Below are 56,629 nucleotides of genomic sequence, written 5' to 3' on the forward strand. Positions count from 1 at the left end.
TTCGCCATCTGATGTCACAACTTTCTTCTCTTCCTTATTAATGCTTTCAACTGTTGCTTGTACAAAGTTGACACGGGAACTGTTAATCACATCTTTGATTTGATAACGACAACGGTCATGATGAAGAGTACCTGCACTTGCTTCATGTAACCATGTTGTTTCGTAATGATAATTATGCTTGTTCACAAGAGTAATGTCCGCATCATTTGTGCCAAGCTGTTTTGTTAATCTTGTTACAGTCATTAATCCGCCATAACCTGCACCTAATACAACGATTTTCGGTTTATTCACTGGAATCACATCCACCTTTTTTAAATTTGCTGTAAAACGGATAAAGAATTACATATCGTTATTCTCAACCGCTTTGCGGCATTTTATGAAATTTAAACAAAAAATAAGTATGTGAAAATCTGAACTTTCACCTACAAAAAACGAAAGCATTTGACCGTTTCCGACAAAAATTCATAAAAAATTAATATTTAGTTCCCTTAACAATAATAGCGAGTTCTGCTCCTTTTTTCAAGGCTTTAAACTGAAAATCCTTAGGATAAACGGTCTTTCTCTCTTTTTTCCCCTTTTCACAGCATCGGCATCAAAAAACGACAAGTTTTTCAAAACAAGTCAAACGACGATATGTGTTATGATATGATATAGTGATAACAATTTTCATTTGGGAGGATTAAGGAATGCAAGAAGATTCTAAGGTATATGACATTACCGTTATCGGGGGCGGCCCAGTCGGATTGTTTACTGCGTTTTACGGAGGCATGAGACAGGCAAGTGTGAAAATCATTGAGAGCCTTCCTCAGCTCGGCGGTCAACTATCCGCTCTTTACCCTGAAAAATACATTTATGATGTGGCTGGTTTCCCAAAAATCCGCGCACAAGAATTAGTTGATAATTTAAAGGAACAAATGGATAAATTTGATCAAACCATTTGCTTAGAGCAAGCTGTGGAAACGGTTGAAAAACAAGCAGACGGTATCTTCAAACTCGTTACGAACCAAGAGGTTCATTATTCAAAAACGATCATCATTACAGCTGGTAACGGTGCATTCCAACCGAGAAAGCTTGAGCTAGATGCAGCAGAATCATTTGAAGGAAGCAACCTGCATTACTTCATCAATGATCTGAACCAATTCGCTGGCAGACGTGTCGCTGTTCTTGGAGGCGGAGACTCTGCGGTCGACTGGGCACTGATGCTTGAGCCAATCGCAAAAGAAGTATCGATTATTCACCGCCGTGATAAATTCCGTGCACATGAGCACAGTGTAGAAAACTTGCACAACTCGAAAGTCAATGTGCTGACACCATTTGTCCCAACGGAGCTCATTGGGGAAGACCGCATTGAACAAATTGTGCTTGAAGAAGTGAAAGGCGATAAAAAACAAGTACTAGATGTGGACGACGTGATCGTCAACTTCGGTTTTGTTTCCTCCCTTGGACCAATCAAACAATGGGGCCTTGAAATCGAAAAGAACTCTATCGTGGTCAAATCCACAATGGAAACCAACATCGAAGGCTTCTATGCGGCAGGAGACATCTGTACGTATGAAGGAAAAGTCAAATTAATCGCAAGCGGATTTGGTGAAGCACCAACTGCTGTGAACAACGCCAAAGCTTACATGGACCCGAAAGCCCGTGTACAGCCGCTTCATTCCACAAGCTTATTTGAAAATAAATAAGAACGGATCAAAAAAAGGAGTCCCATCTGCGGAACTCCTTTTTTGTTTATTTAAAAATCCCAATATAGGCATTCGCCATTCCAAGTACCATTGCAGCAAGTAGCACCACAACAATTCCTGCCACAACCAAAATCACCCGATCCTTCACACGTTCCTTTTTCGGAAGCGGCTTATCTATCCCGCAAGATGGACATGTTTTTGAACGATACGGAATCAGTTCATGACAGTTCCTGCAATTGATTTGTTCACTCAAACCTCAGCAACCTCTTTTCTGATGACAGTTTATGTTTGGTTCTCATGATACTCTTTTCGAGGGGAAATAGCCAGTTGTGAGGACAAGCTGTAACAAAATTGAGCGATTTACAAATTGTTTAAGAAGGAATGGAATGAATGAAGGTTTGATTGGTTCAACCGATATAAGAAGTAGAAGATTGTCATGAAGGATAGGTGGAAAGATGATAAAGCGTTTCATGATTAGTTTGAGCTTGTTACTGATGATTGGCGGCTCAGTAGAAGTGTTCGCAAAAGATTATAACAAACATTATGCTCAATTCGCTGCCGGATCGAATATGGATGTTGATCAGCTAGAACCTTTTTTAAAGCGTGTATCCACTTCGGTTTTAGATGCTGGTTTGAGTGATCAAGAAATCAAACAGATACTCACCAACGTTCAAAAAATGAATAAAAACAATGATACAAAAAGAATGGGCATCTTTGAAGTGGTATACCATGAAAAACCAGCAAAGATTAAAATTGAAATTGAAGTCCATGTGGAAGATGGCAATAAAGAAGTGGTGATCTATATGTTTAGCACCCAAGAGTTGGTGGATGTCTTGGATAAAGAACTATTGAAAATAGAAGAAGCCATTTGAGAAAGAGACGCTGAATGAGTATCTTTTTTTGGTCATCTTTTCTCTTCAAAACAAAAAGCCTCCTCGATCGTGTTGTTTACAAAAACAAACGAACAAGGAGGCTTATTATTATCCATGATCAGTTGTTAACACTCTTCCGGCGTACCGGTATTCGTGGCTGTTCTGAACGAAGAACCGCATCCGCATGATGCGATCGCGTTCGGATTGTCAATCGTGAAACCGCCGCCCATTAGTGATTGTTTGAAATCAATGATGGTGCCGTTCATGATGTCAAGGCTTTCGGAGTCGACAAGAACCTTGATGCCGTGCTGTTCGAACTGCGTGTCTTTCTCTGAGACTTCATGGTCAAAGCCCATCCCGTATGAAAGACCGCTGCAGCCGCCACCTTTTACGCCAACTCGCAGGAACGCATTTTCTTCTTCATGTTCTTTCATCATATCTTTAATCTGCAATGCAGCAGCTTCTGTAATCGTTACTGGTGTACTCACGATCATCCCTCCTTTTGACTGGATGTTTCTTTTCAATTATAAACGTGATGTTGCCTTTTCTCAAATAAATGGTTTAGAGATAGAATGTGCCGTCACAAATTGTTTCAGCAGGTCCTGTCATCAGCACATGGTCATTGTCTTTCCAGCGAATGATGAGGTCTCCGCCAGCTAGATGAACGGTCATATCCGTTTCTTTTTTCGCATGTCCATTCACAATCGTTGATACAGCCGCAGCACATGCTCCTGTTCCGCACGCTTGCGTAATCCCTGATCCTCTTTCCCACACGCGAAAATGCAGTTCCGTTTCACTGACACGTTCCACAAATTCTACATTGACGCCTTCTGGAAACATGTCATGCTTTTCAATAATTGGCCCAACTGAATCAAGCGGCGCCTGTTCAATGTCTTCTAAATAGAAAACGATATGGGGATTCCCCATTGAAACAGCTGTTCCATTTAAGGTCGTCGTGCCAAAATCAAGCGGTTCATTGATCGTTGTACTGGCCGGTTCACCAAGCATTGGCATCGCTTCTTTTTCAAAACGAGGTTTACCCATATCAACTGTCACTAACTGAACGTGACCATCCTGCACATGAACGGTCGCCTCAACGAGTCCTGACAATGTCTCAATCTGGAACGTTGTGTCTGTTACGATTTGATGCTCATACACATATTTTGCCACGCAACGCAGACCGTTACCGCAGTTTTTCCCCTCTGATCCATCATTGTTGAAAATGCGCATCTTCACAGGCGCAACATCTGATGGGCAAATGAGGATCATTCCGTCTGAACCGATACCTGTATAAACAGAAGAAACGCGGATCGCTATCTCTGACAGCTGCTCTTCTGGAAGCTGTTCCTTCATCTGATTGACGTATATATAATTGTTTCCTAGTCCGTGCATTTTCGTGAATTGAAATGATGTCATGAGCGTCCTCCAAAAATGTTGTTTCTTTATAGTATAAAAGGAGTCGATTCAGGAGACAATCTTATCATCCCCCGTTTTTCATACATAGAAGCTCTTTGCTGCCATGGCAAAGGGCTTTTATTATGCATATGCCTCTTTTTCTCTCGTGTGATGCTTCATTTTGATGATATTTTATTAGCATAACATATTGGATGCGCTTTCTACATTTTTTCCTGAAAAATGGAAACTTAATATATGAAAAAAATGCACCTCATGACCCATGTGGTGCATTTAAAACATGTCGTTTTCCTCTATAAAAGCATAAATACGCTCGACTAGCTGCTCTGCATTTTCTCCAGAAACAAATTCTCCATTCACAAGAGCAAATGGGGAGTCCATACATTTGCCGCAGTAGCTTAAACAGCCGTATTCCATTACATCTAAGTTTGGGTCTTTTTCTAGCTTCTCTTTTGCTTCTTGAGACCCTTGTGCAAGATTACTTACACAAAATTCGATCAGTGGAAACACTGTGCTTCACCTCACATTTGCCTTACTATCCTACCGAAATTCCTTCTATTAGTCAAAACATGAGCTTCAATAAATCGTTACGCCTATTCCCCGTAAAATGTTTTACTATTTAGGACTAAGTAATGAATATGTAGGTTATTTTGAAACAATTATTGTGGTTTCACAGTAAATTCGATATAATTTTATTTGGTATTTTAACTTAAAGTTTTTTAGTATAAGTGTTTTTCAATGTCTAGGGGGAAAAGGAGAATCGTCATGAAAAATTTAGTCTTGATCGGCGGAGGTTACGGGAATATGCGGGTTCTCCACCGCTTATTGCCAAATCAATTACCTGATGATGTTACTATCACATTAATTGATCGAAATCCTTACCACTGTTTAAAAACAGAATATTATGCACTTGCTGCTGGAACGATCTCTGATCATCACATTCGAGTATCTTTTCCAGAGCATCCGAAGCTGGATATTCAATACGGGGAAGTAGAAAAAATTGATATTGAAAACAAACAGATCTTATTTAGCGACCGTGAACCGATTCCATATGATGATACGGTAATCGGACTCGGCTGTGAGGACAAGTATCACAATGTCCCTGGGGCGAAAGAACATACATACAGCATTCAAACCATTGATCAGTCAAGGCTTGCGTATAACAAATTAAACAATTTGAGTGCAGGTGCAACGGTTGGTATCGTCGGTGCTGGACTTAGCGGGGTAGAGCTGGCCAGTGAACTGCGTGAAAGCCGTTCTGATTTAAACATCATTCTTTTTGACCGCGGAGAACTGATTCTTTCCAGTTTCCCAAAAAGATTAAGTTTATATGTACAAAAATGGTTTGAAGAAAACGATGTAAAGATCATTAACTGCGCCAATATTACGAAGGTTGAAGAAGGAGTTGTGTACAACCATGACGATGCCATTGAAGCAGATGTCATCGTGTGGACAGCAGGAATTCAGCCAAGTAAAGTCGTGCGAGATATGGATGTTGAAAAAGATGCACAAGGCCGTGTCGTCTTAACTCCTCATCACAATCTCCCTGGAGATGAGCATGTCTATGTCGTAGGTGACTGCGCAAGCTTGCCTCATGCACCAAGTGCACAGCTTGCCGAGGCACAGGCAGAGCAAATTGTGCAATCTCTACAGAAACGCTGGAAGAACGAACCGCTTCCTGAGGCTTACCCACAGTTTAAGTTAAAAGGCGTACTCGGCTCTTTAGGGAAAAAAGCCGGCTTTGGCTTAGTGGCGGATCGTCCACTTGTTGGTCGTGTTCCAAGACTCTTAAAATCTGGACTTCTTTGGATGTACAAGCATCACAATGGATAAAATGATGTGAATTTTTTCTCAAAGCTCCTTCTAATGAAGGAGCTTTTATTATGAAACGGCATGTACCGATGAATGGTTCACTTTGATAGGAGCAAGCGCAAGGATGCAGTCTTTACGAAACGTTCTGATCGTCTTCTTCGATAAACAATACGCTTGTATGAACTGTTCAGTTTGACGATGTACAATGATTTTTCGTTTCGAGCACTCTCCATTTTTCTTCATATAAATCATATCAATCGGTATTTGTTGATGAAGAGATTGTTTTAGTAAATAATTCATGATGCTCACGCTCCTTTCATCTCATTATAAACGAACAAACGTTCTAAATCAACCTAAAAAGGAACGTTTGTTCTGTTTATTTTCCTAAAAAAAGAACAGCTCATTCACTGCTCTCTTCGTACCCGTATTTCTCCATTTCTTGATAAATATCTTTTAATTTCGGATTGCCCTCTCCAACAATTTGATCCTCAACAAGGACAAGCGGATAAAAGAATTCATCATCAAGAATTCGTTCAGACAATTCTTTTTGGCGTTCGTTTTCAGGCGGGTGCTCAATATCGATATATGTGATGCGAAACGGCTGATTTGGATATTTTCGTTTTAATGCTGCATCTAGCCACTCAAATGTATCTTTTGAAGAAGGCAGATTCACGCAACTAGCGCACAGGACATCTCTTCCATATACATAAAGGTCAACGGTTTTGTTCATTTGACAAGCCCCCTATTCTTTCTTTATTTTAGCTGAATTTTCTGTATGAAAAAAGTCAAAATCACTTTTTGTTTCAAGATGAGATTGTGCTATAATGAGAAGGAAACTTTGAAACCAATCAATAGATTTTTATCGTCCAGATGAATATAATGGTGATATGTTGTGAAAGGAGCGATTATATCTAATGACTGAAGTCGAAATGAAAGACCAAGTACAGGAAGTACTGGACAAACTTCGTCCATTTCTATTACGTGATGGTGGAGACTGTGAGCTTGTAGACATTGAAGATGGCATTGTGAAATTACGCCTTCTTGGTGCATGCGGCAGCTGCCCAAGTTCAACCATTACATTGAAAGCCGGTATTGAGCGCGCATTATTAGAAGAAGTACCTGGCGTTGTAGAAGTTGAACAGGTTTTCTAATTCATATATGACATGAAAACGACCCTTACTGGGTCGTTTTTTAATTGTTGACAAAGGGCTAATTTTAGCCCTTTGTCTTCTTTTCAGTGTGATAGAAAACCTTTGCAGTCTAGGAAGGACGAGTACTGGCGCAGAGCGAATTTGACATTCGTGAGCACCGGAACGCAGGACTGACACCGAATGCGAGGGTTTGTCTACACGCTGAAACGACCCAATCAGGGCCGTTTTTTGATTAGGATAACTTCTCTCTAAACCATTCTTGAATAAAGGTCAGTCTTTGAATACGTTGCCCAGGGTGGCCACTTCTGGATAAATCATGAGAAGCCTTAGGAAACTTGACTAATCTCGTGTCTTTTCCAAGCTCCTTCAATGCCACAAAAAGCTGCTCTCCTTGATCGACTGGGCAGCGGTAGTCTTCATCACTGTGCAGGATGAGAAGCGGTGTGTTCACCTGTTTTACATACTTTAGCGGCGAACGATCCCATAGCTTATCAACAGAGTCATAAATATCCCCATCAATCTGCCATTTTGTAAAGAAATAGCCGATATCACTGATGCCATAAAAGCTAATCCAATTTGAGATGGAACGCTGTGTAACAGCTGCACGGAAACGGTCGGTCTGTCCGACAATCCAATTGGTCATAAAACCGCCATAGCTGCCGCCCGTTACGCCAAGCCTTGTTTCATCAATAAAGTCATAGGCTTCGAGCACATGATCAACAGCCAGCATGACATCCTCATAATCAACGTCACCATAGCTGCCTCTTACCCGATCCGTAAACATCTGTCCGTACCCATGACTGCCATGAGGATTGATGTACACAATCGCATACCCTTCAGCGGCGAGCATTTGAAATTCATGAAAATACGTATGACCGTACATCGCATGCGGTCCGCCATGAATTTCTAAGATTAGTGGATATGTCTTCCCCTCTTCCATCTGAGCAGGCTTCATCAACCAGCCACGTACAATGTCTCCATCTTTTGACTGGAAAGAAATTGGTTCAGGTTCGGATATGACATGTTCCTTTAGAAAGTCATCATGCTCAAACGTGATTTGCTTGAGTGAGGATTCCCCTAAAGTCAGCTCATACAGCTCACTAGGCGAGACAGGCGAAAGACGGCTGATCAGCATTTTTGATTCGTCTGGATGAAGACTGAAATTCGTCACATGTTCTGCCTCTAAACGAACGGGATAGGCTAAGCCCTCAATAGAGAAATAATAAATTCCGGTACTCCCTTGATCAGAAACAAGCGCATAAAACCCCTGACTATCCTTTGTCCATTGTGGAAACTGATTGGCCTCACCCATAACACTATCCCCTGCCATACAGTTTCCTACATACATATCGAGCATTTCTGATAATTGAACGGTCTTTTTCTCCTTCAGGTCATGCAGCCACAATGATGGGAAGGTTGCATTCTGAAATTCACGTTCGTGTCCAATGTACAAAAGGCTTTCTCCATTTGGAGAAAATGATACAGTCGTGTAAGCGCCTGTTGATTGGGTAATTTTCTTGGATGTACCGTCCTCTAAGGAAAGGAGACAGATATCACTTATGTAAAACGTCTGAGGATTTGATTGAATATACGCAAGCCACTTCCCACAAGGAGAGATGACATGATTCACATGATGATGCGGCTCACTCGTAAGCATCTCTACCTCGCCGGAACGGACATCGATTTTTACAATTTGCGTCAGACGCCCATCTAAAAAGCCTCTGCCATCTGCTTTATAAGTCAAATCATCATATACGGCCGGAGCAAAGTCATCACGCTCTTCTTTTTTTTCATCATGAACAGATTCTTCTTGTTTTAATGAGACCGCTGCATAAATGAACGCTCCATCCGGTGAAAATACAGGTTGAGAGACGCCGTAAGGAATATTCGTTAAGGTACGAATGCCGCCGCCATCGCTCTGAATGAGTGCGAGCTGAGGGACTTCCTTTGGCTTCTGCAAAATAAACGCAAGCTGCTTTCCGTCTTTTGACCATGCTGGTTGATGATGCTTTCCATCATCAAATGTCCATTGAGACAACTCCCCTGTCTCTTCATCTCGAACCCATAAATGAATATTGTAATCATCCTTTTTTTCATTCACCGATACTTTTGTAAAAACAGCCTTTTTTCCATCTGGTGAATAAACTGGATGAGAAACAGACACAATTTGTGTTAAATCCTCTGCTGTTATCAATTTCTTCATCAATAGATCTCCCCCTTTTATGTATCAAAAATAGTTCGCTTCTCTAAATAATAATCCCTGCTTTTGTTATGAAAAACAAGGATAAAAAAAGAACGTGCGTCTTCACAGCACGTTCTTCATTTGATTCACAGAATGATGCTCGACGACGACACCTTCTACCGGCACCGTCAGTACATCCACTTCACAATGCGGGAAATTTTGGGCAAGCTGCTTTTTCAGCGCTTCTCCCTTCCCTTTTTCCACTAAGGTCAAAATAGTCGGCCCAGCACCGCTTAATGCCGTTCCATACGCGCCTTTTAATGAAGCAACGTGCTCCACCTTTGATAGCTCTGGGACAAGCATCGTGCGGTATGGCTGATGAAATAAATCTTTATTCATCATTTCCCCTACAAGCGGCCAGTTCTGTGTCATTAAGGCGGCGACAAGGACGTTACTCACTGCACTCGCACTCACGGCCTGTTTATAGGAAAAATCCTCTGGCAGGACATCACGGGCATCCTTTGTGAGCACTTCATAAAAAGGAATCACGACGACGACATCTACATCCACATGCTGCACTTTAACGGCATGTGTCTTGTCTTCTTCATGAAGACCGATGAGTAAACCACCGAATAAAGAGGCACCCGCATTATCTGGATGACCTTCTACCTCACTTGCAAAAAAGAGCTTCTGATCATCGGTCATCTTTAATTCAAGCAACTGATTGGCGAGCTCAATAGCGGCGACAATGGCAGCAGCGCTGCTGCCCAGCCCCCTCGCTAATGGAATATCACTCCACACTTTGACATGAACAGGCGGGAGTGTTTTTCCAAAGTCATCTGCGACCTTTTTAGCTGTTTGGTAGATCAGATTATCGGTGCCTGATGGAATACCAGACACAACATCTGTTTCTGCTTCAAACAGCCAGCTATCATGGTCATAGACCGATAGCTTTAAATAGCGGCTGAGCGCCATTCCGACTGAGTCAAAGCCTGGTCCTAAGTTGGCAGTGCTTCCCGGTACTGTGATTGAAAAAAGCATGGAGGCGTTACTCATACGCGTGCGGCCTTTTCTAAATGTTCAAGAATTTGATCTTCATCTGCATCCAGTGTGACCGGTTTGATGTGTGAAATATCAATCGCCGTATTCGGATCTTTTAATCCGTTTCCTGTCAGTACTGCGACGACTTTACTGCCTGGCTTAATTTCTCCAGATTTCACTTGTTTGAGTACACCTGCAATTGATGCACAAGAGCCTGGCTCTGCAAAGACACCTTCTTCACGTGCGATCAATTGATAGGCATGAAGAATTTCTTCATCTGTCACTTCATCAATTTTCCCGTTTGATTCATCTGCCGCTGCTACAGCTTGCTTCCAGCTTGCAGGGTTTCCGATGCGAATGGCTGTTGCGACTGTTTCTGGCTGCTCAATGACTTCATTTCGAACGATGGCTGCAGCTCCTTCTGCTTCAAAACCACGCATGACTGGCAGTGCAGTGCCTTTTTTCTCATGATATTCTTTGAAGCCTTTCCAGTACGCTGTAATATTCCCCGCATTTCCAACAGGAATCGCCAGTACGTCCGGTGCGGAGCCTAGCTGCTCACAGATTTCAAATGCCGCTGTTTTTTGTCCTTCAATTCGGTATGGATTGACGGAGTTAACAAGTGCGATCGGTGCTTTTTCACAGATGCTACGGACAATTTTAAGTGCGTCATCAAAGTTGCCGTCAATGGCAATGATCTCTGCTCCGTACATGACAGCCTGCGCCAGCTTACCGAAGGCAATTTTTCCATCTGGAATGATGACAATACATTTCATATCAGCGCGCGCCGCATAAGCTGCCGCTGCTGCAGACGTATTCCCTGTCGATGCACACATGATCGTATCATTGCCTTCTTCTTTTGCCTTTGCGACAGCCATGACCATCCCGCGATCCTTAAAAGAACCTGTAGGGTTGACGCCTTCTGTTTTCACATGAAGTTCAATCCCAAGCTTTTCAGATAGCTTTGCGAGATGAATCAGCGGTGTATTTCCTTCATTTAATGTTAGTTTAGGTGTTTGTTCGTTTACTGGTAAGAATTCTTGAAATTCTTCAATGAGTCCATTCCACTTCATCAGCTTAAACCGTTCCCTTCTACTCGGTACGTGCTCTTCACTTGAACCACCACGTCGAGATCGTTTAATGTTTGCAGGATATTTGAGAAATCTTCTTCTGATGTTTGATGTGTAATAATCACAATTTCAGCCAGCTCATCATGCCCTTTGACAGGAATCTGCAGGATCTTTTCAAAGCTGATGCCTCTTTCAGAAAAAATCGATGTAATGCGGGAGAAAGCTCCGACTTGATCTCTCACATGTATTCTTAAAAATTGCTGAGCAAATACTTCGGATGATGATTTGATTTTCTTCTCAAATTGCGGTGCAATAAATCCACTGCCATTCACACCAAGACGCATGTTTTTCATAACAGCGACTAAATCAGAGACAACAGCTGTTGCCGTTGGCAGGCTGCCTGCTCCAGGTCCGTAAAACATCGTTTCTCCGACAGCACTTCCGTAAACATAGACAGCATTAAATTCATTGTTGACGGAAGATAACGGGTGATGATCAGGAAGTAAAGTTGGCTGTACGCTGACCTCCACTTTCTCTCCGTCCCGCTGGGCAATTCCAATCAGCTTCATTGTATAGCCAAAACGTTTACTGAAATTAATGTCCTCATCCGAGATGTCCGAGATGCCTTTCACTTTCACATCCTCTAAGTCTACATTCATGGAAAAGCCGAGTCTTGCCAGGATGGCCATCTTTCTTGCCGCATCTAGTCCTTCTACGTCCGCCGTCGGATCTGCTTCTGCAAAGCCAAGATCCTGCGCTTCTTTTAATACATCTTCATACGCACTTTTATCGACATTCATTTTTGTTAAAATAAAGTTCGTTGTCCCGTTCACGATTCCCATCATTTTTGTGATGCGGTCAGAGGCTAAACCTTCCTCTAGTGTACGCAAAATCGGAATCCCACCTGCGACACTCGCTTCATAGTAAAGGTCACAGCCGTTTTCTTTTGCTACATGTAAAAGCTCTGTGCCATATAGCGCCATTAAATCCTTATTAGCTGTAATGACATGCTTCTTCTCATTTAGTGCATCTATTAAATATTGTTTTGTCTCTTCAATGCCGCCCATCACTTCAATAATGACGTCGACCTCTGGATCTCGAATCACATCGTATACTTCAGTTGTGAAGACCTCTCTTGCCACATCCACATCTCTTTTTTTATCGGGATTGCTCACAAGCACTTTTTGTATTAATACCGGACAGCCGATCTGGTGCATTAATTTATCCTGATGATCTTGAATAATCTTAACGACACCGCTCCCCACTGTTCCTAATCCTAGTAGTCCAACTCGAATTGCCTTCACCTGAAATTCCACCTTTCTCCGTAAATGTCCTCTCTAAAAAGACATTTGTTAACCTAACACAGACATTCAATGTACACACATTATAAAGGGGTATCCTCATTTTGACAAGGTAATAAAATAAGAGAATATGAGAATGAAACCGCTTAACAGCTATTTATATCAAGATTCTATATTTTCAAAATATTTTTGTGAGAAAAGCTCCCGAAGCCGGGAAGCTTGAGATTACGCCTGAACTGGCGTTTTGGCTTGCTGATTTTGCAGGACAAGCGCAATATTTTCAGCACATAAATGCATCATGTTTTTTCTCGTTTCAACACTCGCACTTCCGATATGAGGAAGCACTGTCACATTTGGTAATGTAGTTAACGGGTGATCCGGACTGACAGGCTCCCTGCTAAATACATCCAGACCTGCTCCTGCAATTTTTCCTGTCGTGACAGCATCATATAAAGCCTCTTCGTCTACCGTCTGCCCTCTGGAAACGTTGATGAAGTAAGCCGTGTTCTTCATCTGCTCAAATGCTTTCTTATTAAACATTTCTTTCGTTTCAGGCGTTAAAGGCGTCAAACAAACGATGAAATCAGACTGCGTAAGTAGCTCATCAAATGCGGCATAGGTCACACCTAGCTGCGCTTCTGCTTTTGGCTTTCTTGAACGATTATGATAAAGAACATTCATATCAAAACCTTTTGCCCGCTTGGCCAGTGCGGTTCCAATACTGCCCATTCCGACAATCCCTAACGTTTTATGATGAACATCAGCACCGGCTAGAAGAAGCGGCCCCCAGCCTGTCCAGTTCCCATCCTTAATCCAATCACTCGCTTCGACAATTCGTCTTGCTGACGCCATCAAAAGCGCAAAGGCTAAATCAGCTGTCGATTCTGTTAAGACGTCCGGTGTATGACATACCGTGATCCCGTGCTTTTTAGCTGCCTTTAGATCAATATTGTCATAGCCGACCGCGAGATTCGCGACCACTTTTAGATTTGGAGCATTTGATAAAAGTGCCTCATCTACTTGATCTGACAGCATCGTGAGCAGCCCATCTGCTTGAGCCGCTTGTTTTTCTAACTCTTCTCTTGGACACGGCTCATCCTCGCTCGTCCACATGTCAATATGAGCGACTTCTTTTAATGGTGTAAGTGTTGTTTCATCAAGCTTTCTTGTGATATAGACATAAGGTTTCGTCAAGAAGAACACTCCTTTGGTTGATTTCTTTAAGCATAACGAAAAACGCCTCAAGAGAAAAGAGACGTTTCGTCTGTTCACTGAAACTTCAAATCAGCGGATTGATGAATCCATCCAACAGGAGGAATGAGATGCCCACCGCTGCGCATGGCACTCAATTCTTGAAACACCTTGAGAAAATATTCGTAGCGGTTCGCATCATTTAAAACATAATCTAATCGTTCTTCATAATAAGATTTTTCATTTTCTCCTGACATATAATAACCTTCGACAATTTCAAAATAATGAAGCGGAAACAGAAGACGGCTGTACAGCAGACGCTTTGAAAATGATGAAAGAGGCGTAACCTGCTCATATTGCTGCAAAAAGGAGAATCCCTCTTCAATTAAATCCTCCTTATGCTGGACAAAGGTTTCTCTTAAATATTCTGCGATGTCTCTTGTTGGATGGTCAAATACCCAGTCAACAGGTAAACGAAGCGGCTGCTCATGTGGCCAGGTCATACGTGAAAAGCGCTGATGACAAACAGTACCTGAATCACATTCTTTTGGTTCATCATCAAGCTCTGTATCCACTAAATATTGAATGGCATTTTCCGTTAATCCGAGATAATACGGAAAGGATTCAATAAATTTCTTTTCAAATCGTTCAAGTGGTTTTTGATGCATTTGCTGCATCCAAAAGCCTTCCAGCTGGTCTAACCGTTTTGCCCATAATTCCTTCCAAGCTCCGACACGTTTTGTTTCAGACACCTCATAAGGAAACCCTCTCCCTCTGACATGAAAAGCCGCCAGCTCTGGTGCGTGCTGAAATGAGCGGCTTGTAACCCGCGGTGCTGCCTTTAATAGAGCGTACAGTTCTTTTCCATGGGTAAAAGTCGGTTTCTCTTCGTTTGTTAATTCAAACACGGCAACGTATGGGTCACCGTCATTCAGTAAATACTGACTGATATGATAAAGCTCTGTGAGTTCTTCTTCTCGCAAATGAGACACGGGAACAATGATGAAGAGAGCTTTCGCCGTTTGAAAGCTCTGATAACTGCCATATGGCATAAATTGACGCACATCAATACCAAATGTGTGATAAATGGTTTCTTTCATGATTTCACCTGCGTTCATAAAATCAGTCTCTTATCATATCGTAGTCGCAGGTTGAGGGATTTATGAATACTATTTACTATCCGAAGCTTTTTCACACGTTGTGGACAAATTACGAGGATTGGGTGAGGAACATGCCGCATCATCATGAGATGAACGAAGTAGAAAAAACAGCGAGGCGCCGTTTACAAGAACGAGGCGTAACCATTCAAGATATAGCAGACCTTGTCTTCTTTTTACAGGAAAAATATCATCCTGGCTTAGACATGACAGAGTGCATCCACAATGTGGAACGTGTCATCGCAAAACGTGAAGTCCAAAATGCCATCTTAACAGGCGTTGAGCTAGATGTTCTCGCTGAGCAAAAAAAGCTGACAGAACCGCTGCAATCTATTCTTGAAACAGATGAAAGTCTATATGGGGTTGATGAGATTTTATCCTTTGCCATCGTTAATATTTATGGCTCCATCGGCTTTACGAATTACGGATATATCGATAAAGAAAAACCAGGGATTCTTGGGAAACTCAACGATAAATCCTCAGGCGAATGCCACACCTTTTTAGATGACATTGTCGGTGCTATTGCTGCGGCAGCATCAAGCAGACTGGCACATAGTGCGAGAAATGCAGAATAAAACACAAAAGAGGACGTGCGTCTCACGCTTGTCCTCTTTTCATTAAGATAATCGTTCAATCCACTCAGATAATGAATCAATGACATAGGTTGGCTGTTTGTCATATTTCTGAAGCAGCTCTTTTGTCGTGACGCCTGTATGGACAAGCAGTGTATCCATCCCTGCATTCATCCCTGCCATAATATCGGTATCATAATTATCGCCCACCATGAGCGTCTCTGACACATCTGTCCCGAGCACCCGCATGGCCTGTTCCATAATGATAGACTCTGGCTTTCCGATAAATGTTGGCTGCACTGTTGTTGTAACCGTCAGCACAGATGTTAACGATCCATTTCCAGGTAACAGCCCTCTTTCTGTCGGAATGGCAATATCTCCATTTGTTGAAACAAATTGTGCACCTTGACGGATCGCAATGGCTCCTACTGCTAGTTTTTCATATGTAATACCGCGGTCTATTCCAACGACAACGAAATCAGCGTCTTCTTGACCAAACGACAAGCCTTTTTCTTCGATGGCCTGCTGAATGCCTTCTTCTCCGATCACATACACCGAGGCATCTTTCTTTTGTTCTGCGATATAGTTTGCCGTCGCCATACTTGTTGTAAAGACTTGTTCTTCCGTTGCTGGAATATCGAATGAAACCAGTTTCTCTGCTACTTGCTTCGGTGTGCGTGAAGAGTTATTCGTGACAAACAAATAAGGGATGTTCAACTCATTTAACTTGTGAACAAATTGCCCCGCCTCTTCAATCTTTTCTGTTCCTTTATACATCGTCCCGTCTAAATCAATTAAATAGCCTTTGTATTTCATGCTGCTTACAACTCCAATGGTTTATTTAAACGCTGATACTGGTCCAAGCTCCTGCTCCAAGTAAGTGCGAATTCGATTCGGGAAGACTTGCAGCGCCTGTTCTACCTCACTGATGACCTGCAACAAATCGTGATGAACCACTTCTTGGTATTGCTGAACAAGTGTTTTACGGCACGAGACCAGTTTTTTCAGGTGAGTGCCTTCTTCTGTTGGTACAACCTTTTCGTCCACAAGAATATCCATGATGTCGTCATAGCTTCCTGGGTCCCGCATGATAAAGCCGTCAATCATATCATTTCCTGTATCAAGAATACATTCGACGAGCAAATGAACAATTCGTTCCAGCGCTTTTTTTTCTAAAGGGCTTGACCATGTTTGATGACTGCGCATCAAATTATATTGCTCCTCAAAAAAACGTAATGTCTCTTCAATCTTCTTTCTGTCTACGAAATACATCATGACGCCCCCTTTGCGTTATTTTCTAATCCGCTTTAAGACAAAATAGGCACAGCCAAAATTACAGTATTCATAAATGTATTCATCGAGTGTACTGATTTTTGTATCGAATGTGGCCTTTTGGTTTTGGTCATCAAAAAACCCCTTCAGCCTAAGCTGGTTGTAGCCCCAATCCCCCACAATATAATCATACTTATTTAAAATATCTGAGTACCTTGCTTTAAACGCTTCCTCATCAAAGCCGTCTTTGATTTCTCTGACAAGATCAAAGGTAGCATTCTGAATGACGATCATCTTCTCACCTCTTTTTAAACGATCCATCTTTAATGATAATTCATTGGAACAACTCCATCAATTGCTAAAGCATGTTTTTTCTGATTTAGCCGAAGCTAAAGAAAAAAGGAGGTCACATTTATGATGAAACAACTGACAGCCACTATTCTCCTATGCATGCTTTTAGGCGGGTGCGGCTTTCAATCAGGCATGAACCGGCAAGTGGATGAAGATTCTTCCAGCAAGACAATCCGCCTGTCTGATCGTCATGAAGGAAATAATTCCAACATGCCAGAAGCAGATACGAATCGAGCAGGCTATGTTCGTTATCAGCGCCAGCAAGTAACCGATCAAAAGGAAAGAACCCCTGCTTTAAATCGTGAGCACCTTGCCCACGTGATTACAAGTTTAGCCATCCAGCTGCCAAATATAAAGGATGCAGCAACACTTGTCACAGACGAGGATGCCCTCATTGTGTATCGAACAGGCAACAAAAACCGAGATGAATCAGCCGATCAAGTGAAAAAAACAGCGGTTTCTGTTCTCCCTCGTTATTATCATGTGTACGTCTCTGATAACCCAGAGCACTTTCAATCCATTGCCAATTTTTCACGTCTTCAAACCAATTCACGTGATTTTGATCAAATTTTAACAAAAACGATTCAACAAATGAAATACTCTCCTCAAGGCGGAGATATTTCAACGAAAGAAGATGCCAATGGCATGACGAATTCCGATCGGACCATGAGACGAAACGCACCTTACGGCCAAAATTAATACGAGAAAAAACGCCAGAGAGCTCTGGCGTTTTCTTTGTTATGCTTGCGCCTGACGCTTCTTAGACGCTTCGTTTACTTGTTCGTCTGCATGATAAGAAGAACGGACAAGCGGTCCAGCTTCACAGTGGCTAAAGCCTTTAGACATAGCAATTTCCTTCAGCTCTGCAAACTCATCTGGATGGTAATATTTTTGCACTTTCAAATGCTTTTTCGAAGGTTGTAAATACTGACCAATTGCCATGATGTCAACGTTATTGGCAAGAAGATCATCCATAACTTCAATGATTTCTTCCTTCGTTTCACCAAGTCCAATCATAATGCTTGATTTCGTTGGAATGTCAGGCTGCATTTCTTTTGCACGACGCAAGAATTCCAATGAACGATCGTATGTAGCCCGTGCACGAACTCTTGGTGTTAACCTGCGTACTGTTTCAATATTGTGATTTAAAATATCAGGGCGTGTATCCATTAACGTTTTCAAATTATCATAATTGCCACCCATGTCTGAAGGGAGAACTTCAATTGTTGTGAATGGACTTTTTCTTCTAATGGCACGAACAGTTTCAGCAAATACACCTGCTCCGCCATCTTTTTGGTCATCCCTTGCAACCGCTGTTATAACAGCGTGCTTTAAATTCATCAAAGCCACTGAATCTGCCACGCGTTCTGGCTCTTGCAAGTCTAATTCAGTAGGAAGTCCGGTTTTCACCGCACAGAAACGGCATGCGCGCGTACAAACAGATCCGAGGATCATAAATGTAGCAGTTCTTCTCACTGCCCAGCATTCGTGAATATTCGGACATTTCGCTTCCTCACAAACGGTATGCAGGTTGTTTTCCCGCATCATTTTTTTCAAACCGGTATAGTTTTCATTCGTATTCAGCTTAATTTTAAGCCAGTCCGGTTTTCTTACGTGCTCTTCCTTCTTTGCCAATTCCATCATCTCCATATGAATTCGTTAAAGGTGCATATACAATCATCTTCCTGCTATATACGATGGATGCAGCTGTTGCCGCAAAAAATTGAATCTTCGGCCTAAGGCCTTTTCTTTAGACACTTTAACATAGTACAGATTGAACAACAAGGGAATGAGCTGCAAAAATACCCAAAAGACTCCTAAAATAACAGAAGAAAATTACTAACATTTTCTTCTTATGAAATAACGTGATCAAACCACACTAAACGGTAGAAGAAAGGAGATGGACGTTTGTGAAAGTGGTTTTAGCGATCATCATCGCTCTTTCAATGATTCCCGCATCAGTCCATGCACAAGGGGCAAACAAACAGCCTGATGAATTAAAACAGCGAATGGCACTGTATGAAAAGATCGCCATCACCACACAGGTCCCGTGGTATGTACTTGCTGCGGTTGATCAGTATGAACACAATATACGCAAAAGCAGAAGAGATTTACCCAAACAAACAGGTGTGATTGGCATCTACATTCCCCGGGAAATGTGGATAGGACCAGAAAATCCAAATAAGCAGGATACCTCTCCATTAAGCATTAAAGTGTTCGACGGTATTGGGCTTGATGGAAATGGGGATGGAAAAGCGGAAATCGATAACGATGAAGATGTCCTGTTCACGTTTGCTCAATACTTGCTCCATTACGGCAGCAGCATCGATCAATTAAAAATTGCGCTGTGGGATTATTATGGACGTGATCAAACCGTTGGAATTATTTCATCTTTTATGAAGCTCTATCAGCATTACGGCCATCTTGACCTTGGAAAGCATGCGTTTCCTCTTCCGGTTGGCGCTGACTACAGCTACAGGAGTACATGGGGTGATGCGAGAGGCTTTGGAGGCAGAAGAATTCATGAGGGCACTGATCTTTTTGCTCATTACGGTCTTCCTGTTCGTGCGACATCGTACGGCGTGATTGAAATGAAAGGCTGGAATCGCTTTGGCGGCTGGCGGATCGGCATTCGAGATATTCATAATCATTATCATTATTTTGCCCACTTAAATGGCTTTGCAAAAGGACTCAAAGCTGGGCAGATTGTAGAACCTGGTCAAGTCATCGGATCAGTCGGAAGCTCCGGTTACGGTCCACCTGGCACAGCAGGAAAATTCCCGCCACACCTTCATTACGGCATGTATAAAGACAATGGACGAACTGAATGGTCGTTTGATCCTTACCCTCATTTAAGGGCATGGGAAAGAGCCGAGCGGAAACGTCGATAAATAAAAGGAGAAGTTTAGCGATACCGCTTGCTTCTCCTTTTGATATGTATCAACATTACCTTGTCTACTGTTACTGCTTATGCTTCTCTTTCAATCCTAAAACTAAAAAAAGAATACCCATGATGAAAAAAAGGAGATACACAACTGTTACTTCAAGTGGAATCATGTCAAACATCCCGCTAAATAAGTCGACACTCAAACTGTCACTCCCAGCTAATAATATCGATGCTGACATATATTTAGCACTAAATACAATGGCAAATACTAAAAAACAAAATCCGCTTACATGAATTTTCTTCATATCAATCAAATCCTCCTCTCACTTTCATAACTGACGATCGTGAAAAATCAGCCTTCAGGATAGCTACACTATTCAAAAAGGAAAACAATGAACATTTATCATGGCACGCGATTCGTATGGAATCAAGTGGTTAATTAGGATAAGATGAACAGATCACATAAATAAGTCTAAGCATCGCAGCCAATGAAAGATTACTTCACAAAGAGTAGTTAGGGGGTTGTTTTTTTGAAAAGAGGAATGACCTTTACCATTCCAAATGAATACGGAGTCTTCCTTGGAGAAGTGCTAAAACCGATCGACATCACCAAATTCAGCTGGCGAATCGATACCGAAGACTCGAATATACTAGTTGATGGCGAAAAAGATGAAGAACTTTTTCCTGAAGGTAAAACAGAAATGGACGGTATAGAACTCAAACACCTCATTGAAAACAAGATGTATTATATGATTTTCGCCGATTTACAAGCATATCCAAAAGGGACATTGTCTCATATTAAGACCTATGAAGAATTTATTGAAAGCCAATGCGAGCTTGTTCTTTTAGTGGCCGATTGCTCCTATGTTACGATCTATTGCAAAAATAAGGGAACACTCGAATGGCTATACAAGAATGCAGTTGAATGTGGATTTGAAGACGTGACCTATATCACCGATGAAAATGATGCAAGGACAAGACTGTCTGTTTCGTAACAACAAAACGTTCATCACAAAAACACTATATGCAATCACAGCGTATGAAAAAAACAGCCCAATTCGTCCATTGGGCTGTTATTCTTTCTTCTCCTTTTTTTCTGGCAGAACAATCGATGGAGCGCCTGAATTTGTTCCGCTGCCATTATAATAATCTGGGACGTCTCCTTGAACGGCTTGGATGGAGACAGGCACGGAATTTTTGACGACGATGGTTTCTGAGGCGAATGGGATGATGACTCTCACCTTCACCTCAATGAGCACACTAATATCAATCAAGGCATTGTTAATGCCATATGGCTTGATGTTTTTTTCAACGTCTGTATGCGGGTCACCAATGACACTGAATCGTACAGGCACTTTTGGTCCTAGGTTGGCGATAAGTGCATTTCCGGACGCTTGCCCAAGCGGAATGTTATATATAATGCCGTCATGTCCATCTGTTTGATCTTTTAATGCTTCTTTTGCCTCTTTTTGAAAATTCCCCTTTTCAATGTCCTCTAGATTTTTTTGAAGGTGACGTGACAGGTCAGCCATTGCTTTCGATGTTGCTTGCGCATTGAAGTCGATGGTTGTTACTTTGCCGTTCTCACTTGTATTCATCACAACCATATCCTTCATATTCTCCTGATCATCTGCAAAATCCTGAACAGAATATTGGATGAGATGATTGGCGATTCGTTCTGTTTCTAGTTCAGCAATGTGAATCAACGTTGGTTTAATGGAACGATTGATGAAGAATAGGCTAATGACAGTTGAGAGCACAAAAAATAATACGGCAAGCAGCATGACATAACGAAATGGCAGAGGGCCCTTTTTATAGGGGCGATAACGGCGGTTCAATCTCAATAAAAAATCCCCCCTTCTCCATTACAAGTGTATGCAGACAGGCGGGGGGATAGGAATCATCTGTACATTTTATTTCACCATTTTTAATAATGCATCTCTTCCAATTGTGCCAGCATGAATGCCGAGTGACTCAGCGGCATATGTCACAGATTCTAAAGGTGCATCCAGCAATTGCTCGATGGTTCTTACACCGACTGCTCTTCCTGCGATGATTCCTCTATCTGCAAGCTTTTCATTTAGGAGCCCGACATCAAGTGCACCGCACATAATATAACCATTCTCATTTGTCACTGCCATGAAATTGGTCTTTGGCAGTTTGACGGTGACGGCTGTAAAGGAATGGCCATCAATTGTAATAGGTGTTAAATTCACCATATCCCTTCACTCCCTTCAACACAATCTATGTGAAGGGAGGGCAAGTGTTGTTAGGCTGGAGCGGATTTCACTTTGCGTCCTTCAATCGCCAGCTCAGGACATCACGTAAAAATTCCGGCATAAAATATTCGATGTGTTCATGGTCACGTATATGAGGAAAAAGAGAACCAAGTGTATACATATCCACTGTGCCAACCGTATAGGAATCATCTTCTTTGACGAGTTGATCGTTTACATAGACCTCTTTTACTCGTTTGGTTTCGCCCTCTTCTAATGAATAAGTCAAACCGCTGTATAGCATTTTCCCCATCAGTTCGCCTCTAAAGCCAAAGCCTTTGATGCGCAGTTGTTCCATTTTTTCTTCACAGCCACGAGAAACTGTTTCGATCAATTGCTTCCCAGTAAGCGTCACCCGGATTGGATTAATGGGGTGCGGGCATATCCGGTGAATGTCTTCTCTAGTGACGATGCCAGCCTCTAATGAATCAAGCACCATCCCTGCATTCATCATGCCGATATCTGCCTCGCACCATTCTTTAATGGCATCTGTTAAAAGTTGCGGAAGCTGGGAGTCATCAAACCACTTTGTTTCGAGCTTTGATTTAATGGATGTCACTTTTTCCTGCATGAGTGACTTCGCTCGTCTTTCTGCTTTCTGTAAAGTCGTGATCGCTTCATCGGATTCACTGATCAGCTGGTCGACTGATTGCACCGTCGCTTTTTTCTCGATGAGCTCGCAACTCGCTGTGTCAATGGTCAGCTCGACACAGCCAATATAATGCCCATACTTTTCAGCACAAGCAAGAAGAACGCCATTATCCATCTCGCCCTGTTCTAAAAGATGATGCGTATGTGAACCTAAGATGATGTCGATTTCCGGGAAGTCATGAGCTACCTCTCGATCATGGATGATGCCTAGATGAGAAAGTAGAACAATGACATCGGCTTGTCCTTTCACTTCTTGCAGCATCTCCCGTATGCTCTCAAATGGGTCTGTAATGTCCCAGCCCAGCTTTTCATAGACAGGTGTATACGCAATGGTCACCCCTAAGACGGCGATTTTCAGTCCATTGTTCAACGTGATCACTTCATAAGGCTTTGCCCACGATGGTCTTTTGCCTTTTTCAAATAAATTAGATAAAATCACCGGGAATTGCGCGTCTTTGTACAATTGGTCGAGCCGCTCATGAGGCAACGTAATGCCTTCATTATTACCAATTGTGACGCCATCATAGCCAAGCTGATTGAGGAGTTTGACATTCACTTTTCCATAATCCGCTTCTGATACAAGGTTTACTCGATCCATATGATCGCCAATATCAAATAAGAGCATCTGATCGTGAACTTGACGCTTTTCTTCAATATAAGCTGCGATTTTTGGCCAATTTTCAAAGTGGCTATGCAAGTCGTTTGTATGATATAACCATAGCTTCTGCAGCATGTTGATCTCTCCCTCAAGTTGTCACTGAACCGTCTCGTTCAAGTTGAAAGCCGCAGCTCTCGTTTAACTAAATAAATCTAACTGCTTCGGGGATAAGCTTGAATACGTCAAATCCAGCAAATCAATCATTTGCTGGCCATTCGTCGCCGCATCTCCGCCTGAGTTATTATTAAATACGACATATACATCTTTCGACTGCTGATGCAGGATGTCGAGGTTCTTTTTCCATTCCTTTAGTTCAGCTTCATTATATAAATATAAGTAACGAACTTCACGCCAGTTCTCATAATCTGCCGGGTGAAGCCAACCTTGTTTATTTCTTCCGTGGAAACGGACCAATGTTTTGTCACGGTGTGTGGCTTTTATGACTGGCGGTATAGACCCTTCTCCGACTTGCGGTTCATCACAGACGGAATGAATCCACCCTTCTTTCTCCATAAAGGATAAGGTTTGTTCATAAAACTCATCTGAAAACCAAGTCCGGTTTCGGAATTCAAGTGCACAAGGAATGTCCCCCATCTTCTCCTTACACCATCTTAAATAGTGGACGTGCTCCTTTTTGCAATCAAACCATGGTGGAAATTGAAACAGAACCATCGCCAGTTTCCCTGCTCGAATGAGAGGAGTCAGTGAAAGAATAAAGGCATCAAACATTTCTTCCTTTGAAGCAAACGGGATCTCGCCTCTTTGATGCCCGGTCATTCCTTGATATGCTTTCACGACAAATTGAAAGGCGTCTGGCGTATCTTTTATCCATTTTTCATGGTTGCGCTCAGGCTGAACAGCATAAAAGCTTGCATCCAGTTCCACAATGGGAAACGTTGATGCGTAGTGAAACAGCTTTTGAGAGCTGCCGATTCTCGGCGGGTACAGACTGTCATGATCGCCCCAACCAGTTAATCCGATATAAATCATCTATCTCACCTCTTGCCACTTGCTTGTCTAAACGGATTTTCCCATTGAAAGTCTTTGTTTCTTGGGATACCCATCTTTCTGAAAGAAATTCTTCTGTCTACAACATATCATATTTACCCATTTTTCTGAATGAAGATGACTGATGTGACGTGTTTTTATCCTGCCATCTTTTTTGTGATATTACATCACAACTTTCTATCTAAATTGAATGGAGCTGATAACATAATATTGATATCAGAGACTTTGACAGCGATTGTCCATTTTTTTATTCATCTTCACCAAAGGCTTAAGCTCTAAAAAAAGGAGAATGAGTGGATATGAACATTGTCGATCATCATGTTGAAGCATTGCAAAAAGTGGCCCTTAGAATTCATCAGCCTGTCTATTTGATCAATCAGTATGGACGTATTCTTTTCACCTCATCCCAAGGTATGACAAACCCAGATTGGATGCAAATGCTCCGCTTGTTTCACGGTACGCAGCAGCATTATTTTTCTATGGTTCATTCAAAAGAAAGCGTTTCTGTTTTTCCTATCTATATAAACGAACAAGCTTATGATTATTTAGTCGTTCCCGCCTTCATTCATCCTCAAGACGACATGGGGCTGCATTTGATAATTGAACAAGCTGTAAATGCCATGTCCATTTCACGCATCAAACAACATGCCATCAAGCAATCGACAGAGCGAGCCAAAAATGAATGGTTTCGCAAATGGATGGAGGGCACGATTTTCCCAGAGCAAGATGTCACCCGCCTAACACGCATGTTTGGATTAAACACAACGATTCCCTATCTATGTATCGTCTGTCAACTTGATCAGAGCAGTCATTTCTCTTGTTTCCTTAAGCAGCAAACCCTTGTAGATGATGTGTTTGCTTTACTTGAAAGCACCCTTTCGCACTGTCCATTTCCCGCCTTTCTTTTTGTCAAAGGAGATATCGGCATCTTCCTTATAGAAGAGACTGGCGGCTGGCAGGCAATGAACAAATCGATCTGCTCTTTTTTAAAACAAATGCAGATCCTTATTAAACAGCATGTGAATGCCACCATTTCCTTTGGTGTAAGCTTAAGCGGTTATCTCATCACCGATCTGCCAAAAGGATTCAGTGAAGCTGTCCATGCTCTGCAATCAGCCCAGCTCTCATTACGAGCTGAATATATTCAGTTCTATCAAGCAAAAGATGTGTCAGATTTACTGAAGCTCATCCCAGCAAAAGATTTAACAACATTCTATGAGCAGTACCTCCACCCATTACATGAACAACCACAAGTCGATCCAAACCTTCTCCACACCTTATCTGTTTATGTCGAAACACATTGCCATATTTCAGAAACAGCCAAGCGTTTATCTGTTCATCGCAACACCGTGATATATCGACTGGAGAAATGTGAAGAACTGCTTCAGATCAGCCTAAAAGATCCTGACGCAACATTGCGCTTGCGCTTAGCTTTGCGGATTCAAAAGCACCTTTCATACGATTCCAATTGAATCTTTTTTTCTTACGCCTCATATATTTTGGAGGAGAAATGTGAATGACAAGGAGTGGTGTCAAATGGATGAGGAGATTCGTCACATCCCGCAACCGATTCGAGACGATGAAGCCGGCGCAACCGATTTAGGCCCGCGAGACGTTCTGCGCGATTTGGAGAACCCAGATATGTTCGTTCCCCCTAAAACGGATGCGGGGACGATTCCTAATTTAAAATTTTCATATTCTGATACACATATGCACTTGAATCATGGCGGCTGGTCGAGGGAAATTACTGAGCGAGAGCTGCCTGTTTCAACAACGATTGCTGGTGTGAACATGCGGCTTACGCGCGGAGGTGTTCGTGAGCTTCATTGGCATAAGCAGGCGGAATGGGCATATATGATTTTAGGCAAAGCCCGGATCACATCTGTAGATGCAGAAGGACGGAATATGATCGCTGATGTAGAAGAAGGAGACTTGTGGTATTTCCCGCCCGGTATTCCGCACTCCATTCAAGGTCTTGAGGATGGCTGTGAGTTTCTCCTTGTGTTTGATGATGGTGCTTTTTCTGAATTTGATACGTTCACCATCACAGACTGGTTTGCTCATACACCAAAAAACATTCTTTCTGCTAATTTCGGCGTGCCAATCAAGCTGTTTGACCGCATTCCACATAAACAGCGCTATATGTTCCAAGGCTCTTCACCGGCATCCATTGAAAGCCAAACAGTCTCTGATCCATACGGCGGCATCAAACCGCCATTTACCCACCAGCTCCTTCGTCAAAAGCCAATCGTGACCGCTGGTGGAACCGTGCGAATCGTCGACTCACGCAATTTTCCAGTATCTAAAACCATTGCTGCTGCACTTGTGGAGGTAAAACCTGGCGGGATGAGAGAAATGCACTGGCACCCGAATAATGATGAGTGGCAATACTATTTAACCGGTACAGCCAAAATGACGGTTTTTGGGGCAGGCGGGACAGCTCGCACTTTTAATTACAGAGCAGGTGATGTTGGTTATGTTCCTTTCGGGATGGGGCATTACATACAAAATATCGGGCAAACGAGCCTTTGGTTTCTAGAAATGTTTAAAAGCGATCGATTTGCTGATATTTCATTGAACCAATGGATGGCCTTAACCCCTCCTCAATTAGTGAAGGAGCATTTGCATGTAGACGATGCATTGATTCATGCGTTGCATAAAGAAAAATCACCAGTTGTGAAGTATGAGCGATGACGAAAAAAACCGATCCATTTGTGCTGATCGGTTTTTTCTATGCTGTCATTACGATACGGCATGGGAATGTTGCTGCGCTTTTTTCGCCCATAAAATAGAAGCAATGAAACTCATACAAAGCACCAGCGTTCCAAACATAAATGGCAGCTCAATATTCACATCAAATAAAATACCCGCAAGACTTGGCCCGACGATATTCGCAAGGCTCATAAAGGAGGTATTGAGGCCGCCTGCTACCCCCTGCTGATTCCCTGCCATTTTAGAAAGTAATGTATTAAGAGCTGGACGAACAAACGAGGTGGCTGATAAAAATAAAATGGAGCCCGTAAAAATGAGCCAAAAGGAAGGAGCAAAGCGGCAGGCGATCAGCATAAACGCCGCAGCTAAAAGGGCATAACGGACGACACGCATTTCGCCAAATCGTTTCACAAAGGTATTTACTAAAGCACCTTGAACGATGACACCCGCAAGTCCAGCTACTGTAATGACAAATGCAATATCCTTCGGTGTAAAGCCATGTTTTTGGTCCACATATAAGCCAAAGATCGATTCAAAATGAATGATTCCGAAATTCAAAACAAAGGCCAAGATAAACAAAAAACCGTATGGTGTTTTTAAAGCCTGAATCATCTGCGTAAAAGGATTGAAATGAAGCTCTTTATTCAATCGTGCTTCTTCCTGCTTTTCCTTTGTTAAAGTTTCAGGTAAGAACAAGAAAGACAACAGCGTCGACAGGGCTGCAAAGGAACCAGCGATGAGGAAAGGAAAAGCAATCCCAAACTCAACCAAATAACCCCCAACACCCGGTCCAATGACAAAGCCTAACGTCATTGCTGCACTAAATAGCCCCATTCCTTTCCCTCGATCCTTTTCACTTGTGATATCAGCAATGTAGGCAAACATGGCGGGCATCAGCAGCGCACCAGCAGCTCCGCCTAAAAACCGAGACACAAACAGCATCCAAAGCTGATCGGCAAATGCAAAAATAAATTGAGCTACCGTAAAGCCGGCAATCCCGGCAATAATCAATTTTCTGCGTCCAAATCGATCAGTCAGCGCTCCGGCGACGGGTGATAAAGCAAATTGTGTGAGGCCAGTTGCAGCAACGAGGAAACCAAGTGTTTTCCCAGTTGCGCCAAAGGCTTCAATATAACTTGGCATGACAGGAACGATCAGACCAAATCCAAGCATGGCAATAAAAATATTGAGCATCAAAATGTACAATCTGCCCATTTTTTTCATATTAAAACCTCTTTCTTCAAAATAAATGAAAATGATGACAAAAATGATAAGAACTTCTTCAGTATAGCTATATCGCTCTCTATAAGTCTAGTTTTTCAAAAAACAGCGTTTTTTCCCAAATAAAAAATACCCGCTGGTGGCGAGTATTTTGAGTATCCCTTTTTTATTCAGCTTGTTCATAGATGGAAAGAGCCGCCTGTAACCCGGCGCCACAATTGATGGCTGCTCCGTACTTCATCAAGATGGCTTCAAGGCCTGCTAAAACAAATAGAATATTTTCCTTTCGGCAGCTATAGCCCATTGAGCCAATTCTCCATATCCGTCCTGCAAGCGGCCCAAATGAACTCGCAATTTCAATTCCAAAATGATGAAGAAGATCAGCCCGGACCGCTTCTCCGTCGATATCATTTGGAATGACGATACACGTCACGACCGGCATTTTGCAGTCTGGATCACCAAATAATTCAAGCCCCATCGCTTCAAGTCCTGCCATTAAAGCCTTCTCATGAAACAAGTGGCGCTGAAAACGTTCCTCCAGACCTTCCTCTAGCACAAGTCGAACCCCTTCTCTCAGTGCATAAAGCATCGTTGTCGCTTCTGTATGATGATTTAACCGCCTCGGGCTCCAATAATCTTGCAGCTGGCTTAGATCAAAGTAATTGCTTTTGATTGGAGAAATGTCTACCTGTTTTTGCAGTTCGTCCTGTGTTGCAATCCCTTTTTCTACTTTCTTTCTCGATTGTACGACGTCTGCCACTCGTTCATTATATGTGATCGGTGACATCCCTGATGGAACAGACAAGCATTTCTGCGAGCCCCCAATTGCCGCATCGATTTTCCATTCGTCTACCTTGACCTCGACACCACCAATTGTCGCCACAGCGTCTACAATAAAAAGCGCATCAAGCGCCCGGCATGCTTCACCAATTTTCTCAAGCGGCTGTAATCTTCCGGTAGATGTTTCACCGTGAACCATCGCAACAATTTTCGGCTTGACTTGATGCATCTCTGCGATGATGTCGTCTTGCTTAAAAACCGTTCCCCATTCACATTCCATTGTATGTACCTCAGCACCATAGCGCTGTCCAATTTCAATCAGCAAATGACCGAAGCGTCCAAAAACCGGAACGAGCATGACATCTCCGGGCTCGATCACACTGGCAAGCACAGCTTCAAGTCCTGAGCGGGACGTCCCATCAATTGGATAAGCCCATTCATTTTCTGTTTGAAAAAGTGATCGTAATAAGGTCATCGTTTCATTCATGATCTCTGTAAATGCAGGATCAAATTGACCAAGAATTGGTGTACTCATCACCCGAAGGACTCTCGGATCTACTTCGACAGGTCCTGGTGTCATAATTGTTCTAGTAGGTGTGTGTAGTTCTTTCACGTTATCCATCCTCTCCCTTGCTGTGTCCATCCTTATATGCCCACTTATACAGCAATGCTGATAAAATAGCAATCTCTTTTCTTACGAATTAATTACATAAAATTTACGATAAATCCATTTATTTCTTTATGGCAATATGATAGAACTAAAGAGTATACATTCCCTATGAAGGAGGAAATAGAATGAAAAGATCTTTATTTGGAACTGTGGCCGCCGGAATCATGATTTTCGGTACATTTGCCGCTCCGTTGCCTCCCGCTGCAAATGCTCAAGGCTTTACTCTGAATGAACCGAGTCAAACCATCACCTTTTCCCCGTTACAGCTTCAAACCGAAACATCTGCTCAACAAGCGAAAACAACCGCTTCAAGTCAAATTGATTCCTATTACCAATCTGCTGCTGGCAAATCTGGGCCTGCTCTTAAGAAAGCATTACACGATATTATTGATGATCATACGCAGCTATCCTACAGCCAGGTTTGGGATGCATTAAAGAAAACGGATGAAGATCCAAAAAATCCAAGCAATGTGCTCTTGCTCTATAGCGGTATCTCCAGGTCAAAGCAAGCAAATGGAGGAAACGTGGGACAGTGGAACCGGGAGCATGTGTGGGCTAAATCTCACGGCAATTTTGGGACGAGCCAGGGACCTGGTACAGATCTCCATCACCTTCGGGCAACAGACGTACAAACGAATAGCACACGAGGAAATTTAGATTTTGATATAGGCGGAAATGAATACAAGGGAGCGCCGGGTAACTTCTACGACAGCGACTCATTTGAACCTCATAGCCGGGTGAAAGGAGATGTAGCAAGAATGCTCTTTTATATGGCCGTCCGATATGAAGGTGATGACCGTTTCCCAGATTTAGAATTGAACAACAAAGTGAATAATGGAAGCGCCCCTCTTCACGGCAAAATGTCTGTCCTATTGAAATGGCACAAGCAAGATCCAGTCGATCAAATCGAACGGAATCGTAACGAAATCATCTATCAAACGTACCAGCACAATCGCAATCCTTTCATTGATCACCCTGAATGGGTAAGCGATATTTGGGAATAAAAAAGAGAGGCACTGCTATGAGCAAGCAGTGCCTTTCTTTTTTTCAAGCGGACAGACGAGACAATAATCAAGACTTTCCGATTTCTTCTCAAGCTTATAATACATACAGCAAGTCTTTCGATTTGATGTGTCTAGCAAACTTTCCTCTAAATTTAAGCTGTGCTGAAAAGGATTTTGCTTCGCTCCGAAAAGATCACCCGACGCCTTCTTCAGAAACAAATAATCCTCCCGTATGCGCTCTTTCATTTTAGGCTCTTCCGTTTCTCGCATCATGCTACGGTAAAGAGAATTGATACGTACCGCTACATTTTCCCATAAAATTGAATACGGAAGTCTTGAAGTACGTTTCAATACATCTAAAAGAGGTGTGACACACTGCGTAAATAGCGTGCGGACGACCTGCTCTCTCCACTCATGATGATCTCCTTCTAACTGAACAAAAGAACAGAGCGTTTCATCTAGCTCAATTTTACGATCTTCTCTAAAGACACACGCCTCTGGTGAAAACCGGTAGACAGCATCATACATCGTCATCAAGTACAAAGTAGAACTAACAGCTAAATAGGCATAGCGTTTTGAAAACATGGACGCCGCCACTGCTATATTCGGTGCATGCATCGCTTCCTTTTCAGCTTCTAATAAACGTCTGATAGATGCTTCTGAAAAAAGCGCAGCAAGTGTGCGATCAGATGTCATTGGTCCATTTGTGATGTGTACCCCGAAATCAAGTAATTCTCTCTCAACCCACTCTGGCTTCATATCAAAACCCCCATCTTTCGTTTAACGATTTCGCTGTTGATATAACAAATAAATAAAGAACGGTGCGCCAATCGCCGCCGTAAACACACCTGCCGGGACATCTAACGGAAGAAAGGCCGTTCTCGCAACTAAGTCTGCCAGCATCACGAGAATACTTCCAACAAGCGCAGATGCTGGAACAAGCGCAATAAAGGAACGACCGATGATCATCCTTGCAACATGCGGCGCCATCAGTCCGACAAATTCAATACCACCTGCGAATGCAACGGCAATACCGGCTAATGTCACACTCATCAGTAGAAAGAATAACCGCTTCGCCTGAACCTTGACCCCGAGACCTGTTGCAAGATCATCTCCAAGCTCCTTCACATTCATCGTTCTTGCAAGCACCATGACAATCGGTAAAATCATCAATACCCAAGGAAGCATTGCGATGACGTCCTTCATTGTAGAACCATATAAACTGCCCGTCAGCCAGATGTATGACTTGGTCGTGGTCATCGTATCGCTGAGCACAAGAGTAAACGTCACACACGCCTTCATAATGGCGGAAATCCCAATCCCCATCAAGACGAGCGTGATCGGCTTGACGCCTTTTTTCCATGAAAGCAAATAAATCAGGCATGATACCGCAAAAGCGCCTGCAATGGCCCACAACGACTGATAAGCAATAGGCACAGTGCCCATCCAAAAGACGATGAACATAATGGCGCCAAACGACGCACCGCTCGTAATTCCTATGATGTCAGGCGATGCAAGCGGATTTCGAATGAGACCTTGTAAAATAAGCCCCGATACCGCAAGTGCCGCTCCCACTAAAACCGCAAGCAGGGTCCTTGGAATCCTCAACGTATTTAATACAAACGTATTTCCCTCGCCTTGTCCGAAGATATGCAGCAGCACATCCGTAGGCGGAATAAACCGGCTGCCCATACAAAGGCTCAGAATAAATAAACCAAAGGCAATGCCTGTCAATAATAGTAAAATCAAAAACGTCCGCTTTGAAAATTGAAATGAAATGCGTCCGCCCTTTGAACGCACTGTATATGTTTTAGCCACCTGTCTTCAACCCCTTGCGCACGAGATAAACAAATAGAGGCGCTCCTGCTACCGCCGTCATGACACCAATCGGTACTTCCTGCGGCATGATCAGAAAACGAGCGGCAAGATCTGCGACAAGTAAAAGCGACGCCCCTACAACGGCACAATACGGCAGTACCCAGCGGTGGTCAGGTCCAACGAGCTTTTTCACAATATGCGGCACAAGAAAACCAACAAATCCAATGGATCCTGCAACAGCGACGGAACCTCCTGCTAAAAAGACGACAAGTACCCCCATCGTCATCTTCAAAAGAAGCGTACGCTGGCCAAGCCCTTTCGCAATATCATCACCCGATAAAAGGACATTGATCGAGCGGCCAAGAAGCAGCGCCACCACAGTTGCCCCAAGAATATAAGGCAGCACAGGCAGCAGCATATCTATACTTCTTCCTGACACTGAACCAGCCATCCAGAACAGGATGCTTTGAATGGACTGTTCATTCACGATTAAAAGTCCTTGAGTAAAGGACGCAAACAGAGCAGATATCGCAGCACCTGCGAGTACAATTTTGACCGGTGTCAGTCCGTCTCTTCCAATGGAGCCTAGAAGAAAGACGAGCATACCTGCAATGGCAGCGCCTAAAAAGGCCGTCCACATATAACCTGTTAACGACTCGGTAGAAAAGAAAACAATCGAAATCACAATAAAAAAGAGTCCACCTGCATTAATACCTAAAAGATCTGGTGCAGCCAGCGGATTCCTCGTCAATGCCTGCATGAGTGCACCTGAAATCGCTAGACTTGATCCAACGACCGTTGCAATTAAAGCTCTTGATAATCTGGATGTCATGACAATCACACTGTTTGGATCTGACTCATCGAACTGAAGAAACGCATGGATAGTGGCTTTGAGGGGAATGGAGGTTTGCCCAAGAGAAATACTGAGCATAAAAAAGACCAACATCAATACGATGAATCCAGCAAATAGCAGTGCCTTGCTTGAATCCTTTTCTAATAAACTTCTCATCTGATTCCCGCTTTCAATCTGTTATGGAAAAAAGGAGAAAATGGCATGTTCACATTTTCTCCTCCGTTCTACTTATTGATCAATTCCTAGACGATCATAAATATCATCAAGCATCATGTTTGCAGCAATGATTCCGCCTGCCATGTTCCAAGTGATTTCATCCACTTTATGCACTTCTTTTGCTTTGACTGCGTCAAGCTGTTTCCATAAAGGATGACTTGTCCACTCTTTATATGTTTTTTCAGCAGCCTTGTCTTGTTCACCTATGAAATAGTAGATCACATCCGCATTCATTTGTGGAATGCTTTCCTTGTCTGTTAATTGGACAACATCTAGTTTTTTATCTTTAATATTCTTAGGCCCTTCAAATCCTAACTCTGTCAAAATCGAACCTGCAAATCCAGTTTGGTAGATTCGCGTATGATCCGCTCGGAAATTAACAACTGCGACATTCAATGGCCAGTTTTTAATGTCCTTTTTCGCCTTTTCTTTGAAATCAGCGACACGGTCATCCCACTTCGTCAGCAATTCTTTTGATTTATCTTGCTGATCTAGCGCTTCACCCATTAACTTTACTGTATCTTTAAAAGTATACACTGTGTCAGTTGCAACAGTTGGCGCGATTTCTTTCAGCTGATCAAATATTTCTTCGTGGCGAATCTTTGATGCAAAGATGACATCTGGCTTCAGCTTTTCAATTTCTTCTAAGTTTGGTTGTGTTTCCTGCCCAACAATTTTGACACCCTTTAAATCATCTCTTAAATATTTATACGTAGGTGCTTCAAGCCAAGATTCTACAACACCCACTGGTTTAATGCCCATAGCGACGGCTGCATCCGTTGCTCCTTGATACAACGTCACCACACGTTTAGGCGATCCTTTAATTTCAGTTGAACCGATAGCGCTTTCAACGGTTCTTGTTTTCTCATTACTATCTGACTTGCCTTCACTGCTATTACTGCCACAAGCCGCAAGTAATACGATGGAGAGCACAACTAATAGCGACCAAAAAGATTTTTTGAACATGTACCTCACCTATCCATTCTATATGTAGTCACATCGTTTGATAACGATTCTCATTATCACACTATGATTTTATCATAGAAAAGGATGGTGTCAATGTAAATTTTTAAGAAAAAGGTAGAGTGTTGACTAGTTGTTCAGGTTAATTGGAACTTTTCCACATTTGGATTGTATGCCCAATCTTTTTTCCCGATTCTAGTAAAATGGACAAATGAGTATGGTTTTCTATCACTTGGTAAACAGATTGATTTTTCACCTGCTGATTTGGAAGCGCCAGATACGGATGAAATTTGTCTACGTCGTATAACTCATCCTCGCTTCCAACAAACATGCCATAAGGCTGGTCCAGCCTTGCAAATTGTTTTTGAGGTGCAGATGGCGTTAAGGCAAGAGCCATATTGATGGTGATGCCTGTTAAAAGAAGTGGATCTTGTGCAATTACCCATGCTGGGTAGTGAAATCGTACAGCTTCTGAATGCCCCATCAGCCTTCCTTTTGTCATCGCAGATAGCACAAATTTCCAAACTTGAACTGTGGCAAAAGGGACTTGATTAGACTTCGCTGTGTCAGATTTGTAGCCAAATTCAGGAGCAATAAAAAAGTAACCGTCTACTTTTCTTTTTTCACCCCAAGATAGATATTGAAGCAGCAATCCAGCTCCAGAGGAATGACCACAAAGATAAAGTGCTCCTTCGTGCTGCTGTTTGATGACATCCACAACTTGCGAAATATCTTGCCATACGTCAGTGACTTTGGGTGTATCTCCCTTTTTTCCTCCAGAATGTCCGTGACCTCTCAAATCCAGCAAAAACACATTCACGTGAAAATCATGTTGCAATGTATAGGCAATATGCTCATAACCAGCCAAGCTGTGAGCGCCTCCGCCATGAATGATGATCACATTGGTCTGCGTGTTTGTTTCTGATAAAAACGGATAATAAGCAAGACGTATGCCGTCATGTGATTGAATGAACTGTCTTTCTGGAATAGCTACAGGAGCTACTTCCTGCATACTTGTAAATGAGAACGGTTCTGTTTCGTTCATAATTAACTTTTGATCCTCCAATTAGAAACGAGAATGACTAGAGCATTGCTGGCCATTCTCATGTTCGCATCCTATTTTGTCATATCCCTCAAAGGGAAAGTCTCGCTCTCAATAATAGCGACAATTTGTTTTAACGCTTGGTTCGCTTCGGGAATAGGGAAGACAGGAAAGACGTGATTCATTTTTGGGTATTCGATATAGTTGATGGGAACACCCTGCTTGTCTGCCATCTCTTTGAATTTCCGGGCATCTGGGAGAAAGAATTCATGAGTGCCAATAAAAACAGAAATTCGTCCTAACGATTTGATTTCTCCATAGATCGGGCTGATCAAATGATGTGTTTCATCTGTATCACCTGCATAGGTTTTGCCCGACTCGATCAGTAAATCTAGGTTGAGCATTGGCTCTTTTGGAACCATTTTAGCGATATCAGGATGACTTAATGTCACATCAAGCCATGGTGATAATAGAATCATGTTTCCAGGCTGCGGGAGACCTTTTTTTGCTAAGTATTGAGCAAAGGCGAGCGATAAACCGCCGCCAGCAGAATCACCCATGATGACGATTTTTTCTGGTGTTCCTTTTTCTAAAAGAGCTTGGTAAACTGGGAGAACACTCTCGATTGCATCCATATACTGATGATTCGGTGCTTTTGGATAAACTGGCACATACACCGTACTATTTAATTGCTTCGTCAATCGATCCAAGAAACGCCAATGCCATACGAGCGGCTGCTCAATATAGCCTCCTCCATGTAAAAATAGCACCTGATGATCATCTGGCTGCACATCTGATTTCAACATGTACGTATCGACTGAAAACGTGCTGCTTTTGGTGATGTGATATTTCTTTTTCAACTTCTCAGGCAGCACATAAGGTAATTGATTCGCCATTCTTCGTTCTTCTAAATACCCCTCAACATTTAGTTTCTTCTTTGTAAGTACAAGTAACCATTCAACAAACAAACTTTGAATACTTCGCATACGATCGACCCCTATAGATAGAATGATGACAATCAATGTCTAGGAAAAGAATGGTTTCTCTTTTTCTAAAGCATAACATAAGAACTTGTGAATCCGTTAACTGCTTTGGACAGAATACTTTTTCTATACATCTATTCATTTATGAACACCTGTCTATTTATATTATATTTTCTAGATACATCATCATCAATTGTCAATCTTTCAATCATTGTTCATTAATCAACACATATTCAAAAACTGTTCATTTAAACACAAAAAAGACGAGTGTTGACCACTCGTCCCAGATTGTTGACAAAGGGCTAAAATGAACTTGATTTTAGCCCTTTGTCTTCTTTTCAGCGTGATAGAAAACCTTTGCAGCCCTAGGAAGGACGAGCATCGGCGCGGAGCGAATTTGACATTCGTGAGCACCGAAGCGCAGGACTGACACCGAATGCGAGGGTTTGTCTACATGCTGAGACGAGTGTTGACCACTCGTCCTTCTTCTTCCTCACTTCACTTCCTCATGCTCATGAGCAGTATCTCTTTTGCTCGCGATAAAGAGTGCACAGGTCATCGCAAGAATGGCCAGTGCCCACCAGAATGTCGATACGGCTTGTTCATGATCAATGATAATCAAACGGATGACAGCTGTGATGCCAATATAAATAAAATAGCGCAGCGGAAAATGAAAGTTGGATTTAAAGTATTTAATAATTAAGGCGATAAATTCAAAATACATAAAGAAGATCAGCAGCTCGCCAAGCATTCCATAATAGCTTTCTCCTTTGTTAAACAATGTTTTATAGACGAATTGCACGATGTACCATGTTTCACTAATTAAGAGTACGCTTAGCGCAATCGCTAGAAAGAACAGGCAGATATTCAGAAGGGCTTGCAGAAGATCAGGTACCTTTTGGAAATTGTTGAATCGTTTCATCAGATTGTTTCCCCATTCCATGATGTTGTTTTTGCTCTCTACATTTTGGTATTCCAAAATCGCAATACGATGTAGTAGGTATCGTGTTTTTCTACACTTTCAAACTGTCCATGCATTCGGGACATCATCCGCTTGATGCTTCGTTCCCCGAGTCCATTGCTTTCCGGGATGTTGTCTGTCTTTTTTATCGCATTGCTCACATGGATTTCAAAAACATCTTGGTCGGATAAAAAAGTGATCTGAATGTCCTTTTCAGGATCTGCGTATTTACGTAAGTTAGACATCACATTATCAAATACTCTGCCAAGCTCCTCGACATTCACATTGATATAGCTATCCGGCATTTCGCCTAAAATATGGACCTTGAAATTCTCCTGATGCAGCAGAGCGACCTGATCTGATAGAAGATCATAAATCACTTCTTTGACTGCAACGGTTTCAAGCTCTGACTCGTGCTCTTTATCAAGCAGAAAATAGGCAAATAGATGATCAGACAGGTTCTTTAATTGCAGTGCTTTTCCATATGCACTCGCTATATATTGCTCCTTGCGTGTATCCGCTAGAGCCTCCTCTTTTTTCGCAAATTCCAGATTCATGATCAGTGATGTCAGCGGGGTTCTCATATCATGCGACATTTCGGTCACCAAGCTGCGGCTCTCTTCCTGCAGATCATCAATAGCCTGAAGCTTGTCCAAAAAGGCTGTTCTTAAATCCTCAATGCTCTTTGCAATCATGGCCAATTCATCATGCCCCTTCACTGTCATCTCATAATCGAGCTCACCGCCTTCAAGAATATGAATCTCTTCACGGATCGTTTGCAAGTAACGCAGACTTCGGCGAATGCCAACAAGCACAATCAGGAGAAAAATGAGTGTTGCACCAAGCAGTTCTAGTGTAAAGGCGAGATCGTGATATCGAGATGAGTAAAACCCGTCTACCATAACCCTACCTTCTCCGTCGCTAAATTGAACCGGGTAAGAATGACGCTTTGCGTAGTCGGTCACCTTTTCTTTCCCATAGGCCGATTGGTCAGCGACAGAGTAAATCGAGTCATATTGAAGTACTTCATCTTTGTAAACAGTGAGATTAATATAATCTTCTTTTTTCACCCACTCACCGAATGCTTTTCGATCCGTTGAAGTTAGCTCATGTTCTGAAACGTAGCGGTTGAATTTTTGGATGTATCTGGCTGACTCTGCCTGATTATACTCATCTGAACTCAAATATCCTTCGATCAGGTGATCGGTGATCTTTTGCAATGTCAAAAAGACAATACCACTTACGATGACAGCGACTAATATAAGTAGTGACAGCTTTTGGGTCAGCGTATATTTACGATGTGCCAAACCGGTATCCTCTCCCCCATTCTGTTTTGATATACACGGGATGAGCCGGGTCATCCTCAATTTTGGCACGCAGCTTTCGGATATGCACCATGACCGTATTGTTTGAACAATAAAAATAAGGCTGCCCCCACACGCTTTCATAAATATTTTGAGCAGAAAATATTTTGTTTCGCTTGTTCATGAGCAGTTTTAATATCCGATATTCTAAATCAGATAACTTGATTTGCTGGCCACTTTTCCACACTTCATTAAATTCTTCACTCAACTTCAGGCTACCGCCAACTAAATAGGTTTCTTCCTGTTCTTTTTTTTCCTGATAGATGGTATATCTGCGCAATTGCGCCATGACCCTAGCGTGAAGCTCCTCCTCTGAAAAAGGTTTTGTCATATAATCATCTCCGCCAGCGAGTAATCCTTCTGTCTTATCCAATGTACTTGATCTGGCTGTCAGAAATAAAATGGGAACGTTTGAGGAGGCTCTTATTTGCTGGCACGTTTCTATACCGGAGATACCTGGCATCATGACATCCAAAATCACCAAATCCAGCGAATCATCTACAACATGCAATGCCTGCTTGCCATTCATGGCTCTCAACACCTCATACCCTGTACGTGTCAGAGATTCCTGCAACAGGTCACCAATATCCTGATCATCCTCTACAACTAATATTCGATGGGTCATATCTCTCTCACCTCATCCTCCATGACTTCATTCTTATATGTTATTACTATATATCATCTAGCTATGTGAAAAGATACACCATAAATCTTAAGTGTTTATGAATATGATCAATTGCCATCAAGTTGTCACATTTATTTTCAAAAAATTGGATCTTCATAAATGATTAAGAATTGACCTGTATATTGATTCATTGAAGGATCTATCTTTAGATCCAATACATGAAAAGGAGCATTAATATGAATGTAAGCAAAGTAGAACACGGACAACCAATGAGTCTCAAAGAACGGGTGCATTTTTTGGATATCGTACGAGGATTCGCCTTAATGGGGATTATTTTGGTCAACTATTTTTTGATTGTGGATTCGGTCAAGGGATTTGAGATGGAGTCTAATGATGTATTTCACAACTTGGTGAATTGGTTCGCCTCAGGGAAATTCATTACGTTATTTTCTTTTCTATTCGGGGTTGGTTTTATGATATTTATGGATCGAGCCGCTCAAAAGGTGGACAGCCCGAACAAGTTGTTTGCTCGCAGATTAACCATTCTCTTAGGGATTGGTCTTCTGCATGTCACGTTTGTATGGATTGGAGATATTTTAACCTATTATGCTGTCGCGGGCTTCTTACTGCTTTTCTTTTACAAACGCACAGCCAAAACCATCCTGTACTGGCTGATCACACTCTTTGTGATTCAATTGCTCACGCCTCTTTTCTCAATGCTGCTCAACACCATCAGAACAGGATCATCAGGCAAGCCGGATTTTGCCGATTTTGAATTGAACAGTCACAACAGTCTGACTTATTTAGCATCGATAGGTGACCGGTGGACAGATATGTTCACGATGGCTTCGAGCTCATTTTCCACCGTCTATTCCATGTTCTTCATGTTTTTACTTGGTGTGTATTTTGTGAAAATGTCGTTTTTCAAAAACATGGAGACGAAAAAAGCGATTTGGAATCGTATTTGGATGATTTGTACAATCGCTTTTCTTATCACACAAGGCAGTACGATTATGACAGCGGTCACCCCTTTTGAACATACGCCATGGATGAACATTGTCTCTGCACTTGAGCAAAATGGGGGATTGACTGGCAGTATGTTCTATATGAGTTCACTTGCGATGCTGTTTTTGCATGTTCCTCAGCTGCGAGGTGCTTTGATGATTTTTACCAAGGTCGGACGGATGTCCCTGACCTGCTATTTGCTTCACTCGATCATTGGAACAGTGCTGTTTCTGAAATATGGAGCCGGACTTGCAGATCATCTTCAACCCGCTGGTACGTTCTTCATTGGCATTGGCGTGTATGCCTTCCTTGTCCTTTTCAGTACGTTATGGTTAAAGCGATTTAAGTCTGGACCGATGGAATTTATCTGGCGTCAGCTGACGTATGGAAAGATCAATGACAAATCGAAAACAAATACATTTCAGGCGGCGAAGTAATAGAAAAAAGGCGAATTACGACAGTTCGCCTTTTTTCATGTGTTGAGTTTTTGTGTTTCAGATACAATCCGTTCATTTTATATATTGATCCATCATTTCTCGCAATTGAGTCAAATAACTCTCTTTTAATTCATCGGGGTATTCAATTTTGATATGTTTCCCAAATGAGATCAAATAGTGAGTCATATACGATAATTCTTCTTGGTTGTACCCCCCTACAATATAAGGCGTATCATCAATGATCTCCAATCTCATATTCGGATAATGATTCTTCAAAAACTTCTCTTTCCCTTGTTCCGTTAATCGACATTTAAAAGAGATATCATGATAAGTTTTTTCGTACTCGAGCTGCAGTGCTTTTAATTCTTCCTTCGTAAAAGTGTCTTTCGTTTCTTCTTCGATCATCATGTCCGTCATACAATCACATCTGTAGACGCCCCACTTTTTATTCTGAACATCAAATGCTTCGGTAAACCAAATTCCATTTCGATAAAACAACTCAAGAAATTGTAGCCTGATCCTTTTATGTTCATATTGAGTGTATGTCATCTTCACGATTTGATCTTCCATCATTGCCTGCAATATCAAATCCAAATGATTTTGTTCACTCACTGGCGCGACATGATAGTAATGAATCACATCCAAAATCTCCGTGATCCGATGTTTTCTCTCATCAGACATTGTAGCAAACAGTTTTTGACGAATCTGTGAGTAAGACTTTTTAAACGGTGTTGCTGACAACAGATCTAGGGCTTTAAGAGCGAAAAAAATGGCTTGAACTTCATCTATTTGAAAATAGATCGGAACCAATGGAGATTGATTCACGAGCCGATATCCTCCATGTCTGCCATTTTCAACATAAAAAGCTAAGCCCATGGACTCTAGCTCTTCCATATCTCTTAAAGCCGTACGTTTAGAAATACCGAATTCCGCTTCTAAATCTTTTAATTGAAATGAGTATTTATCGCTTAAAAAAATAAGCTCTTGGTTTAATCGTTCTGATTTTTTCATTTGATTTTCCTTCTGAAAAAGGTGCCATGTTGTGTCACCTTTTTATTTTATACTCAGTTTATCAAAAGAAAAGGAGCATGTATATGCAAACACTAATCATTAACGCGCACCCAGATTTCACTCATCGAGAAAGTTATTCAAACAAACTGCAAACACTATTTTTAAAGCAGTTTAAAGAAAGATTTCCTCATGAGGAACCAACCATTTTACATTTATATGGAACTGAAATTCCTCGTATCGAAATAGACCAGCTGCTAGGAATTTGGGATAAGCAAGCATCTGAACAATCATTAACAGCTGCCGAAGAAAAAATCGCCGCTGCTTCATCTGCTCTATTGGCTCAATTCAAAGCACATCATCGAATTGTGATTGTATCACCTGTTCATAATTTCAATGTGACTTCACGAATGAAAGATTATATAGATAATATCTTTATTGCGAGAGAAACGTTTAAGTATACAGAAGAGGGTTCAGTTGGTCTGATGACTGATGATTATCGTGTACTTTTGCTTCAAGCAAGTGGCTCAATTTTCACAAATAACGATCGGTACACACCACTGGAATTTTCATATTATTATCTAAAGGAAATATTCCAAAACTTGATGGGTTTTCAACAATTTCATATTGTCCGGGCACAAGGAACAGCGATTTTAGATCAAAGGACTATCTTACAATCTGCATCTGATGATATGACGAAAACCTTAGATGCGTTTTATGCACATCGTTAACCTCTATATTTTCAAGACCCAGAACGAAAAATTTTGCTCACTTGTCATCAATCTTATTTTTCGTTTTGGGGTGACTCCTATCTACTAGTACAAATATTATTGATGACTAATGCTGCCGTTTCACTCGGGTGGCTAAGAGGGAAATGGTGGCCATACGGAACAAAATCAACCTTCCCAAGATGCGATGGCGCAGAATAGCCTCTGTCATACTCCCCCCAAATCATGTGTAAGTTATCCTTTGTAACTTCTTTAAAGTCACCTTGATCGGTTTTCCGTAATAAATGGTTAAGCTGAACCGTTGTATTTAAAATTCTAGGAGAAGTAAAGCTGTTTCTGATTTTTTCAATATAATTTTCAGGGATGCTCTTCGTGCTTTCAAACAAACCATTTCTTAATACATAACGCTCTATCAAATGAGTCGTTGCCAATCTTAATGTCCATTTGTTCAGAAATTGAGGAACATGAAGTGATTTTGCCTTTTGTTTAGCAACAGGCGGCTGAAGTAAAGTGATGGAATACTTCTTATCTATGTAATTTTGTGCTAAAGCTTCTAGAAGAATATACGCACCGAATGAATGACCGATTAGATGTGCACCATTCGTCGCTTTCTCTATTACTTTTTTCACTACATTTAAATAGATGTCTAGAAGATGTTTCGCTCGTTTAAATGGAGAACGCCCCAAACCAGGAAGGTCCAAGATCCATACAGGTTGACCTGTTTTCTCATGAAGCTCTTGTGCTAAAGGAAATAAATCTTCTCCATCACTCAATAAACCATGTAATAAAATAAACGGCTTCCCCTCTCCTTGTAATTGGTAAAGGGTGTTATTATCGCATAATGTTCGTTTAAATAAATGTTGGTGCTCACCATTTTGAGCCATCATTCGATAATCTAGATCAGCTACTACAGCAGGGAAAAATGTCATGACACTCGTCTTCTTAAACCAATCTTCTCCCATTATTTTTTTCGCTGAAACATTTGAAAACGTTCGTTTTGTCATAAAATTCAATCCGTCAGAAGGAATGTTTGTGAGTTTACTTACACCACTCTTCATGATAGCTTTCATCAGTGGCATTGGGACAGAGATGTTTGGTGCCTTCATATTCATACTTTCTGACATCATACTTAATAGTCCAGCAACGTTCTGATCGTGCTCTTTGTCTTCAACAAGTGTATATGTTTGAATAGCCGGCTGCTCCAACTTGAAAACCTGTACAATACACTTCGCAAACTCATCGTTTGAAATAAGTGGTAACCGATAGTCCTTACCTCCAGGAATCACCGGCATGAGCCCTCTTCGCATACTCTTTACAAGCAAACCCAATCCTGCAATTTGCTCTGTACTCCCTGTTTGACTACTACCAACGACAGTTGGCGGATTAATGACAGAAAGCGGATAACCTACTGCTGATGCCTGCTGACGAATATAAAGATCTGCTAAAAACTTTGTTCTCTCATAAGGATTTTTTATTTTCAAGTAATCGTTTCCTTCTTCAAACACGTCGATGGCAATCTTGCTATTTTGATCATCAAAGGGACTCATATAACCGACAACATGAATAAATTGCTGCAAGCCCTTCGATTGATGAATACTTTTAGCTAATTCACCAATATATTTGGCGCCATTTAAAAAGGCGGAAGCTGCCTCTTTACTTGTCGCTTGAATATCCATAGGGCCTCCTGCGTGAATGATCACATCCGTTTTCAATACCCTCTCCTGATCTTCAGCACTTAGACCCAAATCGACTTTCGTCAAATCACCTTCAACAAAGTGCATCACTGCCTCTTTTAAAATGCCTCTTTCTTGAAAAATGCGTGTTGCTTTACTTTTTGACCTCACTAAAAGAAGAATGTTCACATCCTCTTTGACTAATTCTTTCACTAATTGCTTTCCAATAAAGCCTGTTCCACCAATTAAAAATACTGTTTTCATATGAGGTCTCCTTTTTAGTACTAACCAGTACTAATTTGATGTAAAAAAAATGCTTCTTTATCGAAGCAAGTTAAATAAATGATCTGCTGTTTTTGTAATGACAGTGGCATCCTTCAATGTTTCTGAAATAAATAACGCTCCTTCAAGATTTGTCATAAAAAGTGATGCCACCTCATCAATCTGAATCGAATCTCTGAATTCCCCGTTCTCTACCCCTTGTTTCAGTAATAGAGAAACTTTCTCTTGTAATCCTGTAAAAAAAAGACCTATTTTTTCTTTTATTTGTGTGGCCTGTGCAGGACTTTGAATATAAAGAGTAATAAATGGACAGCCGCCCTTATACTCTCTCGCCTGAACTCCTTGTGATAATTGCTTTAAAAACAGTTGAATACGATCTTCAACTGAAAATTGGGTCTGAGACAGTACGTCATCCATTGCAGCTTGATACATATCAATCCAATAATCAACGACCCCTTCTAATAATTCCTCCTTATTAGAAAAGTGATAATACACATTAGACTTTGAAACTTTGCTTACACGTACCAATTCATCCATACTTGTATAAGCAAACCCTTTTTCCAAAAATAATGTTGCAGCTACTTCAAGTACACGTTTTTGATTCATTAATTTTACCTTTGTCATAATTAGAACTATACAGTACTAAATTATATGTTGCAAGTATTTATGATCATTTAGAAAAGAGTTTGATGAAAAAGTTTTCTCAATGCGGTCAAACGCAAATGAGGAAACTAACAATAAGAGAGTTTCTTTTAATTATAATCTTCTCCTACCAGTAAAGTACTATACTTTGCTTTAAATTTTTCATACTTTCTCTCATCCTTAAATAATAAGAATGCCCCTCTGTCATCATAAATATGATAAATAAAATCTTTATTTATAAAGAAAATTTCAGGATAACTACTATATTTGTCATTGAACCTCGGAGCCATACTTTTAAAATCTTGATTACATATTGCCTTGATTATTTTCTTGTACTCTATATGCTGTTTTTTTGTTTCTAAAGAATATTGAATGACTTTTCCATTCTCATCTTTAGAATTTTTGACATTGAGTCTATATTTATTAATTTTTTTTGAATACTTACTATATACTCCTATCGGCCTCTGTAATGAATGCTCGCTTCGAACAATTGTGACGACGAACAATAAATCGTTCTCCCCAAAAAGTTCATCAAATATACTTATTGCAACATTATAAACCTTATTAAAAATATTGAGGATTTAAATGGCCTTGATCATTAAACTGATACATGTCTTTTTCGAGTTGAATATGAAGGCTTAGAGGTAACTCGTTAAAGGAATCATTAATTAAATCAATATTGAATTCACTTTGTAAATAATCTAGGTGAACCATATCTCATTCTCCATTCATTCTTTTATGTACAATTCTTATTTTATTCATACTCGACCACTTTTATTTAGTGTAGCTATACGCTCTCCGGATTTATTCATTAATTTGTAGTAACTTCCTCCATGAGAATTCCCTTTCCCAAAATCTCTTAAAATGGACCAACCAGATGTAGGATTTTTCCACTTTTGTCTACCTTTAACCTTCTTAGTGAAAAGAGGAATCTTAACTCCAGTATCATTCAATAAAGATTTTTTACATTTTTTTATACATAGTCAACTTAGATGTAACCAATGAAATAGAAAAAGACGAACTTAAAAAGTTCGTCTCATACACTAAAAGGTCATCTTGATCGGCACAAATTCGGCACGCTTCATCAACCTCTTATATCAATCATTTTCAACCCTCTGTATTAACCAATAGAACCTTCCATTTCAAACTTAATCAAACGGTTCATTTCAACGGCGTATTCCATTGGCAGTTCTTTTGTGAATGGCTCGATGAAGCCCATGACGATCATTTCTGTTGCTTCTTCTTCAGAAATTCCGCGGCTCATCAAGTAGAATAGCTGCTCTTCTGATACTTTTGATACCTTCGCTTCGTGCTCTAATGAAATGTTGTCGTTTAAGATTTCATTGTAAGGGATCGTATCAGATGTTGATTTGTTATCCATGATGAGTGTGTCACACTCGATGTTTGAGCGTGCACCCTCTGCTTTGCGTCCGAAGTGAACGATTCCGCGGTATGTGACTTTACCGCCTTGTTTGGAAATCGATTTCGATACGATCGTTGAAGATGTGTTTGGTGCAAGGTGAATCATTTTTGCACCTGCATCTTGGTGCTGACCTTTACCTGCTAGGGCAATACTTAATGTCATACCACGAGCGCCTTCACCTTTTAGGATAACCGCTGGGTATTTCATTGTCAGCTTAGAACCGATGTTTCCATCAATCCATTCCATTGTTGCATTCTCTTCACATACTGTACGTTTTGTCACAAGGTTGAAGACGTTGTTTGCCCAGTTTTGAATCGTTGTATAACGGCAGTAGCCGCCTTTTTTCACGATAATTTCAACAACCGCACTATGAAGTGAGTTTGTTGTGTAAACTGGAGCTGTACAACCTTCTACGTAATGTACATGTGCGCCTTCATCAACGATGATCAGTGTACGTTCGAACTGACCCATGTTCTCAGAGTTGATTCGGAAGTATGCTTGAAGTGGTGTATCTACTTTTACGCCTTTTGGTACGTAGATGAATGAACCACCAGACCATACAGCCGAGTTAAGCGCAGCAAATTTGTTGTCAGTCGGAGGAATGACTTTTGCCCAGTGCTCACGGAAGATGTCTTCGTTCTCTTTTAATGCACTGTCTGTATCTTTAAACACAATGCCTAAATCTTCAAGATCTTGCTTCATGTTGTGATACACAACTTCAGATTCGTACTGAGCAGATACACCTGCTAAGTACTTTTGCTCTGCTTCAGGGATTCCAAGCTTATCAAAGGTTTGTTTGATTTCTTCTGGTACTTCATCCCAAGAACGCTCAGAGCGTTCTGATGGTTTTACGTAGTACGTAATTTCATCAAAGTTTAATGCATTTAGATCTCCGCCCCATTGTGGCATCGGCATGTTGTAAAAGTGCTCAAGAGATTTCAAACGGAAGTCGAGCATCCACTGAGGCTCTTCTTTCATACGAGAAATTTCTTCAACGATCTCTTTTGTCAGTCCGCGCTCTGAACGGAAAATGGAAACGTCTTTATCAGAAAAGCCGTATTTATATTCACCAACATCTGGCATTTTTTTAGCCATCCATTTTCACTCCAATCTTATGATTTGCCGTTATCTTCGGCAGATGCGCCTTTTTCAAGCGCCTTCCAGGATAATGTTGCACATTTGATGCGCGCTGGGAATTTTGCCACTCCCTGCAGCGCCTCAATGTCACCAAGATCAATGGAATCGTCGTATTCTTTTCCTAGCATCATATCGGAGAAAATCTGAGACATTTTCAAAGCTGTTTCAATATCTTTCCCTTTAATCGCCTGCGTCATCATAGAGGCAGATGCCATCGAAATCGAGCATCCTTCTCCTTCAAATTTCGCATCGATGACTTTTTCGTCTTCGATTTTCATCGTGAGACGAATGCGGTCACCACACGTAGGGTTGTTCATATCGACGACAATGCTGTCGTTTAACACACCTTTGTTTCTCGGATTTTTATAATGATCCATAATCACTTGTCTGTACAGTGTGTCTAAGTTTACATTAAAAGACATTCGTAAAATACTCCTTTGTCTTACGGAGCGCTGCCATGAGCTCGTCAATCTCCTCTTCTGTATTGTACAGATAGAAGCTTGCTCTTGCAGTCGCTGATACACCAAGCCATTTCATGAGCGGCTGTGCACAGTGATGTCCAGCACGAATGGCGACACCTTCCGTATCTAGAACAGTTGAGGCATCATGAGGATGGACGTCGTCTAAGTTAAACGTCACAAGTCCAGCTCGGTGCTGCGGTCCGTAAACCGTGGCACCTTCAAGCTCCTTAAAGCGCTCAAGTGCATAAGTCGCAAGCTGATGCTCGTAACGACTGACTTCCTCCATTCCGATGTCATTTAAGAAATCAATCGCTTTTCCGAGCCCAATTGCTCCTGCAATAATCGGTGTTCCCGCTTCAAATTTCCACGGCAGCTCTTTCCATGTAGAATCATATAGATCCACAAAGTCGATCATTTCACCGCCAAACTCAGCAGGCTCCATATTATTCAAAAGGTCCTTCTTCCCGTAAAGAACACCAATGCCAGTCGGTCCACACATTTTATGCCCAGAGAAGGCGAAAAAGTCGCAATCCAAGTCCTGAACATCAATTTGCATGTGAGGGGTGCTCTGGGCACCATCGACGACGATAATTGCACCGTGATCGTGAGCAATTTTTGCGATGTCTTTAATTGGGTTGATGGTTCCTAATACGTTTGAGACATGTGTGACAGCAACGATTTTCGTTTGATGTGTGATGGTTTGCTTCACATCTTCAAGCGACAGCGTGCCGTCTTCCTGTAACGGAATATATTTCAATGTGGCGCCAGTTGCTTTTGCTGCCTGCTGCCAAGGGATGATATTCGCATGATGTTCCATATGCGTAATGACGATCTCATCGCCTTCTTTAAGGTTTGCTCTTGCATAGCTGATTGCCACTGTGTTTAGTGCGGTTGTTGTACCTCTAGTAAAAATAATCTCCTGGACAGAAGAAGCACCAATGAATGCTCGAACTTTCTCTCTTGCACCCTCGTATGCGTCCGTTGCTTTTGTGCCAAGGGTATGAACACCCCGGTGGACGTTCGAGTTGTAAGACCGGTAATACTCATTCATTGCATCAATGACAACTCGTGGTTTTTGAGATGTCGCTGCACTGTCCAAATACACCAAATCATGTCCGTTCACTTGCTGATGAAGGATTGGAAACTGCTCACGAACGTCTTTGATATTCATTATTTTACTTTCCTTTCAATCACAGAAACGAGCTGCTTTTTAACTCCTTCAATCGGCAGTTCTTTGACGACTGGATTTAAGAAGCCATAAATGACAAGTCTTTCTGCATCTTCTTTGGAAATCCCACGGCTCATGAGGTAATAGAGTTGAATTGGATCAACACGCCCAACAGACGCAGCGTGTCCTGCTGTTACATCATCTTCATCGATTAAAAGAATTGGGTTAGCGTCACCGCGTGCTTTCTCACTCAGCATGAGAACACGAGATTCTTGCTCTGCATTTGACTTCGTTGCGCCATGCTCGATTTTACCAATTCCGTTAAAGATAGAGGATGCTTGATCCTTCATGACACCATGCTTCAAGATATACCCTTCAGAGTTTTTACCGAAGTGGATGATGCTTGTTGTGAAGTTTTCCGTTTGATTCCCGCGGCCAACAACAACTGATTTCGTATCTCCGAATGTACCGTCGCCCATAAGCTTTGTGATGTTTTCAGACACAACGTCTCCATCATTCATCAGACCAAGCGCCCATTCGATTTTACTGTCACGACCATTTGCCATACCACGTCTATTCACATAGACTGTCACACCTTCTGCAAGGTTATCCACTGCACCGTAAGTGACGCGGGCATTTGCACCTGTGAAGACTTCAGACACGATATTGAAGATCGCTTCTTCTGGTGTTGCCGTACTGATGTAGTTTTCGACATATGTCACAGCACTATGATCGTCTGCTACAACGATGACATGGTTGAACAACGTTGTTTCGTCATTTTCATGAAGATAAACGGCTTGAATTGGTGCTTCAAGCTCTACGTTTTTCGGTACATAGAGGAAAGCTCCGCCATTCACTAAAGCAGCATGTAGAGCTGTTAGTTTGTGCTCATCCACTTTCACTGCATCTGTCATGAAATATTTCTTTACTAAGTCTCCATGTTCGCGAATCGCTGTATGGATATCAGTGAAGATCACGCCTTTGTCTTTTGCTTCCGTAGAAAGAGACAAGTATGCTGGCGTTTGATCACGCTGTATATAGACTGTCTTATCTGTGTCCTCTAAATCAATAAGAGACTTCACTTCTTCAGGAAGCTCTTCTAAAGATCCAAATGGCGCACTTTCGACTGTATGCTGTTTGAAATTGGTTAAATTCCATTTAGAAATATTCGTTTTGTCAGGCTTTGGCATTGGAAGGTCTTCTGCTTTTTCAAGAGCCTGTAAGCGAAGGGAACTCATCCATGCCGGTTCCTGATGCTTCTCGGAGAAGCTTTTGACATAATCTTGATCTACTGATAATTTCGTTTCTAATGTCATCAATAATCCTCCTAACGCTTACGCTTCTTGACCAACAGTTTCGTCTTCAATTCCTAACTCTTTTTTAATCCAGTCATAACCTTCTGCTTCTAGACGCTGCGCAAGTTCTGGTCCGCCAGATTTCACAATACGTCCTTGCATCATGACATGAACGTGATCTGGTGTGATGTAGTTCAATAAACGCTGATAGTGAGTGATCATTAAGCAGCCGAAGCTTTCGCCTCGCATTTTATTAATCCCTTTAGAAACAACTTTCAGTGCATCGATATCAAGACCAGAGTCGATTTCGTCAAGGATGGCGATTTTTGGTTCAATCATCATTAATTGAAGAATTTCGTTACGTTTTTTCTCCCCGCCTGAGAAACCTTCGTTTAGGTAGCGCTGTGCCATATCTGGGTCCATTTCAAGGAATTCCATGTTTTCGTCCATTTTGCGGATGAATTTCATGAGAGAGATTTCATCGCCTTCTTCTCTGCGTGCGTTAATAGCCGAACGAAGGAAGTCTGCATTTGTTACACCACTAATTTCAGATGGATATTGCATTGCAAGGAAAAGACCCGCTTGCGCGCGCTCATCTACTTCCATTTCAAGAACATCTTCGCCATCAAGCAAGATGCTGCCTTTTGTCACTTCATACTTAGGGTGGCCCATGATAGCAGCAGATAAAGTAGATTTACCTGTACCGTTTGGTCCCATTACTGCGTGGAATTCTCCACCTTTTATTTCTAGGTTTACACCTTTTAAGATTTCTTTCCCTTCAATCTCAACGTGCAAGTCCTTAATTGTTAATGTCGAAGCAGTCATATATCGATACCTCCAAAATAATCATTATTCTCAATTTATTCTCATTCTAATTTTATAACAAATTAAAAGTGAATACAACACATTCACGACAAGCGTGAGAGGATGCTCTCAAAATTCTAACAAAAAATACAGGTAGATAAAAGGATTTATGTCGAAAAGACTGTTTTCATAAAGAAAGGACGGGAAACTATTCTCCCCGCCCCTTAGCTATCAATAGCCTCGTATATTCATTTTTGCGAGCTGTCTTTTCTCATCTCGATAGGACTGCTCTCGTTTAAGTTCTACTTTCATTCGTAAGTCATGGTCTCTTTCGTACTCTGCATAACTCATGCCATGAGATTGATGCATGGCCTTTTCCATCTCGGCGGTATAATCCAATCCCAGTGTACTCTGGTCCGAACAAATAATAAACCATTCCCTTCTTTGAGTGTAGCTCCATTGTATCAAAGGCATGCTGCTTCACTCAAAAAGGATATGACGCAGTATACTGGCATATTTTCTCACACACTTGGCTGAGAAGAACTCAACTCCCTGATATGGAAAAATACCACCTTATCCTTCCCTTAATGCGTCTGTCCTCCAAATTCATCAATACATTGCTGAACAACTGTGATGCCTTGACTTAGCGCAGCACCGCCGCCAAACGCTGCAGCCACACTGACGACCTCCAGCAAATTCTCTTCTGTTGCGCCTTGGTCGAGCGCTCCCTTTGTATGATAAATCATGCAATATTCATCCTGTGCATGAATGCTGATGCCAAGGGCAATCATTTGTTTTTCTTTTTGCGTTAATGAATCGCTCTGGAAGCACTGCTCCGTAAATTCATTGAATTTCTTGCCAAACACCGGCATTTTCTTCTGAAATTCACCCATTGCCGTTTTATAATCCGTCAGTGATTGCTGCATCGATCCGCTCATATGTTGTTCATTCATCTTCATTCCATCCCTTCAAGTCATTTGTTCGTTTTTATTATGAGCGAGATTTGAAAAAATACACAAAAAAACCCCGCTTTGATGAAAGCGAGGTTGCAGATTATTGACAAAGGGCTAAAATAAAGATCATTTTAGCCCTTTGTCTTCTTTTTGTTATTCAGATACAGGCAATACTGCACCATCATACTTTTTGTCGATGAATTCTTTGATTTTATCAGAGTGAAGAACTTCCATTAATACCTTGATCTTCTCTGATTTTTCGTCACCTTTGCGAACAGCGACGATGTTTGCATACGGGTTATTTTTCGTTTGCTCAAGTTCGATTGAATCTTTTTTCGGATTCAATTTATTTTGGATCGCATAGTTAACGTTGATAAATACAGCGTCGCCTTCACTGTTTTCATAAGCTTTTGCTGTTAGTTCAGGAGCGATTTTTTTGAATTTTAGGTTCTTCGGGTTTTCTTTGATGTTTTTGACTGTTGCGTTGATTGTATCTACTTTTGGATCAAGCTTGATCACACCAGCATTTTGTAATAGGGCAAGCATACGTCCTTGCTCAGCTACGTTGTTTGTCATGATGATCGTGCCGCCGTTTGGAATATCTTTTACTGATTTGTATTTCTTAGAGTAGATACCGAAAGGCTCAAGGTGAACGGCACCAGCACTCACTAAGTTGTAATCTTTGTTTGATTTATTTTCTTCGTTCAAGTAAGGGATATGTTGGAAAAAGTTCGCATCCACTTCTTTTTCAGCTAATGCTTTGTTGTACATTTTATAATCGCTCAGTACTTTCACTTTTAGATCGTAGCCTTTTTCTTTTAGAAGTGGTTTTGCTTCTTCAAGAATCTCGGCATGTGGTGTTTTTGAAGCGGCAACCGTGATGGTTTTGTTATCGCTTGCGTTATTTGATGAACCGCAAGCAGCTAAAATGCCTGCAAATGCTAGAAATAGTGCACTTAAAATCAATTTCTTCATGAATAATTCCTCCCTTAACGTTTATCAATTTTATTTGTAATCAAATCACCGATTATTTGAATGATAAAGACGATGATCAGAATAAACACAGTGGCTACAAGTGTGACATCTGTATTACCAGATTGGTATCCTTCTACATAAGCAAGGTCACCAAGTCCGCCTGCTCCAATTGCTCCTGCAATCGCAGTAGAGCCAATCAGAGCAATCGCTGTTACAGTAATTCCTGAAATAAGGGCTGGCAGTGATTCTGGAAGCAATACTTTGAAAATTATGGTCGACGTTTTTGCTCCCATAGATCGTGCTGCTTCAATGACTCCTTTGTCTACTTCACGCAGTGCAATTTCGACAAGACGTGCGTAGAAAGGGGCTGAGCCAATGACAAGGGCTGGTAATGCTGCATTTGGACCTAATATCGTGCCCATAATTAGTTTAGTAAATCCTAATAATAGAATGATTAATATGATAAAGGGAATCGATCTGAAAATGTTGACTACTGCGCCGATGACAGCATTAATTGGTTTGTTTTCCCACAAACCGCCTTTACTTGTCAAAAAGAGCAACAGCCCAAGGATGATGCCGATAGCAAAAGCAAACGCTAATGCAATGAGTGTCATATAGACCGTTTCACCCGTCGCGTTCCAAATAACCTCTAGATCAACGTTCGGAAACCATTTCTCAAACATGTGTCATCACCTCGATTTCAACCTGTTTACTTTGGATATAGGCGATGGCTTTTTCAACTTCGTTCTCGTCTCCATTAATATGGATAAAGAGTGTTCCAAACGCGCCTTCCTGCGTTTGAGAAATCTTTCCTTGCAGGATGTTCACATCGACCTTGAAGGATCGAATAATTTCCGTGATCAGCGGCTGTTCGGCAGAATCTCCAATAAAGGACAACCTGACGACCTGACCTTCTTTTACTCTCTCTAGGACGTGCTCGATCGTTTCTTTTGCTTCTTCTGGTTCAGCAAGCTGTTTCACGAATCGCTTCGTCATTTCTTCTTTCGGCTGTCTGAAGACACGTAATACTTCGCCTTCTTCGACAATACGGCCATTCTCCATCACTGCCACACGGTGACAAATTTTGCGAATGACGTGCATTTCATGTGTGATCAATACAATGGTGAGTCCTAGTCGTTTATTAATATCGGCTAAAAGCTCAAGGATGGAATCCGTTGTTTGTGGATCAAGCGCAGAAGTGGCTTCGTCACATAGCAGAACTTTTGGGTCATTCGCTAATGCTCTCGCAATCCCTACACGCTGCTTTTGCCCGCCGCTGAGCTGAGAAGGATATGCATTTTCTTTTCCTTCTAAACCGACCAATTTAATCAGTTCGTTTGCACGAGCTCTCCGTTTTGACGTTGGTACACCTGCGATCTCGAGCGGGAACATAATATTTTGTCTCACTGTTCTTGACCAGAGCAAGTTAAAGTGTTGGAAAATCATGCTGATTTCTTGTCTTGCTTTCCGAAGTTTCGCATTCGATACTTCATTGATCCGGTTGCCTGCCACTTCAACGATTCCTTCTGTTGGCAACTCCAGACCGTTTAATAGGCGAATCAAGGAGCTTTTCCCAGCGCCGCTATACCCGATAATTCCGAATATTTCACCTTTATCGATATCCAAGTTGACGTCTTTCACGGCATCAACATTTCCGCTTTTTGAAAGATACGTTTTTGATACATTCTGTAAATGGATCACAGTCTGTTCACCTGCTTTCTTGCTGAATCTATAGGTTGCCATCACATACGTTCAATTATTCTTCCGACTGTTATGACGCTAGCCTGACGCAAGGTCAGTAAAAAAGACCTAACTGCAACGCAAGCAGAAAGGCCTTTTATATCAAATACGCCTTTCTCTCATCTTTCAAAGCGTTGCGGCTTTGAGTGAATTGGCACCAATTTCAGCTATGCTGACGGTTGCCGGGTTTCATAGGGCACGTCCCTCCACCTCTCTTAATAAGAGAAAATATGTTGTTTTATGTGATGTTCATGTTTTTACTAACGTAGAATATCATGCTATCTGAGATATGTCAACGCTGTAAATCGCTAATTTCCAAGTAAACGACTACGTTATCATTTTTCGAAAAAAACCGTTCGTCAGCCAAAGTACCGCTTCTAGTCTTAGAAGAGCTCGAAATGAGCCTTTCACTTTCACTTGTCCTCTGCTGATCAGCTGCTGTAAGGACATGTCTCCATCTAATAATTGCAAAATCTCTTTTCGCTCACCATAAAAGATGAGATCCGATAACTCAATTGCAGGTAGTTTCTTCACTTCACCACGTTCATCCACAATCAATGTACAAGAGTCCGTTTCCGCCTCAAATGTAATCTTCAAGGATGATGATGAGAGCAACGGCTTTAACAATAATCGCTGCCCTGCACTTCCATGGGCTTTCACATTTTCCACATGTATAACCTCCCTGTCATTTGGTTATACATAACATTTCTCTACAAACATCGGCTTGTCCTTTATAAATAGCTCGACAAATTTTCAAATGAATTGCTTGAAATATGACAAAAAACCGCTTTATTTAGCGGTTTCAATCATTTCGTGAAGATATGGAACGGAGTGAAAAGCATAGCCTTTTTGCACCAATTCTCCTTTTTTAAACAGTAGAAAGCAAGGAACACTCTCGATCTCAAATGCTTTTGCAAAACCTGGTGAATAGTTTAAATTGTTTTCGTAAAATGGTACATCCGGCTGCATGGCGTCTACGACTGCCAGCATTTTCTTTGCCAGCTGGCATGTTCCGCAAAACGGTGTATATAAGTATAAAAGAAATAAATCGTCCTCTATCTCCTTGAATTCATGCTCTTCAATCTCTTTCATATACGTCACCCTTATAAATATTTCGAATGAACATCAATGTTTGC

The 56,629-nt window shown here is 41.6% G+C and carries 62 protein-coding genes, 1 pseudogene and 1 riboswitch (2 of these 64 cut by a window edge); of the genes and pseudogenes, 13 read left to right on the top strand and 50 right to left on the bottom strand.

The features are described from left to right. A protein-coding gene (locus tag NSQ11_RS14995; RefSeq protein WP_342501363.1) for an NAD(P)/FAD-dependent oxidoreductase crosses the window boundary here: on the bottom strand, nucleotides 1-297 show its start. Its footprint begins 921 nt before the window's first position; the window shows 297 of its 1,218 coding nt (coding positions 1-297); it begins with the start codon at nucleotides 295-297; the stop codon falls past the left edge of the window. A gap of 389 nt (nucleotides 298-686) precedes the next feature. Here NSQ11_RS14995 and yumC point away from each other — a divergent pair, with 389 nt between their 5' ends. Continuing rightward, on the top strand, nucleotides 687-1,685 hold the full coding sequence (yumC, locus tag NSQ11_RS15000; protein ID WP_008357239.1) for a ferredoxin--NADP reductase 2: 999 nt from the start codon (nucleotides 687-689) through the stop codon (nucleotides 1,683-1,685). Between the two features lie 46 nt (nucleotides 1,686-1,731). Here yumC and NSQ11_RS15005 read toward each other — a convergent pair whose 3' ends face one another. Next, nucleotides 1,732-1,938, bottom strand: a complete 207-nt coding sequence (locus tag NSQ11_RS15005; RefSeq protein ID WP_008346803.1) for a hypothetical protein — start codon at nucleotides 1,936-1,938, stop codon at nucleotides 1,732-1,734. Nucleotides 1,939-2,140: 202 nt separating this feature from the next. Here NSQ11_RS15005 and NSQ11_RS15010 point away from each other — a divergent pair, with 202 nt between their 5' ends. Beyond that, nucleotides 2,141-2,557: a hypothetical protein gene (locus NSQ11_RS15010; protein ID WP_008346805.1), complete on the top strand. Its 417-nt coding sequence runs from the start codon at nucleotides 2,141-2,143 to the stop codon at nucleotides 2,555-2,557. Between the two features lie 125 nt (nucleotides 2,558-2,682). On the opposite strand, the gene erpA is transcribed toward NSQ11_RS15010, so the two are convergent. The 3 genes from erpA to NSQ11_RS15025 form a co-directional block, all read right to left on the bottom strand. Beyond that, nucleotides 2,683-3,045 (bottom strand): iron-sulfur cluster insertion protein ErpA, encoded by a 363-nt coding sequence (gene erpA / locus NSQ11_RS15015; RefSeq protein ID WP_008357254.1) that lies wholly within the window; start codon nucleotides 3,043-3,045, stop codon nucleotides 2,683-2,685. 73 nt (nucleotides 3,046-3,118) lie between these two features. Next, nucleotides 3,119-3,973, bottom strand: a complete 855-nt coding sequence (gene dapF, locus NSQ11_RS15020; protein ID WP_008346809.1) for a diaminopimelate epimerase — start codon at nucleotides 3,971-3,973, stop codon at nucleotides 3,119-3,121. A 270-nt stretch (nucleotides 3,974-4,243) separates the two neighbouring features. Continuing rightward, on the bottom strand, nucleotides 4,244-4,480 hold the full coding sequence (locus NSQ11_RS15025; RefSeq protein WP_008346813.1) for a YuzB family protein: 237 nt from the start codon (nucleotides 4,478-4,480) through the stop codon (nucleotides 4,244-4,246). Between the two features lie 255 nt (nucleotides 4,481-4,735). Between NSQ11_RS15025 and NSQ11_RS15030 the strand changes: the two genes are divergently transcribed. Further along, a complete protein-coding gene (locus NSQ11_RS15030; RefSeq protein ID WP_017367978.1) occupies nucleotides 4,736-5,803 on the top strand; it encodes an NAD(P)/FAD-dependent oxidoreductase in 1,068 nt (355 codons plus the stop codon). Nucleotides 5,804-5,851: 48 nt separating this feature from the next. Here NSQ11_RS15030 and NSQ11_RS15035 read toward each other — a convergent pair whose 3' ends face one another. Continuing rightward, nucleotides 5,852-6,082, bottom strand: coding sequence for a hypothetical protein (locus NSQ11_RS15035; protein WP_017358919.1), 231 nt, complete (start codon nucleotides 6,080-6,082; stop codon nucleotides 5,852-5,854). A 100-nt stretch (nucleotides 6,083-6,182) separates the two neighbouring features. Further along, the gene (locus NSQ11_RS15040) at nucleotides 6,183-6,512 is read right to left on the bottom strand and encodes a YuzD family protein (RefSeq protein WP_008346819.1); all 330 of its coding nucleotides are present in this window, start codon (nucleotides 6,510-6,512) and stop codon (nucleotides 6,183-6,185) included. 121 nt (nucleotides 6,513-6,633) lie between these two features. Here NSQ11_RS15040 and NSQ11_RS15045 point away from each other — a divergent pair. Next, nucleotides 6,634-6,933 (top strand): annotated as a pseudogene (locus NSQ11_RS15045) (NifU family protein). A 232-nt stretch (nucleotides 6,934-7,165) separates the two neighbouring features. Here NSQ11_RS15045 and NSQ11_RS15050 read toward each other — a convergent pair. From NSQ11_RS15050 to yutH, 6 genes are all read right to left on the bottom strand, one after another. After that, complete coding sequence (locus tag NSQ11_RS15050) at nucleotides 7,166-9,136, bottom strand: S9 family peptidase (RefSeq protein ID WP_017367981.1); 1,971 nt, start codon at nucleotides 9,134-9,136, stop codon at nucleotides 7,166-7,168. A gap of 102 nt (nucleotides 9,137-9,238) precedes the next feature. Next, nucleotides 9,239-10,171 (bottom strand): homoserine kinase, encoded by a 933-nt coding sequence (thrB, locus tag NSQ11_RS15055; RefSeq protein WP_007500423.1) that lies wholly within the window; start codon nucleotides 10,169-10,171, stop codon nucleotides 9,239-9,241. Further along, nucleotides 10,168-11,229 carry a threonine synthase gene (gene thrC / locus NSQ11_RS15060; protein ID WP_039963831.1) on the bottom strand — a complete coding sequence of 354 codons (1,062 nt, stop codon included), beginning with the start codon at nucleotides 11,227-11,229 and terminating at the stop codon, nucleotides 10,168-10,170. Before thrC ends, thrB begins: the two co-directional genes overlap by 4 nt. Further along, nucleotides 11,229-12,530: a homoserine dehydrogenase gene (locus tag NSQ11_RS15065; RefSeq protein ID WP_342501145.1), complete on the bottom strand. Its 1,302-nt coding sequence runs from the start codon at nucleotides 12,528-12,530 to the stop codon at nucleotides 11,229-11,231. The genes thrC and NSQ11_RS15065 overlap by 1 nt, the downstream gene beginning before the upstream one ends. Before the next feature lie 222 nt (nucleotides 12,531-12,752). Continuing rightward, entirely contained in the window at nucleotides 12,753-13,721 is a 969-nt protein-coding gene (locus tag NSQ11_RS15070; protein ID WP_342501146.1) for a D-glycerate dehydrogenase, read from the bottom strand. Between the two features lie 74 nt (nucleotides 13,722-13,795). After that, complete coding sequence (gene yutH / locus NSQ11_RS15075) at nucleotides 13,796-14,836, bottom strand: spore coat putative kinase YutH (RefSeq protein WP_007500419.1); 1,041 nt, start codon at nucleotides 14,834-14,836, stop codon at nucleotides 13,796-13,798. A gap of 113 nt (nucleotides 14,837-14,949) precedes the next feature. On the opposite strand from yutH, the gene NSQ11_RS15080 reads away from it, so the two are divergent. After that, a complete protein-coding gene (locus NSQ11_RS15080; protein WP_024719755.1) occupies nucleotides 14,950-15,450 on the top strand; it encodes a phosphatidylglycerophosphatase A in 501 nt (166 codons plus the stop codon). Nucleotides 15,451-15,492: 42 nt separating this feature from the next. On the opposite strand, the gene NSQ11_RS15085 is transcribed toward NSQ11_RS15080, so the two are convergent. From NSQ11_RS15085 to NSQ11_RS15095, 3 genes are read right to left on the bottom strand one after another with little or no spacing between them, the layout of a single operon-like run. Further along, nucleotides 15,493-16,263, bottom strand: a complete 771-nt coding sequence (locus NSQ11_RS15085) for a TIGR01457 family HAD-type hydrolase (protein WP_008346835.1) — start codon at nucleotides 16,261-16,263, stop codon at nucleotides 15,493-15,495. Nucleotides 16,264-16,284: 21 nt separating this feature from the next. Next, nucleotides 16,285-16,719 (bottom strand): DUF86 domain-containing protein, encoded by a 435-nt coding sequence (locus NSQ11_RS15090; RefSeq protein WP_017367989.1) that lies wholly within the window; start codon nucleotides 16,717-16,719, stop codon nucleotides 16,285-16,287. A gap of 18 nt (nucleotides 16,720-16,737) precedes the next feature. Next, entirely contained in the window at nucleotides 16,738-17,013 is a 276-nt protein-coding gene (locus NSQ11_RS15095) for a YutD-like domain-containing protein (RefSeq protein WP_008346837.1), read from the bottom strand. A 120-nt stretch (nucleotides 17,014-17,133) separates the two neighbouring features. Here NSQ11_RS15095 and NSQ11_RS15100 point away from each other — a divergent pair, with 120 nt between their 5' ends. Continuing rightward, nucleotides 17,134-17,769, top strand: a complete 636-nt coding sequence (locus NSQ11_RS15100; protein WP_007500413.1) for a YhcN/YlaJ family sporulation lipoprotein — start codon at nucleotides 17,134-17,136, stop codon at nucleotides 17,767-17,769. Nucleotides 17,770-17,808: 39 nt separating this feature from the next. Here the strand turns inward: NSQ11_RS15100 and lipA are convergent, their stop codons facing one another. Next, a complete protein-coding gene (lipA, locus tag NSQ11_RS15105) occupies nucleotides 17,809-18,705 on the bottom strand; it encodes a lipoyl synthase (RefSeq protein ID WP_008360456.1) in 897 nt (298 codons plus the stop codon). 311 nt (nucleotides 18,706-19,016) lie between these two features. Here lipA and NSQ11_RS15110 point away from each other — a divergent pair, with 311 nt between their 5' ends. Beyond that, on the top strand, nucleotides 19,017-19,961 hold the full coding sequence (locus NSQ11_RS15110; protein WP_234805353.1) for a M23 family metallopeptidase: 945 nt from the start codon (nucleotides 19,017-19,019) through the stop codon (nucleotides 19,959-19,961). A gap of 70 nt (nucleotides 19,962-20,031) precedes the next feature. Here NSQ11_RS15110 and NSQ11_RS15115 read toward each other — a convergent pair whose 3' ends face one another. After that, the gene (locus NSQ11_RS15115) at nucleotides 20,032-20,262 is read right to left on the bottom strand and encodes a hypothetical protein (protein ID WP_048002535.1); all 231 of its coding nucleotides are present in this window, start codon (nucleotides 20,260-20,262) and stop codon (nucleotides 20,032-20,034) included. Between the two features lie 225 nt (nucleotides 20,263-20,487). Here NSQ11_RS15115 and NSQ11_RS15120 point away from each other — a divergent pair, with 225 nt between their 5' ends. Next, nucleotides 20,488-20,952, top strand: a complete 465-nt coding sequence (locus NSQ11_RS15120) for a DUF2691 family protein (protein ID WP_342501147.1) — start codon at nucleotides 20,488-20,490, stop codon at nucleotides 20,950-20,952. A 78-nt stretch (nucleotides 20,953-21,030) separates the two neighbouring features. Here the strand turns inward: NSQ11_RS15120 and yunB are convergent, their stop codons facing one another. The 4 genes from yunB to NSQ11_RS15140 all read right to left on the bottom strand — a co-directional run bounded on the left by yunB (nucleotide 21,031) and on the right by NSQ11_RS15140 (nucleotide 24,532). Beyond that, entirely contained in the window at nucleotides 21,031-21,801 is a 771-nt protein-coding gene (yunB, locus tag NSQ11_RS15125; protein WP_017367991.1) for a sporulation protein YunB, read from the bottom strand. A 69-nt stretch (nucleotides 21,802-21,870) separates the two neighbouring features. Further along, nucleotides 21,871-22,176 carry a DUF1805 domain-containing protein gene (locus NSQ11_RS15130; RefSeq protein WP_156060716.1) on the bottom strand — a complete coding sequence of 102 codons (306 nt, stop codon included), beginning with the start codon at nucleotides 22,174-22,176 and terminating at the stop codon, nucleotides 21,871-21,873. A gap of 67 nt (nucleotides 22,177-22,243) precedes the next feature. After that, the gene (locus NSQ11_RS15135) at nucleotides 22,244-23,617 is read right to left on the bottom strand and encodes a bifunctional UDP-sugar hydrolase/5'-nucleotidase (protein ID WP_156060714.1); all 1,374 of its coding nucleotides are present in this window, start codon (nucleotides 23,615-23,617) and stop codon (nucleotides 22,244-22,246) included. 63 nt (nucleotides 23,618-23,680) lie between these two features. Then, nucleotides 23,681-24,532 (bottom strand): DUF72 domain-containing protein, encoded by an 852-nt coding sequence (locus NSQ11_RS15140; RefSeq protein ID WP_311754298.1) that lies wholly within the window; start codon nucleotides 24,530-24,532, stop codon nucleotides 23,681-23,683. A gap of 317 nt (nucleotides 24,533-24,849) precedes the next feature. Here NSQ11_RS15140 and NSQ11_RS15145 point away from each other — a divergent pair, with 317 nt between their 5' ends. Continuing rightward, a complete protein-coding gene (locus NSQ11_RS15145; RefSeq protein ID WP_342501148.1) occupies nucleotides 24,850-26,022 on the top strand; it encodes a helix-turn-helix domain-containing protein in 1,173 nt (390 codons plus the stop codon). Between the two features lie 64 nt (nucleotides 26,023-26,086). Beyond that, on the top strand, nucleotides 26,087-27,244 hold the full coding sequence (locus NSQ11_RS15150; RefSeq protein ID WP_335357963.1) for an oxalate decarboxylase family bicupin: 1,158 nt from the start codon (nucleotides 26,087-26,089) through the stop codon (nucleotides 27,242-27,244). Between the two features lie 48 nt (nucleotides 27,245-27,292). Here the strand turns inward: NSQ11_RS15150 and NSQ11_RS15155 are convergent, their stop codons facing one another. Next, on the bottom strand, nucleotides 27,293-28,486 hold the full coding sequence (locus NSQ11_RS15155; RefSeq protein ID WP_019743815.1) for a tetracycline resistance MFS efflux pump: 1,194 nt from the start codon (nucleotides 28,484-28,486) through the stop codon (nucleotides 27,293-27,295). Between the two features lie 163 nt (nucleotides 28,487-28,649). Next, on the bottom strand, nucleotides 28,650-29,885 hold the full coding sequence (locus tag NSQ11_RS15160) for an alanine--glyoxylate aminotransferase family protein (RefSeq protein WP_039168982.1): 1,236 nt from the start codon (nucleotides 29,883-29,885) through the stop codon (nucleotides 28,650-28,652). A gap of 173 nt (nucleotides 29,886-30,058) precedes the next feature. Between NSQ11_RS15160 and NSQ11_RS15165 the strand changes: the two genes are divergently transcribed. Beyond that, the gene (locus NSQ11_RS15165; RefSeq protein ID WP_046526533.1) at nucleotides 30,059-30,937 is read left to right on the top strand and encodes an endonuclease; all 879 of its coding nucleotides are present in this window, start codon (nucleotides 30,059-30,061) and stop codon (nucleotides 30,935-30,937) included. Between the two features lie 15 nt (nucleotides 30,938-30,952). Here the strand turns inward: NSQ11_RS15165 and NSQ11_RS15170 are convergent, their stop codons facing one another. The 9 genes from NSQ11_RS15170 to NSQ11_RS15210 all read right to left on the bottom strand — a co-directional run bounded on the left by NSQ11_RS15170 (nucleotide 30,953) and on the right by NSQ11_RS15210 (nucleotide 39,762). Beyond that, the gene (locus NSQ11_RS15170) at nucleotides 30,953-31,696 is read right to left on the bottom strand and encodes an IucA/IucC family C-terminal-domain containing protein (protein WP_342501149.1); all 744 of its coding nucleotides are present in this window, start codon (nucleotides 31,694-31,696) and stop codon (nucleotides 30,953-30,955) included. A gap of 21 nt (nucleotides 31,697-31,717) precedes the next feature. Further along, nucleotides 31,718-32,755, bottom strand: coding sequence for an iron ABC transporter permease (locus NSQ11_RS15175; RefSeq protein WP_035389316.1), 1,038 nt, complete (start codon nucleotides 32,753-32,755; stop codon nucleotides 31,718-31,720). After that, the gene (locus NSQ11_RS15180; RefSeq protein ID WP_060832619.1) at nucleotides 32,748-33,764 is read right to left on the bottom strand and encodes an iron ABC transporter permease; all 1,017 of its coding nucleotides are present in this window, start codon (nucleotides 33,762-33,764) and stop codon (nucleotides 32,748-32,750) included. The genes NSQ11_RS15175 and NSQ11_RS15180 overlap by 8 nt, the downstream gene beginning before the upstream one ends. A 72-nt stretch (nucleotides 33,765-33,836) precedes the next feature. Further along, nucleotides 33,837-34,790 (bottom strand): iron-siderophore ABC transporter substrate-binding protein, encoded by a 954-nt coding sequence (locus NSQ11_RS15185; RefSeq protein WP_025207929.1) that lies wholly within the window; start codon nucleotides 34,788-34,790, stop codon nucleotides 33,837-33,839. A gap of 139 nt (nucleotides 34,791-34,929) precedes the next feature. Next, the gene (locus tag NSQ11_RS15190; RefSeq protein WP_116306163.1) at nucleotides 34,930-35,832 is read right to left on the bottom strand and encodes an alpha/beta fold hydrolase; all 903 of its coding nucleotides are present in this window, start codon (nucleotides 35,830-35,832) and stop codon (nucleotides 34,930-34,932) included. Between the two features lie 71 nt (nucleotides 35,833-35,903). Continuing rightward, nucleotides 35,904-36,815, bottom strand: a complete 912-nt coding sequence (locus tag NSQ11_RS15195) for an alpha/beta hydrolase (RefSeq protein ID WP_210552200.1) — start codon at nucleotides 36,813-36,815, stop codon at nucleotides 35,904-35,906. Between the two features lie 490 nt (nucleotides 36,816-37,305). Continuing rightward, nucleotides 37,306-37,734, bottom strand: coding sequence for a phosphate-starvation-inducible protein PsiE (gene psiE, locus NSQ11_RS15200; protein ID WP_008346998.1), 429 nt, complete (start codon nucleotides 37,732-37,734; stop codon nucleotides 37,306-37,308). A gap of 38 nt (nucleotides 37,735-37,772) precedes the next feature. Continuing rightward, nucleotides 37,773-39,080: a HAMP domain-containing sensor histidine kinase gene (locus NSQ11_RS15205; protein ID WP_224558684.1), complete on the bottom strand. Its 1,308-nt coding sequence runs from the start codon at nucleotides 39,078-39,080 to the stop codon at nucleotides 37,773-37,775. Continuing rightward, a complete protein-coding gene (locus NSQ11_RS15210) occupies nucleotides 39,067-39,762 on the bottom strand; it encodes a response regulator transcription factor (RefSeq protein WP_048003170.1) in 696 nt (231 codons plus the stop codon). Before NSQ11_RS15210 ends, NSQ11_RS15205 begins: the two co-directional genes overlap by 14 nt. A gap of 236 nt (nucleotides 39,763-39,998) precedes the next feature. On the opposite strand from NSQ11_RS15210, the gene NSQ11_RS15215 reads away from it, so the two are divergent. Next, nucleotides 39,999-41,204, top strand: coding sequence for a DUF418 domain-containing protein (locus NSQ11_RS15215; RefSeq protein ID WP_108611709.1), 1,206 nt, complete (start codon nucleotides 39,999-40,001; stop codon nucleotides 41,202-41,204). 72 nt (nucleotides 41,205-41,276) lie between these two features. Here the strand turns inward: NSQ11_RS15215 and NSQ11_RS15220 are convergent, their stop codons facing one another. Further along, entirely contained in the window at nucleotides 41,277-42,215 is a 939-nt protein-coding gene (locus tag NSQ11_RS15220) for a WYL domain-containing protein (RefSeq protein WP_048002051.1), read from the bottom strand. An 83-nt stretch (nucleotides 42,216-42,298) separates the two neighbouring features. On the opposite strand from NSQ11_RS15220, the gene NSQ11_RS15225 reads away from it, so the two are divergent. Continuing rightward, complete coding sequence (locus NSQ11_RS15225; RefSeq protein ID WP_056702686.1) at nucleotides 42,299-42,943, top strand: NAD(P)H-dependent oxidoreductase; 645 nt, start codon at nucleotides 42,299-42,301, stop codon at nucleotides 42,941-42,943. A gap of 77 nt (nucleotides 42,944-43,020) precedes the next feature. On the opposite strand, the gene NSQ11_RS15230 is transcribed toward NSQ11_RS15225, so the two are convergent. The 16 genes from NSQ11_RS15230 to NSQ11_RS15305 form a co-directional block, all read right to left on the bottom strand. Then, the gene (locus NSQ11_RS15230) at nucleotides 43,021-44,877 is read right to left on the bottom strand and encodes an alpha/beta fold hydrolase (protein WP_342501150.1); all 1,857 of its coding nucleotides are present in this window, start codon (nucleotides 44,875-44,877) and stop codon (nucleotides 43,021-43,023) included. A gap of 57 nt (nucleotides 44,878-44,934) precedes the next feature. Then, a complete protein-coding gene (locus NSQ11_RS15235; RefSeq protein WP_046344428.1) occupies nucleotides 44,935-45,501 on the bottom strand; it encodes a TetR/AcrR family transcriptional regulator in 567 nt (188 codons plus the stop codon). Nucleotides 45,502-45,647: 146 nt separating this feature from the next. Further along, nucleotides 45,648-46,043, bottom strand: a complete 396-nt coding sequence (locus NSQ11_RS15240) for a hypothetical protein (RefSeq protein WP_017368009.1) — start codon at nucleotides 46,041-46,043, stop codon at nucleotides 45,648-45,650. Between the two features lie 614 nt (nucleotides 46,044-46,657). Continuing rightward, nucleotides 46,658-48,055 (bottom strand): Fe-S cluster assembly protein SufB, encoded by a 1,398-nt coding sequence (sufB, locus tag NSQ11_RS15245; protein WP_007500362.1) that lies wholly within the window; start codon nucleotides 48,053-48,055, stop codon nucleotides 46,658-46,660. Between the two features lie 17 nt (nucleotides 48,056-48,072). After that, entirely contained in the window at nucleotides 48,073-48,519 is a 447-nt protein-coding gene (gene sufU / locus NSQ11_RS15250) for a Fe-S cluster assembly sulfur transfer protein SufU (protein ID WP_008347017.1), read from the bottom strand. After that, complete coding sequence (locus NSQ11_RS15255; RefSeq protein WP_008347019.1) at nucleotides 48,509-49,729, bottom strand: cysteine desulfurase; 1,221 nt, start codon at nucleotides 49,727-49,729, stop codon at nucleotides 48,509-48,511. The genes sufU and NSQ11_RS15255 overlap by 11 nt, the downstream gene beginning before the upstream one ends. Continuing rightward, nucleotides 49,729-51,042 carry a Fe-S cluster assembly protein SufD gene (gene sufD / locus NSQ11_RS15260; protein ID WP_008347022.1) on the bottom strand — a complete coding sequence of 438 codons (1,314 nt, stop codon included), beginning with the start codon at nucleotides 51,040-51,042 and terminating at the stop codon, nucleotides 49,729-49,731. Before sufD ends, NSQ11_RS15255 begins: the two co-directional genes overlap by 1 nt. An 18-nt stretch (nucleotides 51,043-51,060) precedes the next feature. After that, nucleotides 51,061-51,846 carry a Fe-S cluster assembly ATPase SufC gene (sufC, locus tag NSQ11_RS15265; RefSeq protein WP_007500355.1) on the bottom strand — a complete coding sequence of 262 codons (786 nt, stop codon included), beginning with the start codon at nucleotides 51,844-51,846 and terminating at the stop codon, nucleotides 51,061-51,063. A 210-nt stretch (nucleotides 51,847-52,056) separates the two neighbouring features. Further along, nucleotides 52,057-52,194 carry a hypothetical protein gene (locus tag NSQ11_RS15270; RefSeq protein ID WP_008356693.1) on the bottom strand — a complete coding sequence of 46 codons (138 nt, stop codon included), beginning with the start codon at nucleotides 52,192-52,194 and terminating at the stop codon, nucleotides 52,057-52,059. A gap of 215 nt (nucleotides 52,195-52,409) precedes the next feature. Then, nucleotides 52,410-52,778: a carboxymuconolactone decarboxylase family protein gene (locus NSQ11_RS15275; RefSeq protein ID WP_003212803.1), complete on the bottom strand. Its 369-nt coding sequence runs from the start codon at nucleotides 52,776-52,778 to the stop codon at nucleotides 52,410-52,412. Nucleotides 52,779-52,931: 153 nt separating this feature from the next. Continuing rightward, nucleotides 52,932-53,753 carry a methionine ABC transporter substrate-binding lipoprotein MetQ gene (gene metQ, locus NSQ11_RS15280; protein WP_007500351.1) on the bottom strand — a complete coding sequence of 274 codons (822 nt, stop codon included), beginning with the start codon at nucleotides 53,751-53,753 and terminating at the stop codon, nucleotides 52,932-52,934. Between the two features lie 14 nt (nucleotides 53,754-53,767). Further along, nucleotides 53,768-54,436, bottom strand: coding sequence for a methionine ABC transporter permease (locus NSQ11_RS15285; protein WP_025207943.1), 669 nt, complete (start codon nucleotides 54,434-54,436; stop codon nucleotides 53,768-53,770). Further along, complete coding sequence (locus NSQ11_RS15290) at nucleotides 54,429-55,454, bottom strand: methionine ABC transporter ATP-binding protein (RefSeq protein ID WP_017359288.1); 1,026 nt, start codon at nucleotides 55,452-55,454, stop codon at nucleotides 54,429-54,431. The genes NSQ11_RS15285 and NSQ11_RS15290 overlap by 8 nt, the downstream gene beginning before the upstream one ends. A gap of 155 nt (nucleotides 55,455-55,609) precedes the next feature. Further along, a riboswitch (SAM riboswitch) is annotated at nucleotides 55,610-55,718 on the bottom strand. 102 nt (nucleotides 55,719-55,820) lie between these two features. Next, a complete protein-coding gene (locus NSQ11_RS15295; RefSeq protein WP_008347033.1) occupies nucleotides 55,821-56,162 on the bottom strand; it encodes an SCP2 sterol-binding domain-containing protein in 342 nt (113 codons plus the stop codon). Between the two features lie 120 nt (nucleotides 56,163-56,282). Continuing rightward, nucleotides 56,283-56,585 carry a thioredoxin family protein gene (locus NSQ11_RS15300; RefSeq protein ID WP_024426005.1) on the bottom strand — a complete coding sequence of 101 codons (303 nt, stop codon included), beginning with the start codon at nucleotides 56,583-56,585 and terminating at the stop codon, nucleotides 56,283-56,285. Nucleotides 56,586-56,596: 11 nt separating this feature from the next. Beyond that, nucleotides 56,597-56,629: the 3' portion of a toprim domain-containing protein gene (locus NSQ11_RS15305; RefSeq protein WP_008347035.1), read on the bottom strand. The gene runs 312 nt beyond the window's last position; 33 of the gene's 345 nt are visible here — the last part of the coding sequence; its start codon lies beyond the right edge, outside the window; its stop codon occupies nucleotides 56,597-56,599.

This window comes from Bacillus sp. FSL W7-1582, from assembly GCF_038593325.1.
Lineage (GTDB): Bacteria > Bacillota > Bacilli > Bacillales > Bacillaceae > Bacillus > Bacillus altitudinis.

Excerpts from the sequence above, each read along its gene's own strand:
- NSQ11_RS15155 (WP_019743815.1), bottom strand. The coding sequence starts at position 28,486 with ATGAAAAAAATGGGCAGATTGTACATTTTGATGCTCAATATTTTTATT.
- NSQ11_RS15225 (WP_056702686.1), top strand. The coding sequence starts at position 42,299 with ATGCAAACACTAATCATTAACGCGCACCCAGATTTCACTCATCGAGAA.
- dapF (WP_008346809.1), bottom strand. The coding sequence starts at position 3,973 with ATGACATCATTTCAATTCACGAAAATGCACGGACTAGGAAACAATTAT.
- NSQ11_RS15165 (WP_046526533.1), top strand. The coding sequence starts at position 30,059 with ATGAAAAGATCTTTATTTGGAACTGTGGCCGCCGGAATCATGATTTTC.
- sufC (WP_007500355.1), bottom strand. The coding sequence starts at position 51,846 with ATGACTGCTTCGACATTAACAATTAAGGACTTGCACGTTGAGATTGAA.
- NSQ11_RS15195 (WP_210552200.1), bottom strand. The coding sequence starts at position 36,815 with ATGCGAAGTATTCAAAGTTTGTTTGTTGAATGGTTACTTGTACTTACA.
- NSQ11_RS15050 (WP_017367981.1), bottom strand. The coding sequence starts at position 9,136 with ATGAAGAAATTGATAACAGCAGAGGATTTAACACAAATTGTGTCTGTT.
- NSQ11_RS15085 (WP_008346835.1), bottom strand. The coding sequence starts at position 16,263 with ATGAAATACAAAGGCTATTTAATTGATTTAGACGGGACGATGTATAAA.
- NSQ11_RS15270 (WP_008356693.1), bottom strand. The coding sequence starts at position 52,194 with ATGCATCAATCTCATGGCATGAGTTATGCAGAGTACGAAAGAGACCAT.
- NSQ11_RS15100 (WP_007500413.1), top strand. The coding sequence starts at position 17,134 with ATGATGAAACAACTGACAGCCACTATTCTCCTATGCATGCTTTTAGGC.
- psiE (WP_008346998.1), bottom strand. The coding sequence starts at position 37,734 with ATGAAACGATTCAACAATTTCCAAAAGGTACCTGATCTTCTGCAAGCC.
- NSQ11_RS15300 (WP_024426005.1), bottom strand. The coding sequence starts at position 56,585 with ATGAAAGAGATTGAAGAGCATGAATTCAAGGAGATAGAGGACGATTTA.
- NSQ11_RS15110 (WP_234805353.1), top strand. The coding sequence starts at position 19,017 with ATGATTCCCGCATCAGTCCATGCACAAGGGGCAAACAAACAGCCTGAT.
- NSQ11_RS15080 (WP_024719755.1), top strand. The coding sequence starts at position 14,950 with ATGCCGCATCATCATGAGATGAACGAAGTAGAAAAAACAGCGAGGCGC.
- NSQ11_RS15035 (WP_017358919.1), bottom strand. The coding sequence starts at position 6,082 with ATGAATTATTTACTAAAACAATCTCTTCATCAACAAATACCGATTGAT.
- NSQ11_RS15030 (WP_017367978.1), top strand. The coding sequence starts at position 4,736 with ATGAAAAATTTAGTCTTGATCGGCGGAGGTTACGGGAATATGCGGGTT.
- NSQ11_RS15130 (WP_156060716.1), bottom strand. The coding sequence starts at position 22,176 with ATGGTGAATTTAACACCTATTACAATTGATGGCCATTCCTTTACAGCC.
- sufD (WP_008347022.1), bottom strand. The coding sequence starts at position 51,042 with ATGACATTAGAAACGAAATTATCAGTAGATCAAGATTATGTCAAAAGC.
- NSQ11_RS15135 (WP_156060714.1), bottom strand. The coding sequence starts at position 23,617 with ATGCTGCAGAAGCTATGGTTATATCATACAAACGACTTGCATAGCCAC.
- sufB (WP_007500362.1), bottom strand. The coding sequence starts at position 48,055 with ATGGCTAAAAAAATGCCAGATGTTGGTGAATATAAATACGGCTTTTCT.
- metQ (WP_007500351.1), bottom strand. The coding sequence starts at position 53,753 with ATGAAGAAATTGATTTTAAGTGCACTATTTCTAGCATTTGCAGGCATT.
- NSQ11_RS15215 (WP_108611709.1), top strand. The coding sequence starts at position 39,999 with ATGAATGTAAGCAAAGTAGAACACGGACAACCAATGAGTCTCAAAGAA.
- NSQ11_RS15235 (WP_046344428.1), bottom strand. The coding sequence starts at position 45,501 with ATGAATCAAAAACGTGTACTTGAAGTAGCTGCAACATTATTTTTGGAA.
- NSQ11_RS15115 (WP_048002535.1), bottom strand. The coding sequence starts at position 20,262 with ATGAAGAAAATTCATGTAAGCGGATTTTGTTTTTTAGTATTTGCCATT.
- NSQ11_RS15180 (WP_060832619.1), bottom strand. The coding sequence starts at position 33,764 with ATGAGAAGTTTATTAGAAAAGGATTCAAGCAAGGCACTGCTATTTGCT.
- NSQ11_RS15095 (WP_008346837.1), bottom strand. The coding sequence starts at position 17,013 with ATGATCGTCATTCAGAATGCTACCTTTGATCTTGTCAGAGAAATCAAA.
- NSQ11_RS15285 (WP_025207943.1), bottom strand. The coding sequence starts at position 54,436 with ATGTTTGAGAAATGGTTTCCGAACGTTGATCTAGAGGTTATTTGGAAC.
- NSQ11_RS15140 (WP_311754298.1), bottom strand. The coding sequence starts at position 24,532 with ATGATTTATATCGGATTAACTGGTTGGGGCGATCATGACAGTCTGTAC.
- thrB (WP_007500423.1), bottom strand. The coding sequence starts at position 10,171 with ATGAGTAACGCCTCCATGCTTTTTTCAATCACAGTACCGGGAAGCACT.
- NSQ11_RS15185 (WP_025207929.1), bottom strand. The coding sequence starts at position 34,790 with ATGTTCAAAAAATCTTTTTGGTCGCTATTAGTTGTGCTCTCCATCGTA.
- NSQ11_RS15150 (WP_335357963.1), top strand. The coding sequence starts at position 26,087 with ATGGATGAGGAGATTCGTCACATCCCGCAACCGATTCGAGACGATGAA.
- yumC (WP_008357239.1), top strand. The coding sequence starts at position 687 with ATGCAAGAAGATTCTAAGGTATATGACATTACCGTTATCGGGGGCGGC.
- NSQ11_RS15220 (WP_048002051.1), bottom strand. The coding sequence starts at position 42,215 with ATGAAAAAATCAGAACGATTAAACCAAGAGCTTATTTTTTTAAGCGAT.
- NSQ11_RS15160 (WP_039168982.1), bottom strand. The coding sequence starts at position 29,885 with ATGGATAACGTGAAAGAACTACACACACCTACTAGAACAATTATGACA.
- NSQ11_RS15170 (WP_342501149.1), bottom strand. The coding sequence starts at position 31,696 with ATGAAGCCAGAGTGGGTTGAGAGAGAATTACTTGATTTCGGGGTACAC.
- NSQ11_RS15190 (WP_116306163.1), bottom strand. The coding sequence starts at position 35,832 with ATGAACGAAACAGAACCGTTCTCATTTACAAGTATGCAGGAAGTAGCT.
- thrC (WP_039963831.1), bottom strand. The coding sequence starts at position 11,229 with ATGAAGTGGAATGGACTCATTGAAGAATTTCAAGAATTCTTACCAGTA.
- NSQ11_RS15230 (WP_342501150.1), bottom strand. The coding sequence starts at position 44,877 with ATGAAAACAGTATTTTTAATTGGTGGAACAGGCTTTATTGGAAAGCAA.
- NSQ11_RS15040 (WP_008346819.1), bottom strand. The coding sequence starts at position 6,512 with ATGAACAAAACCGTTGACCTTTATGTATATGGAAGAGATGTCCTGTGC.
- NSQ11_RS15145 (WP_342501148.1), top strand. The coding sequence starts at position 24,850 with ATGAACATTGTCGATCATCATGTTGAAGCATTGCAAAAAGTGGCCCTT.
- NSQ11_RS15210 (WP_048003170.1), bottom strand. The coding sequence starts at position 39,762 with ATGACCCATCGAATATTAGTTGTAGAGGATGATCAGGATATTGGTGAC.
- NSQ11_RS15090 (WP_017367989.1), bottom strand. The coding sequence starts at position 16,719 with ATGTATTTCGTAGACAGAAAGAAGATTGAAGAGACATTACGTTTTTTT.
- NSQ11_RS15275 (WP_003212803.1), bottom strand. The coding sequence starts at position 52,778 with ATGAATGAACAACATATGAGCGGATCGATGCAGCAATCACTGACGGAT.
- NSQ11_RS15010 (WP_008346805.1), top strand. The coding sequence starts at position 2,141 with ATGATAAAGCGTTTCATGATTAGTTTGAGCTTGTTACTGATGATTGGC.
- sufU (WP_008347017.1), bottom strand. The coding sequence starts at position 48,519 with ATGTCTTTTAATGTAAACTTAGACACACTGTACAGACAAGTGATTATG.
- yutH (WP_007500419.1), bottom strand. The coding sequence starts at position 14,836 with ATGAACGCAGGTGAAATCATGAAAGAAACCATTTATCACACATTTGGT.
- NSQ11_RS15255 (WP_008347019.1), bottom strand. The coding sequence starts at position 49,729 with ATGAATATCAAAGACGTTCGTGAGCAGTTTCCAATCCTTCATCAGCAA.